General features: G+C 40.3%; 50 protein-coding genes and 3 pseudogenes (1 of these 53 running past the window's edge). 4 read left to right on the top strand and 49 right to left on the bottom strand.

Annotated elements, in window-relative coordinates:
- The 3 genes in view from JCM9152_RS13955 to JCM9152_RS13945 are tightly spaced (each overlapping or abutting the next) and all read right to left on the bottom strand, a layout consistent with a single transcriptional unit that may run on beyond the window.
- Nucleotides 1-673 carry the 5' portion of a hypothetical protein gene (locus JCM9152_RS13955; protein WP_035345511.1) on the bottom strand. It extends 74 nt beyond the left edge of the window, so 673 of the gene's 747 nt are visible here — the first part of the coding sequence; it begins with the start codon at nt 671-673; the stop codon falls past the left edge of the window.
- On the bottom strand, nt 654-1,556 hold the full coding sequence (locus JCM9152_RS13950; RefSeq protein ID WP_035345510.1) for an ATP-binding cassette domain-containing protein: 903 nt from the start codon (nt 1,554-1,556) through the stop codon (nt 654-656). Before JCM9152_RS13950 ends, JCM9152_RS13955 begins: the two co-directional genes overlap by 20 nt.
- On the bottom strand, nt 1,556-1,939 hold the full coding sequence (locus JCM9152_RS13945) for a GntR family transcriptional regulator (protein ID WP_035345508.1): 384 nt from the start codon (nt 1,937-1,939) through the stop codon (nt 1,556-1,558). Before JCM9152_RS13945 ends, JCM9152_RS13950 begins: the two co-directional genes overlap by 1 nt.
- 483 nt (nt 1,940-2,422) lie before the next feature.
- Here JCM9152_RS13945 and clpP point away from each other — a divergent pair, with 483 nt between their 5' ends.
- Entirely contained in the window at nt 2,423-3,004 is a 582-nt protein-coding gene (gene clpP, locus JCM9152_RS13940; RefSeq protein ID WP_035345505.1) for an ATP-dependent Clp endopeptidase proteolytic subunit ClpP, read from the top strand.
- 598 nt (nt 3,005-3,602) lie between these two features.
- On the opposite strand, the gene JCM9152_RS13935 is transcribed toward clpP, so the two are convergent.
- The 7 genes and pseudogenes from JCM9152_RS13935 to JCM9152_RS13905 form a co-directional block, all read right to left on the bottom strand.
- Entirely contained in the window at nt 3,603-3,857 is a 255-nt protein-coding gene (locus JCM9152_RS13935; RefSeq protein WP_035345502.1) for an HPr family phosphocarrier protein, read from the bottom strand.
- A 29-nt stretch (nt 3,858-3,886) separates the two neighbouring features.
- Nucleotides 3,887-4,842: pseudogene (gene whiA / locus JCM9152_RS13930) on the bottom strand (DNA-binding protein WhiA).
- A 29-nt stretch (nt 4,843-4,871) separates the two neighbouring features.
- A complete protein-coding gene (gene mgfK / locus JCM9152_RS13925) occupies nt 4,872-5,819 on the bottom strand; it encodes a gluconeogenesis morphogenetic factor MgfK (RefSeq protein ID WP_035345499.1) in 948 nt (315 codons plus the stop codon).
- Nucleotides 5,820-6,713 (bottom strand): RNase adapter RapZ, encoded by an 894-nt coding sequence (gene rapZ, locus JCM9152_RS13920; RefSeq protein WP_035345496.1) that lies wholly within the window; start codon nt 6,711-6,713, stop codon nt 5,820-5,822.
- Between the two features lie 23 nt (nt 6,714-6,736).
- Complete coding sequence (locus JCM9152_RS13915; RefSeq protein WP_081728055.1) at nt 6,737-7,204, bottom strand: 8-oxo-dGTP diphosphatase; 468 nt, start codon at nt 7,202-7,204, stop codon at nt 6,737-6,739.
- Nucleotides 7,205-7,620: 416 nt separating this feature from the next.
- Nucleotides 7,621-8,568 (bottom strand): annotated as a pseudogene (trxB, locus tag JCM9152_RS13910) (thioredoxin-disulfide reductase); the annotation flags it as partial.
- Between the two features lie 210 nt (nt 8,569-8,778).
- The gene (locus JCM9152_RS13905) at nt 8,779-9,819 is read right to left on the bottom strand and encodes a tetratricopeptide repeat protein (protein ID WP_035345487.1); all 1,041 of its coding nucleotides are present in this window, start codon (nt 9,817-9,819) and stop codon (nt 8,779-8,781) included.
- Nucleotides 9,820-10,073: 254 nt separating this feature from the next.
- Between JCM9152_RS13905 and fosM the strand changes: the two genes are divergently transcribed.
- Nucleotides 10,074-10,496: a FosM family fosfomycin resistance protein gene (fosM, locus tag JCM9152_RS13900; protein ID WP_035345484.1), complete on the top strand. Its 423-nt coding sequence runs from the start codon at nt 10,074-10,076 to the stop codon at nt 10,494-10,496.
- 159 nt (nt 10,497-10,655) lie between these two features.
- Here the strand turns inward: fosM and hisIE are convergent, their stop codons facing one another.
- The 29 genes and pseudogenes from hisIE to secA all read right to left on the bottom strand — a co-directional run bounded on the left by hisIE (nt 10,656) and on the right by secA (nt 42,271).
- Nucleotides 10,656-11,282, bottom strand: a complete 627-nt coding sequence (gene hisIE, locus JCM9152_RS13895; RefSeq protein WP_035345481.1) for a bifunctional phosphoribosyl-AMP cyclohydrolase/phosphoribosyl-ATP diphosphatase HisIE — start codon at nt 11,280-11,282, stop codon at nt 10,656-10,658.
- Complete coding sequence (gene hisF, locus JCM9152_RS13890) at nt 11,279-12,037, bottom strand: imidazole glycerol phosphate synthase subunit HisF (protein WP_035345478.1); 759 nt, start codon at nt 12,035-12,037, stop codon at nt 11,279-11,281. The genes hisIE and hisF overlap by 4 nt, the downstream gene beginning before the upstream one ends.
- Entirely contained in the window at nt 12,038-12,772 is a 735-nt protein-coding gene (hisA, locus tag JCM9152_RS13885; protein ID WP_035345475.1) for a 1-(5-phosphoribosyl)-5-[(5-phosphoribosylamino)methylideneamino]imidazole-4-carboxamide isomerase, read from the bottom strand.
- Nucleotides 12,759-13,409, bottom strand: a complete 651-nt coding sequence (gene hisH / locus JCM9152_RS13880) for an imidazole glycerol phosphate synthase subunit HisH (RefSeq protein ID WP_035345472.1) — start codon at nt 13,407-13,409, stop codon at nt 12,759-12,761. Before hisH ends, hisA begins: the two co-directional genes overlap by 14 nt.
- Nucleotides 13,410-13,994, bottom strand: a complete 585-nt coding sequence (gene hisB, locus JCM9152_RS13875; protein WP_035345469.1) for an imidazoleglycerol-phosphate dehydratase HisB — start codon at nt 13,992-13,994, stop codon at nt 13,410-13,412.
- On the bottom strand, nt 13,995-15,266 hold the full coding sequence (hisD, locus tag JCM9152_RS13870; RefSeq protein ID WP_035345467.1) for a histidinol dehydrogenase: 1,272 nt from the start codon (nt 15,264-15,266) through the stop codon (nt 13,995-13,997).
- Nucleotides 15,263-15,901, bottom strand: coding sequence for an ATP phosphoribosyltransferase (hisG, locus tag JCM9152_RS13865; RefSeq protein WP_035345465.1), 639 nt, complete (start codon nt 15,899-15,901; stop codon nt 15,263-15,265). Before hisG ends, hisD begins: the two co-directional genes overlap by 4 nt.
- 1 nt (nt 15,902) lies before the next feature.
- Complete coding sequence (locus JCM9152_RS13860; RefSeq protein ID WP_035345462.1) at nt 15,903-17,078, bottom strand: ATP phosphoribosyltransferase regulatory subunit; 1,176 nt, start codon at nt 17,076-17,078, stop codon at nt 15,903-15,905.
- Nucleotides 17,079-17,507: 429 nt separating this feature from the next.
- On the bottom strand, nt 17,508-18,026 hold the full coding sequence (locus JCM9152_RS13855) for an acyltransferase (protein WP_035345459.1): 519 nt from the start codon (nt 18,024-18,026) through the stop codon (nt 17,508-17,510).
- Nucleotides 18,023-18,673, bottom strand: a complete 651-nt coding sequence (ppaX, locus tag JCM9152_RS13850; RefSeq protein ID WP_035345456.1) for a pyrophosphatase PpaX — start codon at nt 18,671-18,673, stop codon at nt 18,023-18,025. The genes JCM9152_RS13855 and ppaX overlap by 4 nt, the downstream gene beginning before the upstream one ends.
- Nucleotides 18,674-18,701: 28 nt before the next feature.
- On the bottom strand, nt 18,702-19,556 hold the full coding sequence (gene lgt, locus JCM9152_RS13845) for a prolipoprotein diacylglyceryl transferase (RefSeq protein ID WP_035345453.1): 855 nt from the start codon (nt 19,554-19,556) through the stop codon (nt 18,702-18,704).
- A 14-nt stretch (nt 19,557-19,570) separates the two neighbouring features.
- Nucleotides 19,571-20,509: an HPr(Ser) kinase/phosphatase gene (gene hprK, locus JCM9152_RS13840; protein ID WP_035345449.1), complete on the bottom strand. Its 939-nt coding sequence runs from the start codon at nt 20,507-20,509 to the stop codon at nt 19,571-19,573.
- A gap of 168 nt (nt 20,510-20,677) precedes the next feature.
- Complete coding sequence (locus tag JCM9152_RS13835; protein WP_035345446.1) at nt 20,678-21,028, bottom strand: phage holin family protein; 351 nt, start codon at nt 21,026-21,028, stop codon at nt 20,678-20,680.
- A 1-nt stretch (nt 21,029) separates the two neighbouring features.
- Nucleotides 21,030-21,227 (bottom strand): PspC domain-containing protein, encoded by a 198-nt coding sequence (locus JCM9152_RS13830; protein WP_035345444.1) that lies wholly within the window; start codon nt 21,225-21,227, stop codon nt 21,030-21,032.
- A gap of 11 nt (nt 21,228-21,238) precedes the next feature.
- Nucleotides 21,239-22,342, bottom strand: coding sequence for a DUF4097 family beta strand repeat-containing protein (locus JCM9152_RS13825; RefSeq protein WP_035345443.1), 1,104 nt, complete (start codon nt 22,340-22,342; stop codon nt 21,239-21,241).
- A gap of 311 nt (nt 22,343-22,653) precedes the next feature.
- Nucleotides 22,654-25,514 (bottom strand): annotated as a pseudogene (uvrA, locus tag JCM9152_RS13820) (excinuclease ABC subunit UvrA).
- 6 nt (nt 25,515-25,520) lie between these two features.
- Nucleotides 25,521-27,497, bottom strand: coding sequence for an excinuclease ABC subunit UvrB (uvrB, locus tag JCM9152_RS13815; RefSeq protein WP_035345440.1), 1,977 nt, complete (start codon nt 27,495-27,497; stop codon nt 25,521-25,523).
- 314 nt (nt 27,498-27,811) lie between these two features.
- Entirely contained in the window at nt 27,812-28,030 is a 219-nt protein-coding gene (locus tag JCM9152_RS13810) for a DUF2198 family protein (RefSeq protein ID WP_035345438.1), read from the bottom strand.
- Nucleotides 28,031-28,153: 123 nt separating this feature from the next.
- Nucleotides 28,154-28,954, bottom strand: a complete 801-nt coding sequence (locus JCM9152_RS13805) for a glycerophosphodiester phosphodiesterase (protein WP_052015964.1) — start codon at nt 28,952-28,954, stop codon at nt 28,154-28,156.
- A gap of 599 nt (nt 28,955-29,553) precedes the next feature.
- Nucleotides 29,554-30,738: a PDZ domain-containing protein gene (locus tag JCM9152_RS13800; protein ID WP_035345428.1), complete on the bottom strand. Its 1,185-nt coding sequence runs from the start codon at nt 30,736-30,738 to the stop codon at nt 29,554-29,556.
- 432 nt (nt 30,739-31,170) lie between these two features.
- Nucleotides 31,171-32,619 carry a S41 family peptidase gene (locus JCM9152_RS13795; protein WP_035345426.1) on the bottom strand — a complete coding sequence of 483 codons (1,449 nt, stop codon included), beginning with the start codon at nt 32,617-32,619 and terminating at the stop codon, nt 31,171-31,173.
- Between the two features lie 477 nt (nt 32,620-33,096).
- Nucleotides 33,097-33,762 carry a M23 family metallopeptidase gene (locus tag JCM9152_RS24135; RefSeq protein ID WP_218186898.1) on the bottom strand — a complete coding sequence of 222 codons (666 nt, stop codon included), beginning with the start codon at nt 33,760-33,762 and terminating at the stop codon, nt 33,097-33,099.
- Between the two features lie 29 nt (nt 33,763-33,791).
- Complete coding sequence (locus tag JCM9152_RS24130; protein ID WP_218186897.1) at nt 33,792-34,412, bottom strand: coiled-coil domain-containing protein; 621 nt, start codon at nt 34,410-34,412, stop codon at nt 33,792-33,794.
- A gap of 17 nt (nt 34,413-34,429) precedes the next feature.
- The gene (ftsX, locus tag JCM9152_RS13785) at nt 34,430-35,323 is read right to left on the bottom strand and encodes a permease-like cell division protein FtsX (RefSeq protein ID WP_035345422.1); all 894 of its coding nucleotides are present in this window, start codon (nt 35,321-35,323) and stop codon (nt 34,430-34,432) included.
- Nucleotides 35,313-35,999, bottom strand: coding sequence for a cell division ATP-binding protein FtsE (ftsE, locus tag JCM9152_RS13780; RefSeq protein ID WP_035345567.1), 687 nt, complete (start codon nt 35,997-35,999; stop codon nt 35,313-35,315). The genes ftsX and ftsE overlap by 11 nt, the downstream gene beginning before the upstream one ends.
- A 398-nt stretch (nt 36,000-36,397) precedes the next feature.
- Nucleotides 36,398-36,757: a c-type cytochrome gene (locus JCM9152_RS13775; protein WP_035345419.1), complete on the bottom strand. Its 360-nt coding sequence runs from the start codon at nt 36,755-36,757 to the stop codon at nt 36,398-36,400.
- Nucleotides 36,758-36,888: 131 nt separating this feature from the next.
- The gene (locus tag JCM9152_RS13770; protein ID WP_035345416.1) at nt 36,889-37,755 is read right to left on the bottom strand and encodes a YitT family protein; all 867 of its coding nucleotides are present in this window, start codon (nt 37,753-37,755) and stop codon (nt 36,889-36,891) included.
- Between the two features lie 782 nt (nt 37,756-38,537).
- Nucleotides 38,538-39,651, bottom strand: a protein-coding gene (gene prfB, locus JCM9152_RS13765) for a peptide chain release factor 2 (RefSeq protein ID WP_148296512.1) whose coding sequence is annotated in 2 segments (ribosomal slippage) — nt 38,538-39,578 and nt 39,580-39,651 — 1,113 coding nt in all. Because the reading frame shifts where the segments join, the coding sequence is not laid out codon by codon here.
- A 109-nt stretch (nt 39,652-39,760) separates the two neighbouring features.
- Entirely contained in the window at nt 39,761-42,271 is a 2,511-nt protein-coding gene (gene secA / locus JCM9152_RS13760; RefSeq protein WP_035345414.1) for a preprotein translocase subunit SecA, read from the bottom strand.
- Nucleotides 42,272-42,443: 172 nt separating this feature from the next.
- Between secA and JCM9152_RS13755 the strand changes: the two genes are divergently transcribed.
- Nucleotides 42,444-43,094: a glycoside hydrolase domain-containing protein gene (locus JCM9152_RS13755; RefSeq protein WP_035345411.1), complete on the top strand. Its 651-nt coding sequence runs from the start codon at nt 42,444-42,446 to the stop codon at nt 43,092-43,094.
- Between the two features lie 232 nt (nt 43,095-43,326).
- On the opposite strand, the gene hpf is transcribed toward JCM9152_RS13755, so the two are convergent.
- Entirely contained in the window at nt 43,327-43,887 is a 561-nt protein-coding gene (gene hpf, locus JCM9152_RS13750; protein WP_035345408.1) for a ribosome hibernation-promoting factor, HPF/YfiA family, read from the bottom strand.
- Nucleotides 43,888-44,382: 495 nt separating this feature from the next.
- Nucleotides 44,383-44,580, bottom strand: coding sequence for a cold shock domain-containing protein (locus JCM9152_RS13745; protein WP_035345405.1), 198 nt, complete (start codon nt 44,578-44,580; stop codon nt 44,383-44,385).
- Nucleotides 44,581-45,204: 624 nt separating this feature from the next.
- On the opposite strand from JCM9152_RS13745, the gene JCM9152_RS13740 reads away from it, so the two are divergent.
- Nucleotides 45,205-46,374, top strand: coding sequence for a sensor domain-containing protein (locus tag JCM9152_RS13740; RefSeq protein WP_035345403.1), 1,170 nt, complete (start codon nt 45,205-45,207; stop codon nt 46,372-46,374).
- Nucleotides 46,375-46,477: 103 nt separating this feature from the next.
- Here the strand turns inward: JCM9152_RS13740 and lacZ are convergent, their stop codons facing one another.
- The 8 genes from lacZ to JCM9152_RS13700 form a co-directional block, all read right to left on the bottom strand.
- Nucleotides 46,478-49,591, bottom strand: coding sequence for a beta-galactosidase, LacZ type (lacZ, locus tag JCM9152_RS13735; protein ID WP_035345401.1), 3,114 nt, complete (start codon nt 49,589-49,591; stop codon nt 46,478-46,480).
- Nucleotides 49,592-49,608: 17 nt separating this feature from the next.
- A complete protein-coding gene (locus tag JCM9152_RS13730) occupies nt 49,609-50,748 on the bottom strand; it encodes a glycoside hydrolase family 88 protein (protein WP_035345398.1) in 1,140 nt (379 codons plus the stop codon).
- Between the two features lie 6 nt (nt 50,749-50,754).
- Nucleotides 50,755-52,584, bottom strand: coding sequence for a heparinase II/III family protein (locus JCM9152_RS13725; protein ID WP_035345395.1), 1,830 nt, complete (start codon nt 52,582-52,584; stop codon nt 50,755-50,757).
- Nucleotides 52,585-52,691: 107 nt separating this feature from the next.
- The gene (locus JCM9152_RS13720; RefSeq protein ID WP_035345392.1) at nt 52,692-53,729 is read right to left on the bottom strand and encodes a LacI family DNA-binding transcriptional regulator; all 1,038 of its coding nucleotides are present in this window, start codon (nt 53,727-53,729) and stop codon (nt 52,692-52,694) included.
- A 572-nt stretch (nt 53,730-54,301) separates the two neighbouring features.
- Nucleotides 54,302-54,664, bottom strand: coding sequence for a flagellar protein FliT (gene fliT / locus JCM9152_RS13715; RefSeq protein ID WP_035345390.1), 363 nt, complete (start codon nt 54,662-54,664; stop codon nt 54,302-54,304).
- A complete protein-coding gene (fliS, locus tag JCM9152_RS13710; RefSeq protein ID WP_035345387.1) occupies nt 54,664-55,062 on the bottom strand; it encodes a flagellar export chaperone FliS in 399 nt (132 codons plus the stop codon). Before fliS ends, fliT begins: the two co-directional genes overlap by 1 nt.
- 33 nt (nt 55,063-55,095) lie before the next feature.
- Nucleotides 55,096-56,946, bottom strand: coding sequence for a flagellar filament capping protein FliD (gene fliD, locus JCM9152_RS13705; RefSeq protein ID WP_035345386.1), 1,851 nt, complete (start codon nt 56,944-56,946; stop codon nt 55,096-55,098).
- Nucleotides 56,947-56,965: 19 nt separating this feature from the next.
- On the bottom strand, nt 56,966-57,334 hold the full coding sequence (locus tag JCM9152_RS13700; RefSeq protein ID WP_035345383.1) for a flagellar protein FlaG: 369 nt from the start codon (nt 57,332-57,334) through the stop codon (nt 56,966-56,968).
- Nucleotides 57,335-57,671 lie beyond the last annotated feature (337 nt).

The raw sequence follows: 57,671 nt of genomic DNA, 5'->3' as shown, positions 1-57,671 counted from the left end.
TTACTGAAAATAGTAGAAAAGATGACTCCTGTAAAATAAAGCCCGTGATGACTTCAAGTACCGGTGGATTAGAATGATACGTATTCGTACTAAACATCGAACCAATAAAAAGAACAGGAATCACAACCATGAAAAGTCGCTTCCATTGCACGAGCAAGCCAATAACGTAACCGGCCATCGCAAACAGACATACATATAAAACACTTGCGCTTAACCCAGTCATATATTCGATGGTACTCATTGAAACCCTTTCATAGATATACGCCTCATGCAAAAAATAAGCACTTGATTTAATGAGAAAACTAGATAACATCGCGGTAACCCCAGCAAATATACTTACTGTCAAAAGATATAAGACATTAGCGATATTACTACTATTTCTCGTTGCGATAAAAGAATAATCGTCATAACGATACGCTCTCGTTGTAATAAGAATCGCCGTAATAAATGCCCACAAAAAAGTGAAAATTAAAACGATATCACTTGAATAGACATGACTTGTGATAGAAATGCCATTCGATCCGTACATACTATAATTAGTTGATATTGATGCTAGTAGAATGGCTATCACTTGCAGAAAGATTAATGTCAGGATCGAGCCCATATAAGAGCGAACCTTAAAGGCATATTGCTTCTTAACAACATCTAAAAATTTAACGCTCACGAAAGACATCATCGATCCCACCTTCCGTCGTTTTCGTCACATACACACACATATCATTAGCGGAGACATTCACAATCTCAAGCCCATCTCGCTTCAATTGTGTCCTTTCATCGTCTGTAAAATCATTTTCAACAACGACATAGACTCGATCTGTTCCAACGATTTTACGGTCATATACTTTTCTATTTTTCGTCCATTTCTCCGCAACATCTTTTGAGCCTGAAAGTTGAATAGCCATTTCACTTAATTGATGAACAGGAATATGCATAAGCTTCTTTCCTTCATGGATAAGTAGAACATCTTCTAACAATTCTTCGATTTCCTCAATATGATGACTCGATAATAAAATCGTACGTGGATAAGCTAAATATTCCTTCATCAATGCCCGATAGAAATCCGACCTAACTGCGGCATCCATCCCCGTTGTGGGCTCGTCAAAGATTGTTAATGGACAGCGTGCACATAATCCAATAATCGCATTAAACGTACTACACTTCCCTTTAGATAGCTTTTGGTGGCTTTGCTTTGGCTGAAATTGAAAATAATCAAATAATCGCTCTGCCAGCTCCTGATCCCAATTTGGATAAAAATGTGCAGCGAACTGTAAAATCTCTTTCAAGTTCAAAGCTGATGGAAAGCTCATTTGATCATCAACAAATATTGAATTCGCTGAAACCGTCAGGCTGTCAAATGGACGTTCAGAAAATACTTTAATGTCCCCAGCATTAGGCTTAGTAAATCCTGCAAGCAGCTTTAGCAAAGTCGTTTTGCCTGCTCCATTACGTCCAATAACCCCTGTGATTGAATTGGGTTGAATCGTAAATGACAACCCTCTTAACGCCTCCGTCTTCTGAAACGTTTGGATCACATTCTCACAAGATATAACACTCATCATTTCCCCTCCATTTCCTTCTCGTGCGCAACTTTAATCATCTCAATGATTTCGTCCAATTCAACATGGACATGTCTAGCCTCGATCACTAAATCATCGACTAACTGCTGTAATCGTAATGCTTTTCTCCGGTTTAGAATGATCTCCTCTGCGCTCTCTGAAACAAACATCCCGAGCCCTCTCTTTTTATACAAAATTTCATCATCAGCCAATCGATTTAACCCCTTGGCGGCTGTTGCCGGATTAATCGTGAACATATCAGCTAATTGATACTGTGAATAAACTTTGTCATGAGTCGTTAAATTCCGTCTCAAAATTTCGGTTTCAATCCATTCAGCTATTTGGATATACAACGGCTTCCCATTATCATGGTCAAGGATCACTCAACCCACCTCTCTTTATGACTAATATAGTGCATTACTGTTGTAATGTAGTATATTATATTCATGAAAGAAAGGCAATAACAAATAGATGAGTCCACGGAAAATGGACAAATTAATTTTTTCAGTGCCTTGAAATTGATAAAAAATGGCTCCACACGTTGCTCGCTTGATACGAGAAACCTAATCGTATCAAGCTTTCCAAAAAAGGCAACGATTTTACTCATTGCTTAATGAGCATCAAAAAAGTTGAAAACCAAACATTTTCAGTGCTCTCATAGGATTTGCTTTTTCGTTTACATTCAACGAAATTCGGTTATCATGAAAGCAGGGTTTAAATATATAAATAGGGAATAGTATAGTATGGAGGTATATTATTTGACCTTCTTTGACCTTTTAGGTATGATAAGTACATAAGAAAGAAGCAACGATTACATTGATTGCTTCAAAAAAAATGAATAAGTAAAAATTAAGGAGGAATGAACAATGAATTTAATCCCTACAGTTATCGAACAAACAAACCGTGGTGAACGTGCTTATGACATTTACTCACGCTTATTAAAAGACCGTATTATTATGCTAGGAAGTGCGATTGACGATAACGTTGCCAACTCTATTGTTGCACAGCTATTATTTTTACAAGCAGAAGATCCAGAGAAGGACATCTCAATTTACATTAACAGTCCAGGTGGATCGATTACAGCTGGTATGGCTATCTACGATACGATGCAATACATTAAGCCAAAGGTTTCAACGATTTGTATCGGTATGGCAGCATCAATGGGAGCTTTCTTACTTGCAGCAGGTGAAAAAGGCAAGCGCTTTGCCCTTCCAAACAGTGAAGTGATGATTCACCAACCACTTGGTGGAACACAAGGTCAAGCATCTGACATCCAAATTCATGCTAAGCGTATCCTTGAAATGCGTGAAAGCTTAAACAAAATTCTAGCTGAGCGTACAGGGCAACCATTAGAAGTGATTGAACGCGATACAGACCGTGATAATTTCATGATCGCGGAAAAAGCAAAGGAATATGGCTTAATTGATAGCGTCATTCCAGCTAATTAAAAGAAAAAAGTAGCACCTTTATAGCAACCTTAGCCTGTCGACACAGTCTCACAAAAGCGAGACAGTCGACAGGTTTTTTGTGCTTCAGCTTCAAGATCATGGTCATGGATTAGTCGCTGCAAACCCTAGGGAATCCTCATTCCTTTAATTCAGGGATTCCTCGCTTTCTAAGAAGAAAAAGGAATCCTCATTCCACTATTTGAGCTAAACAAGGTCAAAAGATGGAATAAAACCCGAAATAGAGGCATGAGGAGACCGTAACGACTGTAAAAAGGAAAAGACAGAGTGAATAGAGGAACGAGGATCACATGTCGCACGTGGTGTGCATCGCTTGGGCATACATGTCGAATTAGAGGAATGAGGAGGAACCGCATACAGCACACATACGCACCACGTTTCCGTCCGAGGGCACTGGGAAAAGTTTGATTTTCAACTTGTTTGGTGCCCTTTAAGCAATGAGCAAAACCGTTGCCTGTTATGGAGGAGTGGAGCCATTGCTAATCAAATGAAAGGTACTGAAAAAGTTAATTTGTCCTTTTCAGTGGCCTCTTTCCGTCCATCAGTGACACTGAAAAAGACGACCAAAGGCCGCCTTCATTCATTCTGTTTCAATAAAATTCACTAATGCTTCTAATGCTTCTTCTTCATCTGAACCATCGATACTTAACGTCAATTCCGTTCCGTGGCTAATAGCTAGGCTCATCAGACCCATAATGCTTTTCGCATTTACTTTCTTCGTTCCTTTTAGAATAAATACCTCTGATGAGAAACGATTAGCCTCCTGTACGAATAGTGCTGCTGGCCTTGCTTGTAAACCTGTTTTACGTTTCACAACGACATCTTTTTCAACCATGTCGTACCCTCCCTTCTGAATTCTGTTTCTTATGTTGATACATCAAATGCTTCCCCATTACGTAGCTTATTAGCAATCTCATCGATTTTCCTTAATCGATGATTAACCCCTGACTTACTTACTTTACCACTTTCGACCATTTCACCGAGCTCTTTTAATGTGACATCTTGATGACGAATTCTGAGCTCTGCAATCTCTCGAAGCTTAGGCGGTAATTCTGCTAAGCCGATTTCACGATCGACAAAGCGAATATTTTCTACTTGTCGCAAGGCTGCCCCAACCGTCTTATTCAAGTTAGCGGTTTCGCAATTAACTAAGCGATTGACAGAGTTTCGCATATCTTTCATAATGCGTACATCTTCAAAATAAAGCAATGCTTGATGAGCACCGATGACATTTAGAAGCTCTGCAATTTTCTCACTATCCTTTATATACGTAATGAACCCCTTCTTACGTTCCAACATTTTAGCATTTAATTCATATTCGTTCATTAAATCGCATAACGAATGGTTGTGCTCCTCATACATTGAATATATTTCCAAATGGTAAGAAGATGTTTCAGGATGATTAATAGAACCGCCTGCTAGAAACGCACCTCGTAAATAAGCTCGTTTACAGCAAGACTTTTCCGTTAATGATTTGGAAATCGTGCGAATAAATTGAAAGCCCTCTGCCAAAATCCCTAATTCTTCTAATAATGCTGGGCGCCATGCTTCATTCGTACGAGGTAGACATTATTTTTCTTCAATCGCATTTTCTTTCGTACTAGCAACTCGACAAACATGTTAGGAAAAACCCGTTTAATAAGCGTATAGATTCTTCTTGCGATCGCTGCATTTTCCGTCGTTACATCTAAACTAATTTTCATTTGATTAAAGGATAACGTTCCATTCATACGCACGAGTGCAGCAAGCTCAGCTTTTGCACAACAATCATCTTGTTCTAATTGTGTTAATTCTTTCTTAGTTGTAGCTGCAAAGGACAATGCCATCCCTCCTTTCAGCTTGAATGACTTTACATTGGTCGTAGGAGTGCTTCTGATACCTTAACAGCATCGTGACGCAAAACACCATTTGCTTCGATGACAAATTCATCACGAATAACTTGAATACCCATCTTCTCTAACCGTTGTTGGTCAACTACGACAGGTACCGCTCCTTCTTTTGCATAGCGTTCCCGCAACGATGGTGAAATCGGCGCACCATTCACAAGAATCTCATCAACTAGCTCTGCACCACCATGATCGATAATCGCCTGAACATGATCAGCAGCGGAGAAGCCCTCTGTCTCACCACTTTGTGTCATGACATTACATATATAGACTTTCCTAGCTTGTGAGCGTTTAATCGCTTCCTGAATACCAGGGACGATCAAATTTGGCAACACACTCGTATAGAGACTACCAGGACCTAATAAAATCACATCAGCTCGTAAAATAGCTTGCACACTTTCCTCTAACGGCTCTACCTTACTAGGTGTAAGAAAGACACGCTTAATTCGCTTCTTTTCTAATGGGATTTGTGATTCTCCAGTCACAATCGTACCATCTGTCATCTCAGCATGTAGAACGATGCTACGGTTGGCAGCCGGATACACATTGCCATGAACATTTAATACTTTGCTTAATTCAGAAATTCCACGAGCAAAATCCCCTGTAACGGACGTCATCCCTGCCAATAACAAATTTCCTAACGAATGCCCTGATAGGCCATTTCCGTTTGCAAAGCGATGCTGAAACAGTTCTTCTACTAACGGTTCAACTTCAGCAAGAGCAATTAATACGTTGCGAACATCACCTGGTGGTGGAATATCTAATTCTTTTCGTAGTCGTCCTGAGCTACCACCATCATCGGCAACCGTCACAATTGCTGAAATATCAATTGGAAATGTTTTCAATCCCCTTAATAATACTGATAACCCAGTGCCTCCCCCAATAACGACAATCTGATCTCTTTTTTTCACTTATTTCGTTTCCTTCCCTTTGTCGATATCACGATGTCGAACGTGAACCTTGTATTCATCAGCAAATTCCTTCCCGAAATATTCTGCTAATGTAACAGAACGGTGCTTTCCACCTGTACAGCCGATACCAACGACTACTTGGCTTTTCCCTTCACGTTTATATTGAGGTAGCATAAATTGCAACAAATCGGTTAACTTTTCAATGAATTGCTGCGTTTCCGTCCATTTTAAAACATAGGATGAGACCTCTTCTTCTAATCCTGTTTTTGGACGCATGTGGTCAATATAGTGGGGGTTAGGGAGAAATCGCACATCAAAAACGAGGTCAGCATCAATCGGCATTCCATATTTAAAGCCAAATGACATCATATTAATGGAAAAGGGGTGTCGCTCATTTAACGTAAACTGTTGTGTAATCCGTTCTCGTAATTGGATCGGCTTTAAATCAGTCGTATCAATAATTTGTTGCGCTCTCCCCTTCATTTCCTCTAGCATCTCACGTTCGAGCTTAATGCCTTCAAGCGGTAGGCCATCAGAAGCTAACGGATGTGAGCGTCTCGTCTCCTTGTAGCGTTGAACGAGCTTAGCATCCTTTGCATCCAAAAACAAAATTTGTAATTTAAAATGTAAATGCGGCGCTAAGCTAATCGCATCAATGGCATCAAAAAGGTGGTCAAAAAACTTCCTCCCACGCAAATCCATCACAAGCGCAACCTTCGACATCTTCCCATTTGACCCTTCTATTAATTCAATAAACTTCGGAATTAAGGCAGGTGGCAAGTTATCCACACAAAAATAGCCTAAGTCCTCAAAGCTTTGGACAGCGACCGTTTTCCCTGCCCCAGACATACCTGTAATAATAACGATTTCGATTTCTTCACGGCTGCTGTTCATCAAGCTCCCCCTCTTTCAGCACATTATGTAAAATCCGGAGTTAGTCGATGCGAGATTAATTCAAACTCTTCTGTGTAATAAAAGGTACCATATAATACCCCTTGACGTTGTAGAACATGCTCAAACATACACAAATCTCCTTCAGCCATCGTCAACTGCTGCACTTCATGCTCTTGCTTCCACGAAAGTTTCCCCTCTGGTGACTCTTTCAATAACTGTCCTTCATAATCAGTTGCATGAAAGGTGAACATCATCCACTCATTGACAACCTTTTGATCCTTCATCATGACCATCGTAAACACAGCTCGAAGGTTAGGATCTTTTATATGTAAGCCAGTTTCTTCACGGAATTCTCGTTTAGCAGATTCAATAATCGACTCACCTGGTTCCATTTTCCCACCAGGAGCAACCCACCAATGCCGACTAGGCTTTTGTAAAAGTAACACTTTCCCATCTGATTGTAAGACTGTATTCGTAACACGCTGCAACATTTCCACCTCACTATGATTATATTATACCCTCAAGTGAACGTTCCTACAATCAAGAAAGGTCGGCAAAACATGTTTAAGAAACACCGAAAAGTCAGCATTTCAAAACATTTTTTCTTACAGACAGCGTGCAACGAGCAAAGTCAACCCTAACGCGACTGGAGTTCTTATCATTCCAAGTCAGGACTTTAGTCTATAGTTGTCCTATTATTATTTCAAATTTTAAAAGTTTTGTCGCAATAAACTCCAATTTTACACAATATTCCAACCTTTTTATAAAAAAAAGGGCACGAACCGTAGTCCGTGCGATAAAGTATATAAAAAAGGGGGTCAATTACTTATCTCTATAGTACCCTTTTTATATTTCATGACTGTTACAGAGTGATTAAGAACGAGTGACGTTTGATTGCGAATTGATGTCAGACCTTTGCTTTATCCTGCAAACTTTCAATATAGTGCTGAACATTTTGTGCAGCAACACTACCATCACCTGTTGCAGTCACAATTTGGCGTAATGATTTCTCACGTATATCACCTGCAGCAAAGATACCAGGAATTTTCGTTTCCATTTCCTCATTCGTTTCAACGTAGCCTTCTTCATTCGTAATGCCTAATTGTTTCACACTGTCATTGAGCGGTAACATTCCAATGTAAATGAAGACACCATCTGTTTTGAAATCACGTTGTTCACCTGTATTCACATCTTCTATTGAAATACGGTCGACCTTACCATTATCACCATGAATTTCATTAACAACGTGACTCCAAATAAATTCAACTTTGTCATGATCAAAAGCACGTTGCTGTAAAATTTTCTGAGCACGTAATTCATCGCGACGGTGGATGACCGTTACTTTTGAAGCGAAACGCGTTAAATACACAGCCTCTTCAACCGCTGAATCTCCTCCACCAACAACGACAAGCTCTTTTCCTTTAAAGAAAGCACCGTCACAAACCGCACAATAGGAAACACCACGTCCACTAAATTCCTTCTCACCAGGAATACCCATCTTCTTATATTCAGCACCAGTTGCTACGATCACGGCACGAGCCTTATACTCTTTTGAGCCTGCTTTAACGATCTTGAAATCACCTTCATCGACAATTTCCTTCACATCCCCGTAGCCGTATTCAGCACCGAACTTCTTCGCATGCTCGAACATCTTTGTTGATAAATCAGGTCCAAGAATATGATCAAAACCTGGGTAGTTCTCGACATCCTCCGTATTTGCCATCTGTCCTCCAGGCATTCCACGCTCAAGCATAATCGTTGATAAATTAGCACGAGATGTATAAACAGCAGCTGTCATTCCAGCAGGTCCTGCACCCGCAATGACAACATCGTACACATTTTCTTCCGTCATGTTTTCTACACTCCTTTGATCTCTTTATTTATATCTTTATCGTAATCAAAACGACCCATTCTGTCTATTTAATTGCTTAAGGAAAACTCAGGTAGCGTCTTTTCTTAATTGCGCTGTGTGGAGCCGTTACAACAGGTTCAAGTTTTTCTGAAAGTGGGGTTCTTTCATAGAAATGAGTAACGTTAGAAGCCCAAACCTCCCGTGATAGTCAGTTTAAAAAGAACCTTGCCAGCTCTGCGCGTCGCTTATGTTTAACTCTCCACTTACAATTCTCTTTGCTTGATCATCACCGAGTTTCGCTGCTCGTTGCACAAAACGCATCGCATCTGGGTCACATAAAAAATGAGCAGCAATCCCTAAACAGCACAATGCGGACGTTTTCGTTTCTAGTATCGCTTTTTTCATCGCTTTTAATCGTTGATAGGCTTGCTCGTAGTCCCCGACTTGACAGAGAACCTCAGCAACCTTCATCTTTTGTTCCACGTCGATAGGATAAAGCTGACGTAAAGCATGAATATATGGCTCAGCCTTCTTAGTATGTCCATCTTGCCAATACAGCATGGCTAGTTGGCATAGCGCGAATACATTTCCTTGTTCTTTATCTAAAACAGCTAGGCAAAGCTCATAAGCCGATTGCTTATCACCAATACGGAAGTAAGCTTCAGCTGCTTGAATATATGCCGTCCAATAGGTTGGATGTTCATCGATAATCTCTTCTAGCAGAGGAATCGATTCATTCAATTGACCAGAACGCAACAGTCGTAAAGCCTGATCGTGTTGCATGAGAAGCTCATACTCCTCTTCTACGATCATCTCATCTTCCCAATCTGTATCCTCAGCCTCGAATCTAAGAAGCTCCAACAAACTCCGTGCATCCTCGGCAAAACGTTGATCTTCACTCATTTCTAAATAATTCTTTGTTGCTTGCTCTGCTTCATGGAAAAAGCCTAAATAGGCATAATTATTCGCCATAAAAAAGTAACATTCAGCCACATTTCCTTCATGTTCCTTTAATACGCGCATTAATATATCATTCGAACGCTCATAATCCCCAACTTCAGAAAGGATAGCAGCTAACTGAACATGAAAAACAGGCTCTTGTGACGTTAATTTAATCGCACGCTCCAACAGTTTAATCGCTCGTTGATGGTTTTTCTTTCTAAACGCTTCGACTCCGCGATGAAAGAAATAGTCACCTGTCTGATAAAAAGGGACAATATTTTCATTTCCTTGATCATGTTCGGTTACTCTCATGCAGCCTTTTCCCTCCACCTGTTTTCATACTTCCTTTTCTATCTCCTCAGTATACACAATTTTTGTAGACTCGCACAGTCCCTTAGAAAGATTCAAGCATGCATATAAAGGTAAATAACAAACCTTTTTTCTGTACTCCTAAGCAAATTGTACAAACCGTTGCCTATTTGTAAGTTAAAATACAGGAGAGTTCACTTGATGAGGCATTTCTATATTGATGAGAGTAAAGATTACTATTTTATAGGGGTGATAAAATGTCGATTAAAGGACTAAATCATTTTTTATTTTCAGTTTCTGATTTAGAAATTTCTACAGAGTTTTATAAAAATGTATTTGATGCAAAATTGTTACTAAAAGGAAGGAGTACTGCATACTTTGATTTAAATGGAATATGGCTCGCCCTCAATGAAGAGAAACATATACCTCGTAATGAAATAAACCAATCCTATACTCACATAGCATTTTCAATTGAAGAAGAAACATATGATGAAATGTACGAAAAACTAAACAGATTGAATGTAAACATATTATCAAGTCGTCCAAGAAATCAAAGAGATAAAAAATCCATTTATTTCACAGATCCAGATGGGCATAAGTTTGAATTTCATACAGGTGGGCTACAAGATAGATTAGATTACTATAAACAAGAAAAAACGCATATGGAGTTTTTTGACTAGAGGGTGGCCAACTCCAGCAGGAGGAAGAGGCAAGCTGAAATCCACTTAGTTGGTTTATAATTCTGCTTACTAAACAAAACAGCATCCTCCTTCAAGAATGCTGTTGTTCAGAGGGCACTGAAAAACTACAAATCAACTTTTCCAGTGCTCTTGTTGTTCCTACCTTTTATGACGTTCCTCTAACACTCGCAGCACTTCATCAAACGGAAGCTTTTGTTCTCGTAATAAAACGAGTGTATGATAGAACAAATCAGCAACTTCCCATTTTAATTCTTCATGATCACGGTTTTTCGCAGCAATGATCACCTCACCGGCTTCCTCACCGACCTTCTTCAAAATCTTGTCGACGCCTTTTTCAAATAGATAGGTCGTGTATGCTCCTTCAGGGCGTTCAGCCTCACGCTCAGCAATAAGTCGCTCAAGCTCATCTAATATCGCATATCGTGACGGATTCACTTGCACTTCTTCCTTTAAAAGCGAATCGGAGAAGCACGAATAAACTCCTTTATGACAAGCTGGACCAGTTGGATTGACTAATACGACAAGCGCGTCCGCATCACAATCATAGCGCATATCGACAATCGTCTGAGTATTTCCCGATGTCGCTCCTTTGTGCCATAGCTCCTGTCTTGAACGGGAATAGAACCACGTTTCTTTCGTTTCAAGCGACTTCTTCAACGATTCTTCGTTCATATAAGCAAGCGTTAGTACTTCTTTACTAGCCGCATCCTGCACAATAGCTGGGACGAGCCCTTTTTCATCAAATTGGATTGCTTCTATACTCATCGTACTGTCACACCCTCTTTTCTTAAATACCCTTTCACTTCTGCTACAGACGTTTCCTTATAGTGAAAGATTGAAGCGGCTAATGCTGCATCTGCCTTGGCATCCTCAAATACATCCTTGAAATCTTCCTTTCCTCCTGCACCACCTGAGGCAATAACCGGAACAGATACAGCTTCACTCACCTTTTTCGTTAATGCTAAATCAAAGCCTGTTTTCGCACCGTCTTGATCCATGCTCGTTAACAAAATTTCTCCAGCACCTAATCGTACGGCTTCCTTCGCCCACGTCGTCACTTCCCATACAGTTGGCTTACGTCCACCGTGAGTGTAAATACGCCATGAGCCTAGCTCTTCATCATATTTCGCATCAATCGCCACAACGATACATTGCGACCCGAAGAAATCAGCTCCTTCTTTTATAAGCTCCGGACGTAGGACCGCTGCCGTGTTTAACGAAACCTTATCAGCCCCCGCACGTAGGATCCGCTTCATATCATCAAGCTTATTAATGCCACCACCAACTGTGAACGGAATCGCTAATGTTCCAGCAACTTGCTCAACGACCTCGATCATCGTTTCACGACCTTCATGAGACGCTGAAATGTCAAGAAAAACAAGTTCATCTGCTCCTTGTTGATCATAAAAAGCAGCCAATTCAACTGGATCACCAGCATCTCTTAGATCAACAAATTGTACTCCTTTCACGACACGACCTTCCTTGACATCTAAACATGGAATAATACGCTTTGTGAGCATTTAGTTGCCTCCTTTTAAAGCTTCTTTCAACGTAAACTGGTTCGTATACAAAGCTTTACCGACAATCGCGCCACCAACACCTTTACCTGCACGTTCCCTCAGTTCATCCAAATCTGCAAGCGAGCTTACGCCACCTGAGGCAATGACTTCCTTCCCCGTTGCTTCAGCAAGTGCTGTAATCGCTTCTGTATTCGGACCAGATAGCATTCCATCACGAGAAATATCAGTAAAAATAAACACTTCTGCACCATGACGAGCGAGCTCTTGAGCGAGCGTTTCCGCTTTAACAGACGATGTTTCCAACCAGCCTTCTGTTGCGACATATCCATCTCGCGCATCGAGACCAATGACAATCCGTTCACCGCCATACTTTTGCAGCATTTCTTTCGTAAACTGTGGATTATTTACCGCAACGCTTCCTAAAATAATTCGGTCTACTCCTTGTTCTAGGTAAAAAGCGACATCGTCCGCTGTGCGAATTCCTCCACCAATTTGTACCTTTACATTAAGCTCTTTCGCAACTCTTATGACATACTCATGATTGACTCGTTTCTTTGCTTTTGCCCCATCAAGATCAACCATATGAATCCAAGTTGCTCCGTCATTTGCAAACTGTTCAGCCATATGGAACGGTGAATCGCCATAGACCGTTTCTTGGTCATAATCTCCTTGAACTAAGCGAACGCATTTGCCATCTCGCATATCGATCGCTGGATAAATATTAAACGTGCTCATGTGCTTCTCCCCCTTGCTTCACTAGCTTGCCGAAATTACGTAAAATCGTCATCCCTACATCACTACTTTTTTCAGGGTGAAATTGAGTGCCGAGCACGTTTTTTCTCCCAACAACAGCTGGAACAACTCCATCATATTCACTTGAGGCAATAAGAACATCGTCCTCACGATGCTTCACAACATACGAATGAACAAAATAAACGTGTCCCTCATTAACGCCTTCTAGCAACGGATGATCTTTCTGTTGAAAATGCAGCTGGTTCCAGCCCATGTGAGGTACTTTGTACGTCTCACCATTTTCATCGACACCTTTAAAACGTTCGACGTGACCAGGGAGTAATTGGAGGCCTTCTGTTCGTCCATGCTCACTACTTTCATCAAATAACAGTTGCATTCCAAGACAAATGCCTAGCAACGGTTTCCCCTCTTCCGCCCACTGCTGAATAAATTTGGTCATCCCGATATGATTTAATGTTTTCATCGCATCAGGAAAAGCGCCAACTCCCGGAAGTAGTAATCCGTCTACTCCTTGGAGATCATCGATTTTATCACTCATGATATAGTCTAAATCAAGTCGTTCTAACGCCTTGCTGACACTATGCAAATTCCCCATTCCATAATCAATAATGCCGATCATTTACAACATTCCTTTCGTTGATGGAACCCCTTTTACTCGTTCATCAATACTCGTCGCCTCATCAAGCGCTCTAGCTAACGCCTTGAAAACCGCTTCAATGATATGATGTGTATTTTGACCGTAGTGAACGATAATATGCAAATTCATTCGTGCTTCAAGCGCTAGCTTCCACATGAATTCATGGACAAGTTCAGTATCGAATGTCCCGACCTTTTGACTCGGGAACTCAGCACGAAATTCTAAGTGAGGACGATTGCTTAAATCAACGACAACCTGTGCTAACGTTTCATCCATCGGTACAAAGGCATTCCCGTAACGACGAATCCTTTTTTTATCTCCGAGTGCATCCTTAATTGCAAGTCCTAGACAAATGCCGATATCCTCCGTCGTATGATGATCATCGACCTCTGTATCGCCGTTTGCGTCGACTTCCAAATTGAAATGACCGTGTTTTGTAAATAAATCAAGCATATGATCTAAAAATGGGACACCCGAATCCTGCTTTGATACTCCTTCTCCATCAATCGTATAAGCAAGCTTAATTTGTGTTTCCCCTGTATGACGTTCAATCGTCGCTTCTCTCACTTATTTCCCCTCCAAACGGATATCAATTGCTCTTGCATGAGCTTCTAACCCTTCTAATCGAGCTAGCTTAGAAATAGTTCCACCATTCAGTTGTAGTGCTTGTTGACTATATGAAATAATACTTGATTTCTTCGTAAAGTCATCTACATTTAAAGGACTTGAAAAACGAGCTGTACCATTGGTCGGTAAGACGTGGTTCGGTCCAGCAAAATAATCACCAACTGGCTCCGAACTATAAGGTCCAACAAAAATCGCCCCAGCATGGCGAATACGCCCAACCAATGCCATTGGCTCCTCCGTTAACAATTCCAAATGCTCTGGTGCTAATTCATTTACTGCCTCAATCGCTTCGTCTACATTTCTCGTCACATAAATCGCTCCGTAATCACGAATCGAGCTTTCGGCTATTCCCTTTTTCGGTAGCGTTTCGAGCTGTTTCATGACTTCTTTGCTAACTTGCTCTGCCAATCTCTGAGAAGGTGTAACGAGTACCGCTGAGGCACGCTCGTCGTGCTCAGCCTGTGAAAGCAAATCGGCTGCAATATATCTCGGGTTCGCTTGTTCATCAGCTAACACAACAATTTCACTCGGACCGGCGATCATGTCAATATCAACTGCACCAAACACAGCACGCTTCGCTAAGGCAACGTAAATGTTCCCTGGTCCGGTTATTTTATCGACTGGTTGAATCGTTTCCGTTCCAAATGCTAGCGCAGCAATCGCTTGTGCGCCACCAACCTTATAAATTTCCTCAACACCAAGCTCATAAGCTGTTGCCAGTACACTTGCTGGTAATGTCCCATCTGCTTGCGGAGGTGAGACCATTACGATTCGTTTGACACCAGCCACTTGTGCTGGTACAACGTTCATCATAATTGAAGATGGATAAGCAGCTTTTCCACCTGGTACATAGACACCGACTGAATCAAGAGGTGTGATTTTCTGACCGAGAATCGTCCCATCCGCCTTCGTCGTCATCCAAGACTGGCGCTTTTGACGGTCGTGAAAATCTCGCACGTTCACAATCGCTTCACGAAGTGCTTCAAGTACTTCGTCATCCATTTGCTCGTGTGCTATGAGCATTTCTTCTCGTTCAACACGAAGCTTCGACAATACGGCCCGATCAAATTGTTCAGTTAAAGTGAACAATGCTTGATCCCCTTCTTCATTCACTTGACGAATAATACGCTCGACTGCTGCAAGCTGCTCAGCTGTTCCTGTATCAATATCACGCTTTAAGCTCACTTCACCTTCGACTTGGATGATTTTCATGCACTTTCCTCCTCAATCACCTTTGATAATCGCTCAACCATTTGATCAATACGCTCATCCTTCATGCGGTAACTAACAGGATTCACAATTAAGCGCGACGTAATCGTAACCATCGTTTCAAGCTCAATTAAACCATTTTCCTTTAACGTTTGCCCTGTTGAAACGATATCAACAATTCGATCTGCTAAGCCGATGAGCGGAGCTAGTTCAATCGAGCCATTTAGCTTAATAATCTCAACCTGCTCCCCTTGCTCTTTAAAATATTGCGTTGCTAAATTCGGATATTTCGAGGCGACCTTAGGATTTATATCTGATTTTTCATAACCAGGAAGTCCAGCAACAGCCATATAACAAGCGCTAATTTGCAAATCAAGCACTTCGTAGACAACTCGCTCCTCCTCAATCATGACATCCTTACCAGCGACGCCAATATCAGCTACCCCATGCTCAACATAGGTCGGTACATCCATCGGTTTTGCTAATATGAATCGCATCTTCTCCTCAGGAACATCAATGATCAATTTACGAGAATCATCAAATTCAGATGGAAGCTGATAGCCTGCTCTCCGTAACAACTCTACAGCTTCTTCAAAAATCCGACCCTTTGGCATTGCTACAGTTAACCAGTCCGTCATTCTACACCTCTCCCTTCTTTGCACCGATATAGTAAAGCACCTCTTCATATTGCCCAGACATCGCGTCTACATCTGCCACTCCAGCAATATCTTGCAGAACAACGGCTTTGCCTGCTTCTCTTAAAGACGCTGCATTCTCAAACGCTTCTTTTCGACGCTCTTTACTAAATAAAATGCACGTTTGTTCGATTGCTTTCGTTTCCCCTAATGCTTCAATTAACAAATCGAGACGTACGCCAAAGCCAGTTGCTTGACCAGGACGGTCAAATTTGGCTAATAATTCATCGTAACGGCCTCCACTACATAATGGCACTCCTAAGTTTCCACCATAGCCCTCAAACACAACACCTGTATAATAGCTCATATGCAACACAAGATTAAAATCAAATTTCACATAATCTGCGTAACCATAGCTCTCCAATACATCCAGTAGTTCAGACAGCTCTTCAATCGCTTTTAATCCTTGTTGACTTGAAACAAGCTTTCTCGCTTCATCTAATGTTCCTTCATTTCCACGTAGCTTCAACAGACCTAATAATCTTCCTTGATCAATCGATGAAAGCGGTAAGCTTTTCACATGCTCACGGTAACCAACATAATTTTTTTCATATAGGAAGCGACGCAATGAATCGGCACGCTGTTCACTGCCAACGATCTCTAATAAAAACGCATTTACGAATCCTACATGCCCTAATGCGACTTTAAAATGAGAAAGACCTGCACGTTTTAAAGCTGCGATCATAAGTGATATCACTTCACCGTCCGCACTTACCGTTCCATCTCCAATCAACTCAATCCCCACTTGATCAAATTCAGCTGGCTTTCCACCCTCATTTTGCTGTGCACGAAAAACTGTTGATCCATACGCTAAACGAAGCGGATAGGCTTCTCCTTTCAAGCTCGAAGCAACAAGTCGGGCAATCGGAGCCGTCATATCTGGGCGAAGAACGAGTGTATGGCCTTGCTGGTCAAGTAATTTAAATAATTGCTGATCCAAAATGGCGGACTCTGAACCAACCGTCTCATAATACTCTAACGTTGGTGTTTCAATCATTTGATAACCCCAGCTCGTCATTTCGTGTTCAAGCTGTTCACGTACGTTTTTCTTTGTCGCATACATGTGCGGTAGTGTATCTCGCATTCCTATTGGCTTTTCAAACATAAACAACTTAGACATGATTCTAGCCACCCCTTGCAGATTCATTTTATATTCGCTTAATACTTTAGTTCGCTAATGTGCTAACAAGTTAAAGATATTAGTAAGTGTACACCGTCCTACCATTAGCGTCAATAACCAAAGACGAAATAATCTAAAAAATATCGTGCGTGCAGAGGCACTTAAACTTTTTTAAAAGTAAAACGTGGAACGAGCGGAGCTGACGCCTCCACCAATCCATTTTCAGCCTCCTTTGTAGAACCTCATTCCTCTATTTGACCATTTGCAATTCGTTTTTCTTTTCTTTTGTGTATGAACGGAAATAACGTTCCACTTCTTTCATCTAGAGCACGCTTTAAGCAATGAGGTTCCGCGCTTCTTTGTATGAAAATCCTCATAACGACAAAAACACTGAGGTTAGTGTTTTTACACTTTCCTCAGCGTATACATTTAATAAGTGTTTTCTCTTTGATGAGCAGACTCGTTCAATTCTCGTATCACTCTCATAGGATTGCCCCCAACAAACGTGTGAGCTGGTACATCTTTATGAACGAGCGTTCCTGCTGAAATGATCGCTCCATCGCCAATCGTCACCCCAGGTAAAATCGTTGTATTTGCACCAACCATCACACGGTCACCGATAATGACATCCCCTAAACGATATTCATCAATTAAATACTCATGAGCAAGAATGGTTGTATTGTAGCCAATGATTGAATTAGCCCCAATACGAATACGCTCTGGAAACATCACATCCATCATGACCATTAACGCAACAGCTGTTTCATCACCAACCTTCATTCGTAAAAATCGGCGATACATCCTATTTTTCAGTCCTAAAATAGGTGTATAACGAGCTATTTGGATCACAATGAAGTTCTTCACTACTTTAAAAAAAGGAACCGTTTTGTACACATGCCAAAGGGAGTTAGCTGTTTTGACAGGGTAGCGTTCAGTTTTCCGGCTCACGTATGATCAGCTCCAACAATTGGCAGTAGATCGGCCATCTCATCAATGATGTAATCAGCTCCAAAGCTCCTTACCTTATCAATTCCTTTTATTGACCAAGCGACAGCAACTGTCGGTATTCCTAAATTTTTTCCTGATAAAATATCGGAATGACTATCGCCAACCATGATCGCCGATTTCTTTTCAGAACCTAATTGCTCTAGTGCTTTTTCAAGTGGTTCAGGGTGTGGCTTTGCATGCTCGACATCATCTAACCCAATCACAATATCAAAGAACTGGTCAAGCTTCATTAGCTGTAACCCCATCATTGCTGTTTTGCGAATTTTCGTTGTGACGATCGCTAGCTTATAGCCTTGCTTATATAGCCTTTCAATCGTCGCATACACCCCAACATACTCCGTAACAAGTTCATCATGCATTCGGTGATTAAACTCGCGATAATGAGTAATCATCTCATCTACTCGGTCTGGATCAACAGAACGAAAGCTATCTGCTAATGGAGGACCTATAAATTCGATTACTTTCTCACGGTTATATTCACCTGGGCGAAAATGTTCAAGTGTTTGTAGAAACGACTCAATAATTAAATCATTCGTATTAATTAACGTTCCATCTAAATCAAAAAGTATCGTATCAATCGTTGGCATACGTAAACTTCCTTTCAATCAGTGCAACTTATTTTTTCTTTTTCTTAGCGCTCTTTTTCTTCTTAGCCTCTGGCAGTGCCGGATCATGATAGCGTGGTGTATTTGGTTTTCTACGACGATAGATCATTAAGCTTACCGCACCAATAACAAGCAGCACCGAAACCACCTGTGCTGTTTTCAAACCACCGACTAGTAAGAAATCTAGACGAATTTCTTCAATAAAGAAACGTCCTACGGAATACCAAATGAGATAAGATAAGAATATTTCCCCTTGGCGCACACTGAAGCGACGAAGCCATAGTAATAAGATTAACCCAAGCAAATTCCAAATCGATTCATAGAGAAAAGTCGGATGGTAATAGGTGCCACCTATGTACATTTGATTAATAATAAATTCAGGTAAAGACAACCCTTCAAGAAATTCTCTTGTAACAGGTCCCCCATAAACCTCTTGGTTCATGAAATTCCCCCACCGTCCAACTGCTTGACCTAAAATGATACTCGGTGCAATGACATCGGCTAACTGCCAAAATGATAAGTTCTTCTTTTTTGTGAAAACATAGCACGTTGCCACAGCACCAATTAAAGCACCATGAATCGCTAGTCCACCTTCCCAAATTTTGATCACATCAATTGGGTTGTCAGCAAAGTGCTCCCATCGAAATACCACATAATATAGCCTAGCAGAAATAATTGCAATGGGAATACCATAAAGTAATAAATCAGCAATCGTATCCTTAGGCATTCCCCTTTTCACAGCTTCTCTAGAGGCTAAGAAATAACCTAGAAAGACTCCAAACCCAATTAAAACTCCATACCAATAAATCGTAAAAGGTCCTAGCTCTAAAAATACCGGATTTAGCGGTTCAATTTGTCCCTCCACTCAACTCACTCCTCTTAATGGAAATCGTCATGATCTCCTTCTTCAATGACATTCGATAATCGTTTTGTAAATTCCTGTGCAGCATCATAACCTAATCGCTTCAAACGAAAGTTCATCGCTGCTACTTCAATAATAACCGCTAAGTTACGACCAGGTCTAACAGGAACCGTTAATTTCGTAATATCTGTATCAATAATTTTCATTTTTTCTTCTTCCAAACCTAATCGATCATACGCCTTCTTCTGATCCCATAGCTCTAAATTAACACAAAGAACAATTCGTTTATAAGGACGAACCGCACCTGCTCCAAACAATGTCATCACATTAATAATACCCAATCCACGAATTTCGAGTAAATGCTGAATCAGCTCTGGAGAACTACCAATGAGCGTTCCTTCTGTATCTTGACGAATCTCGACAGAATCATCGGCGACAAGACGGTGACCACGTCGTACGAGGTCAAGAGCTGTTTCACTCTTACCAACACCACTATTACCCGTAATTAAAACACCAACACCATAAATATCAACTAACACACCATGAATGGCTGTTGTTGGTGCCATCTGACTTTCAAGGTACGTTGTTAAGCTACTACTTAATCTTGTTGTTGATAAAGAGGATCTCAGCAAAGGAAGACCGACCTTTTCCGCTTCATCAATTAATTCTTGTGGCGGCTCCATCCCACGAGTAATAATAATTCCAGGGGTATCATATGTACAGAGCTTGTCCATTCTTTCTTTTTTCACAATTGGATCCATATGCTCAAGAAATGTCAATTCTGTTCGCCCAAGTAATTGTACACGTTTAACAGGATAAAAATTAAAGTATCCCGCAATTTCAATCCCTGGACGTGAAATATCACTTGTTGGAATCTTTCGATGAATCCCTTCTTCACCTGCTAGAATTTCTAAATCAAATTTCTCTACAATATCCTTGATTGTCACCTTTTCCATGATCTATCCCACCCTTTTCGTTCTAACAAGCTGTCAGTAAAATGCAACACATGTGCTTATACACATTCTAGCATGTTCACCCGCACATCGCTATGACCATGAGTTTGTAAAGAGAGACAATAGTAAAAAGCACCACCTGTAAAAAAAGAAAGTGGTGCTTTCATTCAACTATTTCTTCTTCTTTAAAGGTTTGATGACAAAGGTTTGCGCTAATGCAATTAAAATAGCTGCTAAAACCGCTGTGAAAAAGCCGTCAATGACAAAAGAATCACCCATCATCCACGCTGTTAACATTAATGTTAATGCGCTAATAACAAATAAAAAGAGACCTAATGTTAAAATCGTAATCGGAAATGTGAATACAACTAAAATTGGCCGAACAATCATATTGACAATCGACAATAGTAAACTTGCTAAAATGGCCGTTCCAAAGCCAGCTATCTCAAATCCGGAAAATAAGTACGCAATGCCCATTAGGACAAGTGCATTTAATACCAATCCAATGAGCCAACGTAACATATTAAGACACATCCTCTTCATTTGGGATTATAAAGGCCCCGATAATATAAGCAACTAATACAGGAAAACCAATAGATATAAAAAACAAAACAACCATGACAATTCTAATAATCGTTGCATCGATTTTAAAGTAATCGGCAAGCCCACCGCATATACCTGCTAGCTTCCGATCATATTGTGAACGATATAATCGTTTCATTGTTACCCACCTCAGTTTACTTGATCTTTTATGACAATAGAGCCGGTATTCGTTAATGCATTCACTTTTACCCGCGGAGATGACTGTTGGTTACCGATGAACGTTAATTGCTTTTGAGCAAACTCCTTCTTCTCCTCAAGCTTTTCGTGATCATACATTCCAACTGAAAAACCTCCGACATTTGTCTTCAATTTCCCTTCAATTCGTAAGCTTTTTGGAACAACTAAGTGTATACTACCTGTTGCTGCTTTTAAATCTGCATAGCCTGATTCATCTAGTTGACCAATATGATACGTAATCGAGCCATTCACCGACTCAGCATCTAAATCTTGCACTTGACCATCGATTGTAATGGCACCATTTAATGTTTTCACATCAACGAGCTCAGCTTTTGAGTGTGTCAAATCAATCGCGCCATTCACTGTCTCAGCAATTAGCTTTTTCGATTGCACATCAGTTAATTGTAACGAACCGTTCATCGCATTAATGTCAAACGTATCGACTTCTATCTTTTCCCCAATAATTTGACCATTAAACGTATACAACTTCACATGTTCAAATTCCTTTCGAGGTACATAGATGACGGTTTGCACTTTTATTGATTTTGTTTTCGTATGAAAAAGCATACGCTGATCAGATATACGGAAGGAGCATTCATCTAGGAAAATCCGACGTGCTTCTTCTAAATCCTTCGCTCGATAAACCTTCGCTGTACATTCCACTCGGACGTCCTTTTCATCCCACGGTTGAAACGTAATCGAACCATTTTCTAAAGAAACATCAATGGAAGTCGGGGAATGCTCGCGATGCTGGAAAATATGATCGACATCAAACGACGTGCCAAAATTAAAATCGAGATCGACATCTTTAATTTTTTGAATGGCACTATCAATGAAAGAAGTAAATAAGTTCGTCGTTGATGTTCGAGAATGACGAGCACGCTCTCTGTAGGAGTCCCCTTCATCCCAGTTCACTTTAGTCGTCACTTCCGACTTAGCTTCTTGATTTGTCTCGAAAGGCTCTTTGTCTTCAATTGCTTCTAATAGCTTTACTCCTTCTTCAGCAGTAATCTTTCCATCCTCAATCATCTTCAATATCATCTTACGCTCTTCCATTACATAGTCCCTCCTAAAAGAAATTTAATAAGAAAACCGCGATAGCGGCTTTTCTTAATTGCGTTTTGCGGAGCCGTAACAATGGTTTTACGTTTTTTTGAAAGTGGGGTTCTTTCAGAAAAACGTGTAACGTGCGAAGCCAACGTCATCCGTGAGCCCACCTACAACTCCCTCGATTCTTCCCTTTCCTACTTCTGCTAGTGTTATTAAATTCTAATGATTAAGAAAACCGCGATAGCGGCTTTTCTTAGGGTCTATTTACATTTTACCCTAAATCTTCTGCGTGAATGTTATTCTATCTTAAAATCCGCTCACACACTTTCAATGACTCGCTCTTCCATTCTTCTACGATCTCGTTCAAGGATAGGTTTCAAATATTGTCCGGTATAGGAGCCTTTTATTTCTGCTACTTCCTCTGGAGTGCCTTCCGCAACTATTTGCCCACCTTTATCGCCACCTTCCGGACCAAGATCAATAATATGATCAACCGTTTTAATGACATCTAAATTATGTTCAATGACAAGAACGGTATCGCCGTTATTTACAAGTCTTTGCAATACGTTTAATAAGCGGTCAATATCATCAACGTGTAACCCAGTTGTTGGCTCATCCAAAATGTACAACGTTTTACCTGTTGCTCGTTTATGAAGCTGGGAGCAAGCTTCACTCGTTGCGCTTCCCCACCAGATAAAGTCGTTGCTGCCTGTCCAAGCTTTATATATCCTAATCCGACATCAAGCAACGTTTGAATTTTCCGTTTAATTTTCGGAATATTTTCAAAGAAGCTTAAACTCTCTTCGACCGTCATACTTAACACATCAGCAATCGTCTTACCTTTATATGTTATTTCTAACGTTTCACGATTATAACGTTTTCCTTCGCACACCTCACAAGGCACGTATACGTCAGGTAAGAAATGCATTTCGATTTTAATAATACCGTCACCACGACATGCTTCACAGCGCCCGCCTTTTACGTTAAAACTAAAGCGCCCTTTCTTATACCCTCTTACCTTCGCCTCATTCGTCATGGCAAAAACATCACGAATATCATCAAAAACTCCTGTATAGGTTGCTGGATTCGAGCGTGGCGTTCGGCCAATTGGCGATTGGTCAATATCGATCACTTTATCAATTTCGTCCAGTCCCGTGATTTCCTTGTGAGCACCTGGCTTGTCTTTTGCACGATGGAGCTTTTGAGCCAAAGCCTTATGAACAATTCCATTAATGAGAGTACTTTTTCCTGATCCCGAAACCCCCGTGACCGCTGTAAATACACCCAAAGGGAATGTAACAGTTACATTTTTCAAATTGTTTTCACTTGCCTTTTTAACAGTGAAGGAGCGCCCCGCGCTTCGTCTACGCTCATGCGGAACAGGAATAAACCTTTTCCCAGCCAAATATTGACCTGTTAAAGATTGTTCATTCACCATAATTTCTTGCGGTGTTCCTTGTGCCGTTATTTCTCCACCATGGATGCCAGCACCAGGGCCAATGTCAATAATATAATCAGCTGCCAGCATCGTATCTTCATCATGCTCGACAACGATTAACGTATTCCCTAAATTCCTCATATGTTCAAGCGTTTGAATGAGACGGTCATTATCTCGTTGATGTAAACCAATCGACGGTTCATCTAATATGTAAAGAACCCCCATTAATGACGAGCCAATTTGCGTGGCTAGTCGAATTCGTTGAGCTTCCCCACCAGATAGTGTTCCGGCAGCACGGTCTAATGACAAATAATCAAGCCCTACATTTACAAGGAAGCCTAAACGATCGTTAATTTCCTTTAAAATAAGGCGAGCAATCGCATAATCCTTTTCACTTAACTGTAAGCTCTCAAAGAAAACCAACGCATCCTTCACCGATAAAGCGGCTACTTGCCCAAGATGAGAACCACCTATAAAGACAGCACGTGCTTCCTTTTTAAGGCGATATCCTTTACAAGTTGGACATTTCTTCTGTGTCATGTATGTTTCCATTTGCTCGCGAATGTAATCCGAGCTTGTTTCATGATAACGACGACTAATATTATGAATGACACCTTCAAATAAAATATCATTCTCACGTACTTGGCCAAATTCATTTTCATAGCGGAAGAAAATTCGCTCAGCCCCACTACCAAACAACACTTTATCTAACAAATTGGCAGGCAATTGATCAATAGATGTATCCATGTCAATTTGATAATGGGAACAAACCGCTTCAAGTAACTTCGGATAATATTGTGAACTCGTTGGCTCCCAAGCAACGATCGCGCCTTCACGTAGTGTCTTTGAACGATCTGGGATAACGAGATCAACATCGACCTCGAGCTTCGACCCTAAACCATCGCATGTCGGGCACGCTCCAAATGGACTGTTAAACGAGAACATTCGCGGCTCTAATTCTTGTATCGAAAAGCCACATTCAGGACACGCATGGTGCTGACTAAACAACAGCTCTTCGTCACCGATGACGTCGACTAAGACGCGACCATCTGCTAATGCAAGTGCCGTCTCAAGTGAATCAGCGAGCCGGGTCTCAATTCCTTCCTTCATAACAACACGATCAATGACAACTTCAATATGATGCTTTTTATTTTTCTCAAGCGTCACTTCTTCTGCCACTTCATACATTTCCCCATTAATTCGCATCCGGACGAAGCCTTGCTTCTTAATATCTTCAAATACTTTCGCATGCGTTCCTTTACGTCCTGATACGATCGGTGCAAGTATTTGCATTTTGGTTCGTTCAGGAAAATCCTTCAAACGATCGACCATTTGCTGAATCGTTTGAGATGTAATTTCGATTCCATGCTTCGGACAGACAGGTTTCCCAATTCGAGCATAGAGAAGACGCAAATAATCAAAGATCTCCGTTACCGTTCCGACTGTTGAACGTGGGTTACGGCTAGTTGTTTTCTGATCGATCGAAATGGCCGGTGAAAGCCCTTCAATTGCATCAACATCTGGTTTATCCATTTGCCCTAGAAATTGACGTGCATACGCTGATAACGATTCAACATAACGTCTTTGACCTTCAGCATAAATCGTATCAAATGCTAATGACGATTTACCAGATCCAGATAAGCCCGTTAATACAACGAGCTTATCACGTGGAATGGTTACATCAATATTTTTTAAATTGTGTGATCGTGCTCCTTTTACAACGATTTCTTCTAAAGCCACCACACATCACCCCTCTGCTTTTAATTCTAAAATAAGATCACGCAACTCTGCCGCTCGCTCGAAATTCAACTCACGTGCAGCATCCTTCATTTCTTGCTCCATCCGCTCAAGCATAGCATCTTTTTCTTTCTTACTTAGCTTCGCCTTCGGTACACTATAACCATCTTCTGTCGATTCTGCAACAAGTGTCGCTTGGATGACCTCTGGTATTTTCTTTTGAATCGTTTGCGGCGTGATATCGTTTCTCTCATTATGCTCTTCTTGTAATGTTCGACGACGCTTTGTTTCATCAAGGGCAATTTTCATTGATTTAGTGATTTTATCAGCGTACATAATAACATGACCGTTTGAATTTCTCGCTGCACGACCAATCGTCTGAATTAACGAGCGCTCAGAACGTAAAAAGCCTTCTTTATCCGCATCTAAAATAGCCACAAGCGAAACTTCAGGAATATCGAGGCCTTCACGTAAAAGATTAATACCAACTAATACATCAAATGTACCCATACGCAGCTGACGAATAATTTCGATCCTCTCAAGCGTCTTTACTTCAGAATGTAAGTAACGAACCCGAATCCCGATCTCTTTCAAATAATCGGTTAAATCCTCCGACATCTTCTTCGTCAACGTCGTCACAAGTACACGCTCATTTTTCTCAACGCGCTCATGAATCTCACCAATTAAATCATCAATTTGTCCTTCAATTGGACGAACATTAATCGTCGGATCTAATAATCCAGTTGGACGAATAATTTGCTCAACCATATCAGGTGAATGCTCGAGCTCATAAGGACCTGGTGTTGCTGATACATACACAACTTGATGCACTTTTTTTTCAAATTCTTCAAACTGTAATGGCCGGTTATCAAGAGCCGATGGAAGACGAAAGCCATGATTCACCAGCACTTCTTTGCGCGCTCTATCACCGTTATACATCCCACGTACTTGTGGGAGAGTGACATGCGACTCATCCATGATAAGCAGAAAATCATCTGGAAAAAAGTCAATTAATGTATAAGGTGTTGCTCCAGATTCACGTAATGTCAAATGACGAGAATAGTTTTCAATCCCCGAGCAAAATCCCATTTCGCTCATCATTTCAATATCATATCGAGTACGCTGCTCCAACCGCTGTGCTTCTAGTAGATTGCCCTCTTCTCGCAAGTGGGCAAGCTGTTCTTCTAGCTCTATCTCAATATTTTTGATCGCCTTTTTCATCTTTTCCTCACGTGTAACGAAGTGAGATGCTGGGAAAATAGCGACATGGTTCCGTTCCCCTTTTATTTCACCTGTTAAACTATCCACCTCGGTAATTCGATCGATTTCATCACCAAAAAACTCAATACGGATACATTGTTCATCACGAGAAGCCGGGAAAATCTCAACAACATCACCACGAACACGAAACGTTCCGCGCACAAAATTAACATCATTACGATTATATTGAATGTCAACGAGCTTCCGAAGTAAATCATTCCGTTCAATTTCCATCCCTATTCTTAATGAAACGACAAGTTCACGATATTCTTCTGGAGAACCTAAACCGTATATACATGATACACTCGCAATTATAATGACATCATTCCGTTCAAATAAAGCGCTAGTCGCAGAGTGTCTCAGCTTATCAATTTCATCGTTAATGCTCGCATCCTTTTCAATATACGTATCTGAGCTAGGAACATACGCCTCAGGCTGATAATAATCATAATAACTAACAAAATACTCCACCGCATTATTCGGAAAAAATTCTTTAAACTCACTATATAGCTGACCTGCCAACGTTTTATTGTGAGCCATAATTAACGTTGGCTTATTAACAGCTTGAATGACATTGGACATCGTGAATGTTTTCCCAGTCCCTGTCGCTCCTAATAGCGTTTGATGCTTTTCATTTCGTCGGATTCCTTCAACAATCTTCTCAATCGCCTGAGGCTGATCCCCCTCAGGCTTATAAGGCGATACTAGTTCAAATGATTCATTCATCAACAAACTTCCTCCTTCCGAACCTTTTCGTAGCCGTCATTATAGCACGTTCAATCTTTCTAAGAAAAACTCGATAGCACTTTTCACTGATAACCCAACGTATAACATACGAAGCACTAACTTGATTAATCCTACTCAGAAACCCTTATTTTATAAAATAGTCCACTTCAAAAAGTTTCCACACCTCATCATTATAGAACAAACGTTCCTAATATGCAAAAGATATATAGAAGATTAAGCTAACAACTTTCCTTTAAAAATTCTAGACTTAAACAAAAGATAAAAAGAGCATCCTGTCCACACACGGATACTCCTTACATACCTGGCTTACGCTTCAAAACTTTCTTCGCGACTAGTAAACCGACAACAAATGAACCGATTGCTAAGCCTATTAGCCAAAACGGTTGCTCATGCACGCCTAATACAAACGCAATCATAAGAGTTACAATCGTTGCTCCGACTAGGCTAAAGGTTACACGGGTCACAATAACCATCAGCAAAAATGGAACAACTAATACGAACAATACATCCAACTGTTATACCCCTTTTTCTCTATTCAATACATTTATCTCCTATATTATAGAGCTTTCCTAAACAAATCTCTAGAGAAAAGGATGCCTTAGCCACAGAAAGAACACCTAACGGACATTTTGATATCATTTAAAATATTCCATCAACCTTAAATCATCGGTAATAATTCCCGTCACTCCACGATTAAGCCACTTTTTTATATCCTTTCGTTTATTGACGGTGTACATGTGAACGAGCAAGCCTTTCGTTCTAGCATGCTTCACAAAAGATGGAGAGGTATAACGAGCGTTCAGACATAGACCATCGGCATAACTTTCCACATGAGATAACTGATTTTTGCCACGAAATCCACTTTTCGGCCGACTAATAATTTGAATTAGAGGATATGTCACGTCTATATTTCTTAATAAATGGAGGAGATCCTCATCGAACGATTGAACCATCACGACATCCATTAATTGATAATTCTCAATTAACTCATGTAATTTGGCTATCATATACTCTGAACGTTGATTTGCTTTAATTTCTATACAGTAATGGACATGGTCTCCGAAGGCTTGAAAGACATCCTCTAATGTTGGAATTTTCGCCCCTTCATAGCTCACATCAAACCAAGAGCCAGCATCGAGCTTTTTTAATTGGGCTAACGTATAATGACTTACGTCTCCGCTAGCATTTGTCGTACGATCGAGAGTGTCATCATGAATGACGACAAGGTGACCATCCTGACTCATTTGTATATCTAACTCAATATAGTCCGCACCCATATTTATCGCCTGTTCGAACGCTTCAATCGTATTTTCCGGGGCAAGTGCAGAAGCCCCACGATGAGCAAAAAAAGAAACGTGTGAATGAGCATGAACTACTCCACCTAAGCTCATAAAAACGAAAACAACCATCACCATTACACATACGAAACGTTTCACATCCATCGCTCCTTTCAAGATAAGAAAAACTGCATAATAAAGTCACTGAAAATGTTTGGTAATCCTTTTTCAATGGCCTCTGCATAAATTATCTTTTCTTATCTTTCCAAAAAGAAGCATTTAGTATTCTTTAAGAAAAACAGGTAGAGAGCAAGTCACTGAAAACAAGTACATCTTGTACTCACAAGCGGTCTCCTCGTTCCTCTATTTCCTCCATTCTGTCTATCTTCCTCTCTTTTTGGTCTACTCATTCCTCTATTTCACCTTTCCCATTACATTTCGTGCACCTTACCACCCAATAGCGGAACGTCAAGTACCTTTCTAAACCTTCTCACATAAATACGGAGTTAAAGCGGAATTTGGATTCCATATAAGGAAACGCGACAGCGTCTTTTCTTTAAAGCAACGCGCGGAGACGTTACAGCGGTTTTTAGTTTTTCTGGAACGGGGTTCTTTTAGAAAAACTTGTAACGTACGAAGGCGTCGTTCTCCTTTGAGTTTTCCAACATCCTCTATGCTTTTGCTACATTTCTCCTTCGAATTTTATAAATTCTTATCCAATAGAAAAACGACTGCCATTATGACAGTCGTAAAAAATATTATATTGAATTCTGCCACTGATGATCTTGCTTCACAAATAACACACCTATTTGATGATGCTCCCCATCATAAAGAGCTGTTTGTGCAAACCGTACCTCTCCATTCAAATCAACAACTTCCAGCTTACAAAAAGCACTGTTCACTTGCAGACGCTCATAAAAATCATGCTCATTATGGATTAGTTCCCCATTAACCTTTCGAATGGTTTCTCCAATATGAAGCTTCATCTTTTCAGCTGGACTTCCCGGTAAAACTCCGACGATGATACAGCCAGTAGATCTGGAAGAAAAGTAAGGAGGTTGGTCTTCATCACGCTTTTTAAATAAAAAGATCATAACCTCACGTGCAATGATCAAGCCAATCGCTAAAATGAGCGCAATCCATAAAAAGAAATAAGTCCCTATTGAAAGGACCATTGCTCCTAACCCGAGAAGCAACACAACCTGCCCATATTTACGAACCGCCGTTGGTGGGTAGAAACCTCGAACTTGAAGCTGAAAACCGATTAATATCGGAAAAACAATCGGTTGTAAAGAAAGCTCTCCTACTGAAAGAATAGGCCAAAAAGGAAGCGTCGGGATCATCCCTTCTGGTACGAATGCGATAACAGGTAAAATCCATAAACGATTAGCATCATGATAACCAATCCACTTTCCTCGTTTACTCTTTTCTAAACGCGGCGATGTATGAGTAAGTCCATTCGTCCGAATTAAAATCCCTTCTGCCATAAGTGATAATGCTAACAAAATAGCAACAGACGTTATATTAGTCGATTGTATCGCATCAGCAATTGGATGGAACCAATTAAAGGACTCGAAAAAAGGAGCAAAAACATAGATTAGTAGTAATAAGCCAAACACGTACGTTGGTGAAACAAAACGAGTTCGTAACGAAAAAGCTAGGATTAAGTAGAGCGCACTCACGAGTAAGAGCCATTGAATTGAAACCGTCAGCCCTATTAAAATCGTTACAATCGAAACATATACACCCATGACGAGAGCAGGTAGAAATGGGATAAGAAAATCTGCCCTCTTCCCATACACTCGTGTGTGAAACGACTTTCTTTCCGATTTAATTCGTAAATAGGAAAGAAATAACGTCATTCCGATCCCAATGTATAATAATGGATTTGCAAAAAAATAAGCTAAGAAGATTCCAATTGTTTGTAAGATGTCTACTACCATTGCGCATGCTCCTTCAATTTCTTATAAGCGTCTTTATTAGAGGTTGTTCAAAAAGGACGTTTTTCCCCTTTTGAATGACCTCGAAGCAATGAATGTAGTCACTACACCTTAAAAAAACTTGTGGTGAGTGCTTTTCTCGCCACAAGTCGCGTAGCGAAAGGAATCATTGCCATTTTTTCTCGTGCTTTTTGATCAAGCTTTGTTATCCAGTAATGTTCCAAAATTAAATGAAAGAAGGCTTGCTTCAAAACAGCGTGTCACAAACAGTGCCGACGCGAATCGTTGAATCGTCATTCAGCTTTTCATTTTATGTACCCTGATCAATTAAAAATAAGGTAGTAAACAGGGAAGCCCCATCCACTACCTCCTACATTCGACAACGATGAGTCATATTCCTTTTTCTTTTTCAATAACTTTACTCTAATTAGATACTCATTCGTTGATTTGCTCAATAACCACTTCAATGGCTCGATTTAGTTGACGGTCATTTTCTCGTTCACGTACTTCCTCAACGACACGTTCATGCAAAGTCGATGCGGTATCTTCATCTATGATACCTGTTATATCTAGATCATGCTCTTCTTGGAAGGCTCGAACCGCTTCAGTCGTCTCCGTACTAAAATATCCATCCTCACGTCCAGGGTTGTAGCCTAAACCATTTAACATAATTTGTGCACTTCTAATTTGCTCATTTAGCATATCCTCTTCATAAGGGTCTTCACCCACTGAAACTGGAGCTGTGTAGAAATAATCAGGCTGCATAACTTCAATGGTCGGCTCTACACCTACACCATTAATATCATGACCAGCTGATGTCAACCATTTAAACACGGAAAGCTTTAATTGACTACCATCACCTAGCGGAATCGTCTGTTGAACCGTACCTTTCCCGAATGTTGTTTCCCCAACTACATCATATTCACCAGCTTCAATTAACGCAGCAGATAAGATTTCTGATGCGGATGCGGATGCACGATCAGTTACACCGACTATCGGGTATGGTTTAGGGTCATTTAATGGAGACAAGAAACGCATCTTTTCTCCTGATCGACTTTCTGTCTGAACAATTGGCTGCTGATTTGGAATAATTAATTTTCCTATTTCTTCAACTTGGTCTAAGTAACCACCTGGGTTACCTCGCACATCAATGACTAGACCTTCCATCCCTTTTGATTCTAATTCATCTAACGCAGCTTCAAAATGTTCTGCCGTATCAATTGAGAACGATAAAATTTCAATTAGCCCAATCTTCTGCTCATCTTGCTCAATTAGCTCATGACGAACAGTTTCAATAGGAATTTCATCACGTACAACGGGAATTGTGACGAGTTCACTGGCCGTTTCACGTTCAATCGTTAAATGAACGGTTGTGCCTTTTTCTCCACGGATTTGCATAACTGCCTCTTGTAACGATAACCCTTCAGTCGTTTCACCATCTATTTCAATAATTTGATCATTAGGTAGTAAACCCGCACGCTCTGCTGGTGATTCGCGCATAGGAGTCACAATAGTTACCTTCCCATCCGACATCATCACCTCTGCACCAATGCCTTCAAAATGTGAGCCGAGCGATTCGGTAAATTGACTCGCTTCTTCTTGATCCATATAAACCGAATATGGATCACCTAAAGCTTCTAACATCCCATCAATAGCCCCTTGTAACAACTCATTATGATCGACATCATCAACGTAATGTTCTTCGATAATGAGACGAGCTGCTTCGAATTTTTCAAGGAACTCTTCATCCCCAGAAGCAATAGATTCAATTTGTTCTCCGATATCAGGTGTGCTTACGGAGGTTGGGTCCGGTTGTAAGTAAACGGCATATGCACCTAATCCTACAACCACTGCCAAAATCATGATGATTTGTCCTTTTTTCATTTATGACCAACTCCTTAATAGGTTACGGGGCCTTCTATATAGGCTTTTTCCAAACTCTTACATGCTGGATAAGTATTCGAACTTTTTCACATTATGTAACTTTCTCATCCTTTTGAAAGGAAAAGACACTACACAGCTACCATTGTGTACTGCCCGGTATCTTACTGTAACGTATGCTACTACTAGACAAGTTATACGATCTATTGCATCTCCTCTTAATTGTAGACAAACAAAGAAACAAAGTCAAAAAGTAGCGAGGTTGCTTCATACAAATCAAATGAGAGGTAGCTTTATATAAGAAAAACGCGGTACGTCTTTACTTAATTGCCTAGTCGTTACAAATGTAGCCAAAGCCTCTGACGAATTCGCCTACTTCCTCTTATATTATAATTATCTTGTTAAATCGACATTCTGGCACTGAAACAAAAACCACTGAAAATGGGTATGTTTACCTTTCCAGTGGCCTTCATATAACCTTTAGTTAGGAATATATCTCATTGGATCAACAGAGTTCGATTTATTTCCATTCCATCCACCTTCATGTACTTCAAAGTGTAAGTGAGCACCAAAGGATTGACCTGTATTCCCCATAAGGCCTAATTGTTGGCCCTTGCTAACACTTTGTCCTTTAGATACTTCACGATTTTCCATATGAGCATATAACGTTGTCACAAGGTCACCATTAACAACATGGGCAATTAAGACAACATTCCCATAGCTATTTGAGTAATAGGAATCAACAACCGTTCCGTCGGCAACCGCTACAATTGGAACGTCACCCGTTCGGCCATTTTTCCCAATATCGATTCCGTGGTGGAAGTTACCACCATTGAAGCTACGATAGCCATAACCAGATGTAATTCGACCAGTTGCTGGACGCATAAATCCTGAATCAGTAACTTCTGGTGCTGCATGCGTTTGATTTGAACGTGATGGCTGTGAAGAAGGTTGACTCGAGCTCGTTGCTGCAGCTGCTGCTTCTTCCTGACGCTTGCGCTCTTCCTCTTCTTGACGCTTACGTTCCTCATAAGCCTCAAGCTCTTGTTTCAACGCTGCTTCTTGCGCCTTTAAAATCTCTTCCGCATTTTCCAGTTCACCAAGATCCGTATGTAACTCTTCTTCTTTTTGTTGGAGCTGAGTCATCACTTGATCTTTTTCTTCACGCTGCTCTTCTAATCTACCATTAGATTCTCTAATTCTTCTAAATGAGATTCTAAAGTCATTAATTGTTCTTCTACTTCCGTCTTAGCTTCTTCAAGCTGTTCATGGTCAGCAATATGTGCATCTAAAATATTGCGATCTTGTTGAGCAATCATTGATAATGCATTGACTCGACTTAAGAAATCACTAAACGATTGTGAACCTAGTACCACTTCCAAATAATTAACCGACCCACCTGATTGATACATCGTTCGAGCTCGGTCGCGAAGTAATTCGTCTCTTTCCGCAATACGCTCTTCGAGAATTTCAATCTCTTCTTGCAGACGTTCGATTTCCTCTTGAACATCCTCAATCTCCGCTCGTTTTTCACGAATCTTTTGATTCGTATCAGCTGTTTCATGATCAATACGTTCGATTTCACTATTTAGCTCTTGCATTTCTTCTTCTAGCTGCTGTAATTCTTCTTCTGTTTTTTCAGCTTCCTCTGCCGTCTCTTGACGTTCTTTTTCCACTTCTGAAATTTGCTCACGTAATTCACTATTTGCCAAAGCTTGCTCCGAAATGAAATTAAAGCTTAGCGAACTTGCTGCGATCAAGATCGCTAAAGCAATAAATAATAATTTCCTCCTCATCCAATTGTTCCTCCTAGTTATACTTTTAAGAATTTTCGTACGGACACCATACTTCCCCAAATTCCAATAAACGCTCCTATTAATAGGAGTAACAATCCGATTTGCCATGTAATAGGAAAAACCGGTAACAATGAAAATAACAGATCAGCTTGTCCATCAAAGAGCTCTGTTAAATAATAGTAACCTACACCAATAATCACAATCGGAATAATGGCTCCGATCCCACCAAGTAGAACACCTTCAATGAAGAACGGCCAACGAATAAAAGCATTTGTTGCCCCTACTAGTTTCATAATTTGAATTTCCCGCTTACGAGCCACGATCGTTAATTTAATCGTATTTGCAATTAAAAACATCGCTGTAAACATCATTCCAAGAACGAGCACTAATCCAACTGTACGAACCATGTTTGTGATTGCAAATAAGCGTTCAACTGTTTCTCTACCAAAATCTACTTTTTCTACATGCCTAAGATCTTCGATTTGATTCGCTACTTGTTCGGTCAAATGAGGGTCAATAGCCCGTACGACGAATACATCATTCAGTGGGTTTTCTTCACCACGCATTGATTCAAAGATTTCGCCATACTCATCAAGGCTTGTAATAAATTGCTCTAACCCCTCTTCACGATCAACATAAATAATGTTTTCTACATTTTGAATGGTTTCAAGTTCAGATAATAGCTCGTCCTGCTGCTCTTCAGATGCGGTAAGGTCAATAAACACCATAATTTCCACATCGTCTTCTACACCTTGAACAATGTTGCTCACATTCATTATAAGTAATAGAAATACACCAACAATAAAGAGCATAATCGCAACGGCACTAATAGACGCGAACGTCATCCAACCATTACGGATAAGATTTTTTGAGCCTTCTCGTAAGTGACGTCCGACGGTTCTAGCTTTCATAACCGTAGCTCCCCCTTACTTCATCCCGGACAACTCGTCCACTTTCAATCGCGATCACTCGCTTCTTAATTGTATTGACAATATCTTTGTTGTGTGTCGCCATAATAACCGTTGTCCCCCGGTGATTAATCTCATCTAAGATGTCCATAATTCCCCAAGCTGTATCAGGGTCTAAATTTCCAGTAGGCTCGTCCGCTATTAATACTTCTGGATTGTTGACAATCGCTCTTGCAATCGCTACGCGTTGTTGCTCCCCACCGGAAAGTTCGCTTGGTAGAGACCTAGCCTTATTTTTCAAAAGAACCACATCAAGCACATCCATGACGCGCCTCTTAATAACGGATGGGCTTTCTTCGATGACTTCGAGTGCAAACGCAACATTTTCAAATACAGTTAATGATGGTAGCAGTTTGAAATCTTGAAAGACGACACCGATTTTACGTCTTATATATGGTATGTGCTTATGTTTAAGCTTTGTTATGTTAACACCATCTATTAGAATATCTCCTTTAGACGGTGACTCTTCACGGTACATCATTTTTATAAAAGTTGATTTCCCAGCGCCACTTGGACCAACTACATATACAAATTCGCCTTTTTCGATATGTAAGTTTATTCCATTAATAGCTCTAACATTGTTTGGATAAGACTTCCAGACGTCTGTCATTTCGATCACTTTATCACTTCCTTGCTTCTCCAATTGCTTACTCATGTTGTTAGTCTGGTTTGCCTTAGTAATTTCATTTCTTCTCAAACCGATTGAAAAACACCTATCCACTTCAAATTAAAAAGGTGTTGAAAGATTATAGACCGACACTTTTTATGTCGGATGCTGAAATTATTATACCATCATTCGTTTAAAATAGTGTCTAAATTTATGTTACATTTTCATTTCAGATTGTTTTTCTTCTAATATTTTCAAATCACTTACATGTACATTAGCGAAAAATGATGTATAGCCCAATGATTATGGTCATATGATCCTTTCATTAAATCGTCACTATTTATATTATCGACAAAAAAATAAGTATTTTTGACAAAAATTTATCAAAAATACTTATTACTTCTTCTTTTTTATTGAGCTAGTATCCATTTCGCTAAATTTTCTGCTTCATCCGGCTCTAAATCTTGTGGAGGCATAAGCCCTTGACCTTGCTCTAATACATGAACAATCTCCTCAACGGAAAGGCCAGAATCGATTAGTCCAGGGCCAGACCCTCCACCTTGAAGGTTTTGCCCATGGCAGCCGATACAGCTTCGATTATAAATATCCTCTGCCGCTGTGGCATCAAAATCCCCCGTTGCCGCTTCATCAGCGGCAGGTGCCTCATCCACAGGAGTGTCGTCTTCTACAGGTACATCATCACCACCAGCTCCACATGCAGTCATAGCCGCTATCGCAACAAAGCCGATCATCATTAAAAACTTTTTCATGTTATCACTCCTTTCGTCACTTTATAGTATAGCCTAATTTTCAATTTTTTTATTAATCGTCACATTTATTTCACGATCTTTCGAGTAGGTTCATTCAATTTTCTGTCAAATTCTAGCTCGCGCATTCCTTCTTAGTGTTTAAAGCCTTCACCTAATACTTCTGTTGCATTTGAAACGATCACAAAAGCTTTTGGGTCAACCTGTTGTACGACATTTTTTAATTTCGTCACTTCATTTTGATGAACAACACACATAAGGACATCTCGCTCTTGAGCAGTATATCCGCCGTACCCATTAAGCCTCGTAACACCACGATCAACATCTGACAAGATGCTTTGTCTTACCGCCTCATGTTGATCGGAAATAATGTAAGCAACCTTCGCATAGCCAACACCCATTTGCACAACGTCAATTGTTTTTCCTGTTACGTATAAGCTAATTAAGGCATAAAGAGCTAATTCAATATCAAACACAACCGCTGACATTAACACAACAAGCCCATCCATAAAAAACACAGCGACACCTAATGACAGCCCTGAAAACTTGTGAATGATTTGTGCAACTAAATCGGTCCCTCCCGTACTTGCGCTTGCGCGAAAAACGAACCCTAATCCAATACCTACGCCAATTCCGCCAAATAAAGCACCGAGCAGAGCATCCTCAAGCCCTACCGACCAATCTCTCGTCAAGAAAACGACTAATGGTAAGAATGCTGTTCCAACAAACGTTTTTATGCCATACTTTAATCCACCTAACAACAAAATTCCTAAAATAAATAACGGAAGGTTAAACGCCCATTGCGTAAAAGCCGGCTCAAAACCAAATGCATAGGCAAAAATCGTACTTAAGCCACTTACGCCTCCAGAAGCAATCCGATTAGGCAGCAAAAATAGGTTAAACGCAATAGCCACAACAGCTGCCCCTATTAAAATATATGAATAATCGATCAAGCCTTGATGCAGCCTACTACGTGGCCCTCTTCTTCTTCCCTTCTTCATTCGTCTCTCTCCTTCTATATAAATCCTAGCGTAGTATAGCACCGTAATCACGCTTTGTAAACGCGAATACGGTGCCACGTTAAAGGGATCCATATTTTTGAGATTATGAATAAGAAAACCGTGGTAAAAGGCACTGAAAAAGTTGTATTTTTTCAATGCCCTCAGCAATAGTGCCTTTTCTTTAAAGCGTTGCGTGGAGTCATGACAATGAGGGCAACGGTTCAATCTACACCTTCCTTCCTCTGCTCACTGCAGAGAAAAGAAGGAGTGTACACAAACAAGAGGAATCCTCATTCTGCTAAATCAGGGGAAAACGGCTTCCTGAGGAGAAAGTGAAATCCTCATTCCACTATTTGAGCTTTTCAAGGACAAAAGAAGGAATAAAACCCGAGATAGAGGAATGAGAAGACCGTAACAACAGTAACAAGGAAAGACAGAGTGAATAAAGGAACGAGGAACACATGTCGCATAAGATCAACTACCTCGTCACCGTACTCTATCCATTCATCTTTCGGAGCGTGAAAGAGCGCATGCCAATAAGGAATTCTCCTGCCCTAATCGTAGCGTAAGGTAAAAAAGAAATCCCTATTCCTTTATTCCAACAAAAAAAGAAAAAAAATGATAAATGAAGCATACTTGTCGAAATAGAGAAATGAGGAAACGCATACAGCACATGACCTATCTATGACCGCTTCCCCCTCTATACCTCCGCTGACCATCGGAAAGATTCTGATTGTACGAAAAAAACCCGAATGCATCGGGTTTTTCTAAACTTCTATCATTTATGACGTTTTATGACCTAGCGATAAACGGAGATAGGCGTCAATAAAGCCATCAATCTCGCCGTCCATCACTCCATTTGTATTTCCGATTTCATGATTTGTGCGGTGATCCTTGACCATACTATATGGATGGAACACATAAGAACGAATTTGACTCCCCCATCCAATCTCCTTCTGTTCTCCACGAATCTCAGCCAATTCACGTTCCTGCTCTTCAATCTTCAACTGATAAAGTTTCGCCTTCATCATCTTCATCGCTTGCTCACGGTTTTTAATTTGTGATCGTTCACTTTGACATGTCACAACAGTGTTCGTCGGCACATGTGTAATACGAACTGCTGAATCCGTTGTATTAATATGCTGACCACCTGCACCACTTGCCCGGTACGTGTCAATCTTCAACTCTTCCGTTGATAATTCAATATCAATATTGTCATCTAGCTCTGGCATAATCTCACATGAAACAAATGACGTATGACGTCGACCTGACGAATCAAATGGAGAAATACGTACGAGACGATGGACACCTTTTTCAGCTTTTAAATAACCATATGCATTATGACCTTTAATTAACAATGTAACGCTTTTGACTCCAGCTTCATCACCAGGTAAGTAATCTAGCGTTTCAACTTTAAAGCCCTTCTTCTCTGCCCAGCGCGTATACATACGTAATAGCATCGATGCCCAGTCTTGAGACTCTGTCCCACCAGCCCCTGGATGAAGCTCTAAGATTGCATTGTTTTTATCATATGGTTCGCTTAATAATAGCTGTAATTCAAAGTCACTCACTGCTTGCAGCAAAGCTACAACACCTTGCTCAAGCTCGCTTTGCAAATCAGCATCAGCCTCTTCTTTCACAAGCTCATAGGAAACCTCTAAATCCTCAAACTGTCCTTCAAGTTCTAAAAAAGTATTAACCTGTTCTTTTAAGCCATTACTCTCATTAATGACAACTTGAGCAGCATCCTGATCATCCCAAAAACTCGGATCAGCCATCTTATCCTCTAATTCAGCGATTCGCTCTTGCTTATTTCCGAGGTCAAAGAGACCCCCTAAATTCAGTAAGACGTTTCGCAATTACCGTTAATTCCTGTTTCACTTCAACTAAATCCATGGCACATTCACCTGCAATTATAGTCCAATACCTCATCATGAAGTACCGGACTACCCTTCCTATAATAATTAAGAGGCCATTAAAGTTCCTCTACAGCATCAGCTGCTTCTTATGATCCACAACAATGCTTATATTTCTTCCCACTACCACACGTACAAGGATCATTACGTCCGACGGTTGTTCCTTTTCGGATTGGCATTTTCTTCTTCGGTTCCTGCTTCTCACTTTGCTGTACAGCCTTCCCTTCTGCTACCTTCTGACGTTCAAGATTCTGCTGTACTTGAGCTTTCATAATATACATCGATACTTCTTCTTCAATCGATGCAATCATCGCCTCAAACATTTCATACCCTTCAAAGCGATATTCACGCAATGGATCATTTTGACCATACGCACGCAAATGAATACCTTGACGTAATTGATCCATCTGATCAATATGATTCATCCATTTACGGTCAACCGTTCTAAGCATAATGACCTTTTCAAATTCACGCATATGCTCAGGAGTAAATGATTCTTCTTTTTTATTATAATCAGACGTTACCTTCTCGATGATTAATTCAATCATTTCTTCCGGATCTTTTCCTTTTAGTTCAGCTTCAGTTAGATCCTCTTCAACGAGCAAGTTTCCTTTTATATAATTGACAATCGCCGTTAAATCCCAATCCTCTGGCACTTCTGTCTCTGGTGTATGAAGTCCAACCGTACGTTCAATAACAGATTTAATCATATTTTCAACAATGCTGCGTAAGTTCTCCGACTCCAATACTTCCATACGCTGCTTGTAAATAATTTCACGTTGCTCACGCATGACATCATCGTATTGTAAAATTTGTTTACGTGCATCAAAGTTATTCCCTTCCACACGCTTCTGAGCTGTTTCAACCGCACGTGAAACAAGCTTACTCTCAATTGGTTGATCCTCTTCCATACCAAGACGTTCCATCATGGAACGCATATTATCTGAACCGAATCGCCGCATTAATTCATCTTCCATTGATAAGTAGAATTGAGTTGAACCAGGATCTCCTTGACGTCCTGAACGTCCACGAAGCTGATTATCAATTCGTCTACTTTCATGACGCTCTGTCCCTAATACGTGAAGACCACCTAGCTCTTTCACACCTTCGCCAAGTTTAATGTCCGTACCTCGCCCTGCCATATTTGTTGCAATCGTCACGGCTCCTTTTTGACCTGCATTTTCAATAATTTCAGCTTCGCGTTCATGATTTTTCGCATTCAGAACATGATGTGGGATTTTACGCTTTTTCAGCATTGTTGCAACAAGCTCTGATGTATCAACACTGACTGTACCAACGAGAACAGGTTGTCCTTTTTTATGGAGTTCTTCAATTTCTTTCACGACAGCCCTAAACTTCGCTTCCATCGTCTTATAAATTAAATCTGCTCGATCGTCCCGTGCAATTGGCTTATTCGTAGGAATGACCATAACATCCATTCCATAAATGTTGCGAAACTCTTCTTCCTCTGTTTTCGCTGTACCAGTCATCCCCGCAAGCTTCTGATAACGACGGAAATAGTTTTGGAATGTAATGGAGGCTAATGTCATGCTTTCCTTATGAATTTGCAAGCCTTCCTTTGCTTCAATCGCTTGGTGTAGTCCATCACTATAACGACGCCCCTTCATAAGACGACCCGTAAATTGGTCCACGATAACAACTTCGCCTTCTTCGACAACGTAATCCGTATCACGCAGCATGACAACATGTGCCTTCAACGATTGATTTAAGTGATGATTCAACTGGACATGCTTTTGATCGAATAAATTTTCAATTCCGAACGCACGCTCCGCTTTATTAACCCCTTCTTCTGTTAGCTGAACATTTTTTGTCTTCTCATCATACGTATAATCCTCTTCCTTCTTCATAACACGAATGAATTGATTCGCTTGTTGATACAACTGTGTCGAACGCTCAACGGATCCTGAAATGATAAGTGGCGTTCTTGCTTCATCGACTAAGATCGAATCAACCTCATCAACTAACGCAAAATGAAGCGGGCGCTGTACCATTTGCTCCTTGTAAAGCACCATATTATCACGTAAGTAATCAAAGCCAAGCTCATTATTCGTGCTATATGTAACATCTGCTGCATAAGCCTCCTGCTTCTCTTCTTTCGACAAGCCCGACTGATTCAATCCAACTGTTAACCCTAAAAATTGAAACAACTCACCCATCATTTCACAGTCGCGACGAGCTAAATATTCATTGACTGTTACAACGTGTACACCTTTTCCCGTGATCGCATTTAAATAAACAGGAAGTGTTCCAACTAGTGTTTTCCCTTCCCCAGTTTTCATTTCAGCAATATTTCCTTGGTGCAAGGCAATCGCCCCTAATAGCTGAACAGGATATGGAGTCATTTTCAATACTCGAGTGGAAGCCTCTCGAATCACCGCATAGGCCTCAACTAGCATACTATCTAAGCTTTCACCACGCTCGTAACGATTTTTAAAATCTGCTGTTTTTTGCTGGAGCTCGTGATCAGATTTCAACTTCATTTCTGAAGCGAGCGCTTCTATTTCCTCAACCAACTTTTCATTTTTCTTAAGCTGACGCTGGCTTGGATCACCAATTACTTTCTTCAATAGTCCTAGCATTGAATTCGTCCTCTCTCTTTCAGTTTACTCCTACGCAAACTTGAAGCTATACTTATTCATTATTTTATCAATAAACGTTTTCTCTTACAAGATAATGCCATGTTGATATTTGAAGTGGTATGAAGTCGACTGACTCTTGCATAAATATAGACAAAAAGGAGGAATCGATAATATGCTGTTAAATTGGGGAGTGGATTCCGCTAGTGCTGTTACAAACGAATTGTTAAATTGTGTCCGCACACAATTTGGGCAACCAGATTTTTGGGGGCGTTATTTACACACAATTGAGAATATTAGTGACGGCCTCTCAGCAGAGGAAATCCGTTTTATTCAAGATAACGAAATGAAGATCATGCCGATTTATAATAATTTCTCAGAGGCCGTCGGGACACGAGCAGGTTCCGTCGCAGCACGAAATGCTATTTTTCGTGCTAGGCAATTAGGAATAGGAGACGGCACATTTATTTTTGCGAACATTGAAAACTTCTTTCAAGTTGATGCTGACTGGATTATCGCTTGGGTGGAAGCCTTTTACACGAGCTCTTACCGTCCTGGTATGTATGCTGATCCTGATGAAGGTCCTTTTAATGAAGCCTATTGTCAAGCAACGGAAAGAAGCGAACTTGTTTTAGAACAATCAGTCATTTGGAGCGCCGAACCAGAGCCAGGACCCACAAGCAAAAGCGGTGCACCGAGACGCTTTCAGCCTAGTCGTCCTAATTGTTCAGCAAATGTATGGGCATGGCAATATGGTCGTGATGCCGATGCCTGTCCAATCGACACCGTTTTAATGGAATCACGACTTTATCAAACATTGACTTAACTAGAATGAACTTTACTTACTAGGGGCTTTTCTTATAAGTGTTGCATGGAGTCGTTGCAACTGGTTTAATATTTTTGAAAGCGGGATTTTTTCATAAAAATGCGTACGCTCTCCTATGAATTATTCCGCTAATTTCTTCGGTTACTCCCACACTTCCTTCCATAATTTATAAATTATGATTCTGCAAGAAAACCTCCACCAAAAACGGTGGAGGTTGATCATCTATGTGTTTTTACGCTTCTGGCTCAATTAAACCATATTTCCCATCTTTACGTTTATACACAACGTTCGTTGAGCCATTCACAGCATCTGAGAAGACAAAGAAATTATGTCCTAGCATGTCCATTTGTAAAATCGCTTCCTCAGCATCCATCGGCTTCAAATTAAAACGTTTCTTACGAACAATTTCCAATTCGTCATCATCAACAAGAGCCTCGCCATTTCCTTCAATGGGCTCAAGGTCATTTCTAAACATGTATTTCAAACTGCCCTCTTGACGAAATTTACGATTGACTTTCGTCTTATGCTTGCGGATTTGGCGTTCAAGCTTCTCCACAACGATATCAATGGCTGCATACATATCCGTATGCTTCTCTTCCCCGCGTAATAATAACTGTGGCATAGGGATTGTAATTTCAATCATATGTTGATTATTAAGAACTTGCATTCTCACATTTACATCAGCTACAGGCGTTGTATCAAAATAACGCTCAAGCTTCCCTACCTTTTTCTCCACATAATCGCGAAGTGCTGGAGTTACTTCTAAGTTTTCACCACGAATATTGTATTTCATCTTGAACTCCTCCTTTTCTAACTATAGTATTCTATATACCCCAAACGAACTCCTTCTTAAACATTAAAATTTTTTAGAATATTTCGATTCGTTGAACAATTTGTGGCAATTCCTCGAAAAGCATGCTTTGTTGGCGTTTCATATACCCTTGCCTTTCACAAATGAACAGGAATTTAGTGGAAACATTAGAAAAAGTCCACCGGAGAGACAAAAGGAATCCTTATTCCTCTAAATCAGGGAAATCCCTCTACCTGAGAAGAAAAGGGAATCCTCATTCCGATATTTAAGCAAATTAAGTCCAAAAGGAGCCACAAAAGCCGATATAGAGGAATGTGGAACCGTAACGACACGAAAAAGTGAACTAGAGTAAAAATAGAGGAATAAAGAACCGCATACAGCACACGAGCCTATCTAGACACGAAAAAGCCTATCCCGGATTCCAGGATAGGCCTATTGTTTGTTTAGCTATCATTCATTTCCAAACAGGAATGTGAATTAAAGCTTAACTACGTTCGCAGCTTGAGGTCCACGAGCACCTTCAACAATTTCAAATTCAACGTCTTGACCTTCGTCTAAAGATTTGAATCCTTCTGCGTTGATAGCTGAGAAGTGTACGAATACATCATCTCCGTCTTCGCGCTCGATAAATCCAAAACCTTTTTCTGCATTAAACCATTTTACTTTTCCTTGCATGCTTTCACATTCCCTTCGTAACTAAATTACTGTGGTATTTCCACAGTTTTACTATAACAGCGCTTTAATCCATTGTCAAACGGTTTCAAGACCTAAAAAATCGCGATATTCTGCGTTTTTCGGCAAAGTTTCGCATCTATTATGATAGCGCTTTCTTATTACTCTTCCTTTCTCGCTTTCTTGTATCACTTTCAACAAAACCAATTTTTTGAAACTTTTTACAAAAAATTATAAAATGTATTGAATTGTTACAAATTAACCAGTATAATATACTTAGAGATTCAATATTCATACAGTCAACTAAAATGGAATAAATAAATATACTTACCCCACTCTTGTCACTGCAGGTTTCACCCCCTGCTTCTCGAGTGTTATGTGTATAAGATCCTCAGTTAAACCTCACCCCGTACATATTTCTTATACACATAAAACAAACCGCTCCTTAGTATTTAAGAAGCGGTTTTTCTATATTTCCATCCTTTTTTAGTAACAACATTTCTACAAGTCCACTGAACTCCTTATTAAATAGGAAATAAGTATTCTCCACTTTTTACGTTACAACCTCCTATTACTATGATACTATTATACCGTATTCCTATTCATTAATAGAAAAGAGTGAGAAAGATGATATATATTGGGCAAATGGTTGCAATCGGCTATAGTTTAATATTGATTATCTTAATGATCCTCTTCAGTCAAATATCCAGTATTCCGTTATTTCTATTATTTGCAATCGTATTCATGTTTATTAATTGGTTACTAGGAAAATGGGTGGATTCATTAAGACACGAACGTCAGCAACTCTATTGGAAGGGAAAGCATTTACTAACACTTAATACTGCTTTACAAAAAAGTAAGCATTCCCTCCAACAGCTTTATACAAGCATTGATATTATGATTTTTACGTACGATCTAACTTCTAACCAATTATATGTGTCCAAGGGCGTCGAAGAGCTTTTCGGAATTTCAAAACAAACGCTACAAATTCACCCTGAGAAATTACAAGAATTCGTTCACCCAGATGATGAAAGTAAATTTATCAAAACACTGACGCAATTACATCTAGGAAAGAGCATAAATGCAAAATACCGTATTCTAAAAAACGACCACGATATAATATGGATTCATATGAAAGCCACACCTATTTTTAATTCTAAAAAGATGGTCGAGAAAGTAAACGGTACGATCCTTGACATTACCGAAGAAAAACAATTAGAGGCTAAACTAAGAAAGCTTGCTTATTTTGATGAACTGACAGAATTGCCAAATCGTCTATACCTCCAAAGAAACTTAAAGAAAGTATTAGCTAAAGCTAAGCGGCGTCAATATCACGTCACACTAGCCTTTATTGATTTAGATGGATTTAAAAAAGTAAATGATAAACTCGGTCACGACTCAGGTGACCTTTTATTACAAGAAGTCGCCAAACGATTATCGAACGTCATACGTGAAGAGGATTTACTCGCTCGACTTGGTGGGGATGAATTTATCATTGTATTTGAAGATACAGAAGAGGATGTTATTAAGCATATCGCTGAACGAATTCTCTCTACAGTAAGTGAACCTTTCACCTTAAAAGATCAAGATGTTTCCGTTTCACCTAGCATAGGCATAAGCCAATATCCGAATGACAGTAATGATATTGAATCCTTAATGAATGCTGCTGATCAGGCAATGTACTATGCGAAACGAAGAGGCAAAAATTCCTTCCACATTTATGATTCTTCAGTCGATTATAACGACCAAAAGAAGCTTCCCTTGATGGATCGACTTATGAATACATTTACTCGCTAGGCTTTTATTTTTGATCACAAACGCAAATTTTGTCGATTCCCCTCATGTAATGTTGAAAAAACATACGCAGCAAGCTCCTGAGAGCTTGCTGACTTGTTGTTTATTATTTCCTGATACCTTTTAACTCATAAGTAAATGTGTACGTCTTATCGGTATATAGCGTAAATTCTGGATGCGTAATCGCTCCCCAGCTATCATCTCCACCTACACCCATTTGTTGTTCATTGACACGTACGCAAACCTGTTTACTTTTTGGAAGCTTATAAGTATGATCATTCTTCTCAAGCTCTTTTGGCGTATAAGGTAATGCATTAAATTCAATCGCCGGCAACCCTTTTATCATCAATCCTATTCCACGATCATTCACAAGAGTTGCCCACCTGACATCTGTTTTATTGCCACATTCTTGCGGCTTTAAATACGGAACAAACTGCTCTTCCACAGTTCCTTCATAGACACCTAACTTTGCTCCAGTCTTTTTATCACAATAGCTTTCATGTGGTCCCCGACCATACCACGATAGATTCTGATAGTCCTGATCCATAGTGAACAACATACCGACAGCTGGAATTTCGGGCAAGTCTTCACCTGGGACAAGCTGCTGTCTCACCCGAACCGTTCCATCATCGGAAATCGTATAAACGACCTTGCACGTTGAGTTGCTCGTCGTATGCAAAACGAATGTCGCTTCAATGACAAACTTGTCAGCTTCTCCTGAAAAAGTAAAAGAGGTCAGCTCTCGTTCCTCACTTGCCTGTCTCCACGTTTGACTACGCTCATTAAGCTTATTTCCACGATCGTTATCTGTCATAGCTCGCCAGAAATAAGGTGTAGGCGCTGACTTCACTAGCTCTTCGCCCGCAAACAAATACGAAATCATCTCACCCGTCTCCCGTTGAAAACGAATCCGCGCTTCCCCTGCTTCGAATGTTACAAACTCGGCCTCCTCCTTTACTTGAACAGTCCCTTCCTGCTTCATAGTATTCTTATCTTCAACAGACGAAGACGATAACACAAATTGCTCAAACGCTACCTCATGCCCTGCCTTTGCCCAGCTCATATTCTCTCTTAAGACGAATGATGCATTTACAATATACTCTGACTGATCTGATTGAATCGTCTCGAAGTTCTCAAGGCTTACTTCCTGCGACTGACCAGCTGCAACGTTCACAACCTGCTCACCTCTAGCAACCTCTTGACCATCCTTTAGCAGCTGCCATGTTAGCACATAATCAGCTAAGTTAGAGAACAAAAAGAGATTGCTCACATGAATTCGTCCATTGGCGATGTCGACATCACGGAATCGGACATTTTGATAACATTTTTTCACTTCAGCTAATTTTGGACTTACTTGACCATCAGCAAAAATTAAACCATTCCCTGAAAAGTTCCCATCATGTGGGGATTCACCAAAATCTCCACCATATGCTAAATATTCAGTCCCATCGGATGTCCTTGTTTTCAACGCTTGATCCTTCCAGTCCCAAATGAAGCCACCTTGTAAAATTGGATATTGATCAAAGAGCTCCGTATATTTAAACAAATTTCCACACGAATTGCCCATCGCATGGCTGTATTCGCATAAAATATACGGTTTCCCTTCATTTTCGCCTCGTTCCGCTTGCTTCGCATACTCCTCAACGGCATGAGGGCGAATATACATCGTACTTTCTACATCTGAGGCTGCATCAGATTTTCGATAATGGAACGTTCCTTCATAATGGATGATTCGTGTAGGATCTTGTTCTTTTAAATGTTGGCTCATCTTCAAGAAATTATCCCCACCGAATGATTCATTTCCTAATGACCACATTACAATGGACGGATGGTTCTTATCGCGCTGAAGCATCGAGTTGCAACGATCGACGACATTATTTGCCCACTCAGGCCGACTACCCGGAACGGTTTCTTCAAGCTCCTTCTGCCCATATTTCCACGTTCCGTGTGTCTCCAAATTCGTCTCATCTATGACATACAACCCGTACTCATCACACAAATCATACCATAGTGGATGATTGGGATAATGCGATGTACGAACGGAATTAATATTGTACGCCTTCATCAGCTGAACATCATGAACCATATCCTCATACGTAACAGCACGTCCTTTATCTGCAGCAAATTCATGACGGTTGACTCCTTTAAAGACAACACGCTGCCCGTTCACCTTAATCAAGCCATCCTTAATTTCAACAGCGCGGAAGCCCACTCGACAGCTTTGTGCTTCAATTAGATTTCCAGAGTCATCCTCCAACGCTAATACGAGCGTATACAAATTCGGGTATTCTGCACTCCACTTTTCTGGATTTTCAACAAAGGCTTGAATCGACACTTGCCCACTAGCAACAGCGAACTCAGCAATGACAACCTCTTGATCGTCACGATCAAACAACGTTGCTTTTAACGTTAATCCTGATAATGACTCTTCATCATAATGAGAGACGTCTGCATCAATGCATAAGTGAGCATTACGATATTGCTGATCTAGCTCAGTCCGCACAAAGAAATCCTTGACATGAGCTACAGGTGTTGAATATAGATAAACGTCACGGAAAATACCACTCATCCGCCAAAAATCCTGATCCTCAAGCCAACTCGCATCACACCATCTGTACACCTCAACCGCTAGTTTGTTTTCCCCATCTTGTAAATAAGGCGTCAGGTCAAAGTCAGCAGGTGTAAACGTATCCTCGCTATAACCGACAAACTCCCCATTCACCCACACATAGAACGCCGATTCGACTCCTTGAAAGCTAATATAGACAGGCTGACCCGTCCATTGGTCAGGAACAGTAAACGTCCGAACATACTGACCGACTGGATTGTATTCTATTGGGGCATATGGAGGCTTAATATCCTCTTGCTCCTCCCACGGATAACGTACATTCGTATAATGCGGATAATCATAGCCCTGTAGCTGCCAATGTCCAGGTACTTGTATATCATCCCACTGCTCATAGTCAAAATCCGCTTGATAAAATGTTAAACTTCGATCTGATGGCTTCTCAACATGGTGAAATTTCCACGTACCATTTAATGACTCATAAAAAGGTGAAGACTCTCTCTTTCCTTTTAACGCTTCTTCAACCGAATGATACGAAATCGCTGTCGCATGAGCAGGTAAACGATTTAACTGAAAAATCTCTGGATTGTTGTTCCACTCGGGATAACCATTCTTCGGTGGAGTATACTGAAATTTATTTACACGTTTTAGCATCAAGATCCCTCTTTTCTTCAACATTTTTTAAGATAACCAAAATAACTCCTTATTCCTCGTAGCCTTGCAATTCCTTCAACAAAATAATAGTCACCGTAAATGAGTGGTTTATCAACATTGCTTTGTTCAGGATAATGACCTGTTCCGTGGAGAAGCAGGCCATCTTCACTTTCATTTTCCCAATCACCATAACGTTCATATAATGAGTGTAAGATCCTCTCACCAGCACGCTTATATGGCGTTACCTCCTGAGATTCGACTTGATCAGCTAACAACAATAGTCCACACGCCGCAATCGCTCCCGCTGAGGAATCACGATAATGAGGAACATCATCAGGTAAGCGGAAGTCCCAATGAGGGACATGATCATCAGGTAAATGGGCGATAAAGAAATGCGCGACCTTCTTCGCTGCTTGTAAGTATTTGTGATCATTCGTATGAGCATATGCAAGGGCAAAACCATATACCGCCCACGCGGTTCCTCTTGACCAAGCTGAATGTGGGGCGTAGCCTTGCCCCCCAACAAACTCGACTCTCTCACCTGTCTCTGGATCAAAGTTAACAATATGATGGACAGAGCCATCCTCTTCGATAAAATGCTCCAATACCGTATTCGCATGACGAGTGGCAATTGCTCTGTAACGAGGATCACCTGTCTCCTTAGAAGCCCAAAATAGTAACGGCAAATTCATCATACAATCAATAATCGCAAAGCCTGTATTTTCATCACCTTCAAACCACGGATTCCACGCACGAATATAATTCCCATTCGCATTAAATCGTCCCATTAGCAAATTAGCGACTAATAACGCCCTTCTCCGGGAATCTTTTTCCCCTAATAGCTTATAACGAGCGACACTTGTTAACGTCCACATAAAACCCATATCATGATCAAGTCGATCAAAGCCTGTAATCACTTCATCTAATTGCCGCTCACATTTCTCAGCAATCGCCTTGAACGACTCGTCTTTCGTTTCACGATACACAAGCCAAAGCTGTCCAGGCCAAAAACCCGCCGTCCACCAATGTGGATCAGCGCACTCATATGTACCACCCACACTCACATGGGGAAAACGCGCTCCTATTTTCTTTGCGGTTCTTTCTAATTTCACCGTAATATGTGACCATGCTTTCTCTAACCATTGCTGTTCAGCCATTCTCCTTCACCCTTTCTTCTCAAATCGACATTCGAAATAGATGTATGACTCATCCATCGGTCTTCTTACGATAAAATCCAATGCAACAACTTGCTCTTGTTCACCAAAATGATTGGAAAATGATAAAACCTGCTCACTAAAATGAAGTAACTGTTCATCATAGGTGATTCGTAAGCACTGATCATCCCCGACTAATAACACAGCTCCAACTTCTTTCTTGACCTTTTGAACCTGTGTCAGAAACCGACTAACGAATGAAATAGGCCGATCTGCTGAATACGTGTCCTCAATGGTTAAAGCCGGTGACCCTGACTTCTTCCACTTATACGACCTTACTAGCTGTTGTACATATTCCAAACCGTAAGCAGCAGCAAATTCAATTTCCACCTCATCACACTGATCATTCTCAACAACCTGAAATGAGCTCGCTCGATGAAGAGCACCAGCCTTTTGATGGTGACCATTTACTATCGGCACCGAATGCCCGTGAGAACCATTACACAAATACGAATAACGCTCTTTACTGAAATAACGCTTTGTGTATTCCCCACTTCCTAAATCAGTAAGGAAGATATCCTTCCCACACGCTACGATACATTGAGCAATGTCATTATGGTTATGAGGCTCATCATTATGGCCACCTTTTGTTGTAAACGCATACAACTTGCCGTTTGCTTTATGTCTTGATACAAACCATTGAGCCTTCTCTAAATAATAACTTTCAAGTGACCACGGCTCTCCTTTTATATCAGCTTGAAGCCAAAGAATTTCTCGAATAACAGGAGCCCAGCGACTGCAATGATCATCCGTATACTTCGCCCGCCACTCCTCCTTCGGTATATCGACATCGGAAAATTGTTGATGCAAATAATGTGTCAACCCTACCCAAACGTTCCCTGTCGCAACAGAGTCAGAAAAGCGAACCGTTCGATTCCCTATCAAAAAAGCCTTCTGCTGAAACAAGGCGATCTGATGCACCTTCTCCGACTGCATCAAATCAATCTGTCCGGCTGTTTTCTTTTTTAATAAGTCGGCAAAATAAACATAAAATCCAAATCCATATTGCCAATAGCTATACCCTTCTAAACAAGCACCATCATCATAAAAGCCTGACAAATACGATTCCATCGCCTTCATAACCTTTGTTACGACCGTCGCCAATTCATGATCATCTTCCAAACTATAAATCGCCACTGACCCAATCGAACCAGCACAAACCGCAGCCCAATTATGATCCGCCAGCTCCCAGTGGTACGAATAATGGTAGAAGGGCTTCAACACTCGCCGTCTCACTTCTTCCTTTATTCGCTTGCGAATAAGAGGAGAAAGTGATGAATCGAGCAAAACGTCGATTTCGGTTAAGGCAAAAGCGGTTTCAGCGGCAAATAGATCAACCCCTCTCCACTCTATCTTCGCCTCTTGTAAACGCAGTGAGCTTTTATCCTCATTAGACAAATGCGCTGGTAAGCACCATGAATATTCATTACAAATGGACCAAATCGTCTCATGTAAGTTTGCTAGATTCTCCTCATTCTTCGGCTCAAGCAATACCATCAGTGCAAACGTATTTAATCGTCGCCTTCTTTCAAAATAAGCTGCTTCGTATTCTTTACGAGAGCCTGTTTGTGAAAAGAGTACGAAGAGGGAGTATGGGAGGTTAGGCATTTCTGACTCCCTTAATCGTACATGTTCTTTTTTCACTTCTTCAAGAATAGCTTGATACGTATTCATTTTTTGAATTCGTTGGAAAAACTGTTCCTTCCCTTCATGCGAAGAGAACCAATTTTCGATCGGTGCATATGAATGAAGCTTGCTCATCAGCTCTTCATGTTTCATATTGTTCCCTCAGCTCTTTCTTAAAAAATGTACAACCGTTCTTCATGGAACCCTCTCATCATTTGAAACCGGTTTCATTTATCGTAACATAGAGGAATCCTATGTTGTCAATTCTTTTTTGGTATAGATTTGCAAGATTTACGAATGATTAACGAAGTGGGCACGACCGTCTCCTTTACCACTTCTTTTTCTTCGATTAAATCTACTAATCGATTGATTGCTGTTTCTCCTAATCGATCATAATTTTGCGAGACCGTCGTTATTCCAGGTGGGAAATGCTGCGCTAAATAAATATCATCGAAACCAGCAACAGACATATCGTCTGGGATGGATAAACCATACTTTTGAAACTGAATAATTGCACCCATCGCAACAAAATCATTCACACAAAGAACCGCTGTCGGCTTTTCATCTAAACTCATCAGCTTTGCAGCCGCTTCCTCTCCCGATTCAATCGTAAAATTAGAAGAGATCACCCAATCATCGACAACTTCCATTCCTTGCTTCCTCAGCTCTTCTTTAAACGTTTCAATTTTCATTTCTGTTGATGTAATCCCGCAAACCCCACCAAGAAAGCCTATTTTTTCATGCCCGTGATTTTTACACAATTCAACTAGCTGCCGAACACCTGAGGCTTCATCTGTTCGCACAACATGAGCATCAACTCCTGGCATTTGGCCATTCACAAACAATACCGGGGCACGCTCCATGATTGCATTCATTTCAGCGACATAACTAGGTTTCACATCAACGGCATTAATCCGTCCGCCTAAGAACACAATCCCATCAACTTGTTTTTCTAACAATGCATGTAAATACTTCGATTCCATTTCACTATCATTCATCGTATTGCAAACAAACGATGTATAGCCCGCATCAAGTGCATGCGCTTCCCCCTTTAACACAAATGTCGAGAAAAAAGGATGGTTAATGTCTGGTAAAATAAAGCCAATCATTTTAGTTTTCTTTTGCAATAAGCTTCTCGCTAATCCATTCGGCTTAAAATTGTACTTCTCAATCACAGCTGTAATCTTCTTCATCGTCGTGGGCTTTACTTTCGCATTACCTGTTAAAACCCTTGAAACAGTAGCAGGTGACACTTGTGCCTCTTTTGCTATATCGTAAATCGTCACACCCTTTTTCATACAAACCTCTCCCTACTTAGCTTAAGGGCATTAAGTTTCGGTGGCCTTCTTAGCTTTTGGCTATAGTATAGCACAAAATCACTCATTCGAAATCGGTTTCATCATTGTTAAAAAGGGTTATTCTCATTCCTCTAAATCAAGGAAAATCCGCTTCCAGAGAAGAATGTGTAATCGTCATTCCTCTATTTGAGCTATATGAGACCAAATAGAACCTTAATAACCGAAATAGAGGAATGAGGAACCGTCAAAACATGAAAAAATGAAAGAAAGGAGAAATAAGGGAATGAGGATTCCCATACTATCACACATGCATGGCAACCTCCACAGACAAATAATGTGAACCCCATTTTGGGGATTCCCACAACCACGGAATTTCCCACTTTAGATTAGATGAAGATTCTTTCCATGTTTTTCAACAAAACGATTCCACTATTCAAAATAGACACGTCATAAAATGTTTGTATCCATATTGTCCTATACCCGAAAAGTATAAAATAAGCATTTATAAATTCTGATTATGAAAATAAGCTCGACCTCAACATATCTCTATGCTGAAATCGAGCTTCTCTCATTCAAACCCCACGCTTATCGAAAAAGATCCCTTCTGAGGTTGGGCCATCATATGGGTTATCGTATTTGCGTCCAGTTTGTTTCTTCCTTTTCGTCTGTTCAATATCTCTCTGTATTTCTCGATTCTTAGATGCGAGTAATTCTGAGATTTCTTCATTCATCATGATGATTTCTTTCGCTAATTCCTTTTCGTCATCCGTTACTGGTGGACGATCGATTTGCTTAATGAGAGCTTCTCTAACATCTAACTTTGTCTCTAGTTCACTTATGAACTGATCACGTTTATCTGGATCCTCTGGCAAATCCGTCTTCAAAAACGTTAATAACGTTTGAGATTCTTCATGATTCTTTTTAATTACCGACATTAGGCTTTTCCACCTTCACCATGTCTCTCCTTACGATCTAACTGAATAACTTCTTTCCACATATCGCGAAATTGAATAACAAGTTCCTCAGCATCGTGCAAAGCCTTTACATCATTCTTAACGTTAGCTTCTATTAAACGATTTAAAATAAAATCATAAAGCCTCATCATATTTTCAGAAGCTTCTGAGTCCATCTTTAATGTGACCATTAATTCACGGATAATATCTTGAGCACGTTGAATGGAGTGACTTCTAGCTTCAACATTGTTTTCCTCAATTGCTTTGTTCGCTTGCTTAATAAATTTCAAACAACCATTGTATAACATTAATGTTAATTCACCAGGTGAAGCGGTCTGCATTGAATTTTTCTTATAAACTGACTGTAGCTGAGTTGCCATATACGAATTCACCCTTCTCCTAATTTAAAATCATTATCTCATTGGCATTAATGCAGAAAATAGCGTTTCAGCCTGCTGATTGGCTCTTGCCATTGCAGCTTCCATTGCATTAAATTGTCTCCAATAGCGGTCTTCTACCATTGTCAACCTACGTTCAAAATCAGAAATACGATCATTTAAATCATTTAAATTACGACCTAACGTATACTGATGCGGCTGCATTCTTCCCTTAAAACCACCTGCACGTTCAGCTAACGTCGTAATACCATTATCTACAGAGTTTCTAATTCGACGTGCAATCCCTTGCTCATTAGCTGGGCCATCAGATTCTCCCCCCGCAAATAATTGGAAGACACCTTCTGCATCTGCTTCAATGGCTTGACGTAGCTTTTCTTCATTAATTTCCAACTTACCACCCTGTAAATAATCTCGAGTAGTCGTAATACCGATCGTCGTTAATTGATTAAATACCGTTTCAAGTTCCCCATTAACCGGAGTATACATATCCATTCTCATTTTATCAAGAATAGATCTGAGTGCAGGATCTCTACTTAACAATCCACTTCGAGCTCGTTCTTCCCACTTTTCAATTTCGTCTTCAGACATCGCTGCTCGCTGCTCATCTGTCAAAGGCCTATAATCACGATTACGGTTTTCACTTAGCTTTCCATTCATATGATCAAGAAGCTCATTATACTCATCAACGAAGCTCTTAATCGTATTCATTACTCTGTCCGTATCAGTTGAAGCATTAAGCGTGACCTCTTGAGTAAATTCTTCCTTAAGTGTAACAGTCATACCTGAAACTGTGAACGTATTCGACTGTCTAGACGTTTCAAGTCCGTTCATCGTAAATCTTGCATTTTGTGCTGCGGTTTCTTGCTCTGAGTCAAGTTTAAATAGCTCAGTAAACAAAGCACCATCGAATCGCATTTCACCTGTAAAACCTTCCGTTCCCTCTGCATTTGGATTAAATTGTCCAGTTTGAGTTCTTGATACGGATACTTTCCCCGTTTCTTGATCATAAAACCCATTGACACCTGCTGAAGAACGATTCAATTGGCTGAATACAGATGTTAACGACTGGTTTCCTCTAACGACAAATTTATCATTAATTTCACCATTTCGGTCATACGTTGTCACATTTCCAGTTGTATAATGATATGCGGCATGAGTGGCATCCGCTGGTGCTTCTGTTATATAAGTAACCGATACAGACGCCTCTCTAGCAATATCATTCTTAAACTGCAATGTACCTTCATTAGCATTAAAATAGACTAACTGTTCTCCATCAGGTCCATCAAGGTCACTAGCATCTTCCGTAATATGGTACAAACGTCCATTTACCTTCACAACTGCGTCCTCGGGATTAATAATCGTTTCATCACCAGGATTTAAAGAAACAACATTAGAAGCAGAAGACATTCTAATCGTTTCATCTCTAACAATCCCTTTTTTCCATACGGTTTCACTATCAGCATTAAATGGTTGATCCATTAGAAATTGCGTAGTAGAAAGCTGTTCACCTTCTTGTGTAATCCGTCCTGTACTGTTATTAGACGCTGCTGTGGCAAGCTGCGTAACCTTGCTGATTCGTAGCGACATATTACCTGCTTCTGAATTAGCAGTAGCTGACACTAAACCAGAATTTGTACTTGAAACTGTTTTTGCAAGCATATTTGATGGTCGTAAGATCGTATCAAAAATATTAGTATGAAATGTATTTAATTTACGGTTGATCTCACGATAATCCTCTGTCTTCCATTCAATCGCTTGGCGATCTTGGATCAACTTGTCAACTGGAATACGACGAGCTCTCATTAAATCACTAACGATTTGTTCAATGTCCATCCCACTGGAAAAACCAGTCATTCTCATTACCATAATTTAATTCCCTCCTAGATTAAATCCTTTTATCAACAAGCAACCCTACCTGCTTCAACATAGACGCAAACATATCGAGAAAATCTTCTGGAGGCACTTCACGAATAACCTCTTCCGTTTGTCGATCTACTACTTGCACATACAAACGATTCAAATCATCATGTATATGAAATTTATAAGATTTCTGACTTACTTCTAAGAAATCATTCATTACTTCAACCTGTTCTTCTAAATAAGTTCTATTATAGCGTTCTTCCTTTGCTTGGGGTAATACTGATTCTTTTTGCTTTAGATCATGTTGTACGACTTCTACGGCTTCATTCGTCAATGGTTTATGCGAGAATACACTAGATGTTGTAATTGACGAGTTTGATGTCTGGATACTCATCCACTTTTCCTCCTAAACTCGCTCATTTTTCTATTATATCGGCTTGTCATTCACTTTTTTTAAGTAATAACAAAGAAAAAGCTTAACGATATTCGTTAACGACAAAATCTTGCAAAAGCGAGACAAGTCGACAGGTTTTTTTTATTAGTCGTCAGGGTGCGTCTCTTCGACCTCGCTACCGGGATGGGAGGCACGCTTTCCGCAGGTGGGCGTTGAACTCCCTCAGTTAGATAGATATATCTTTCAAATGCTCACTTATTCGCAGGATTTCAAACCACTTGTTCGTACTATGACTGATTAATGGATTGATTTTAGAGCGTAAGAGCTACATGAAGGT

This window comes from Halalkalibacter hemicellulosilyticusJCM 9152, assembly GCF_000513115.1.
GTDB classification, from domain to species: Bacteria; Bacillota; Bacilli; order Bacillales; family Bacillaceae_D; genus Halalkalibacter; species Halalkalibacter hemicellulosilyticus.
This window is presented reverse-complemented; position numbering and strand designations above follow the sequence as displayed.

Coding starts and splice junctions, on each gene's coding strand:
- JCM9152_RS13950 (WP_035345510.1), bottom strand. CDS start 1,556: ATGAGTGTTATATCTTGTGAGAATGTGATCCAAACGTTTCAGAAGACG.
- clpP (WP_035345505.1), top strand. CDS start 2,423: ATGAATTTAATCCCTACAGTTATCGAACAAACAAACCGTGGTGAACGT.
- JCM9152_RS13935 (WP_035345502.1), bottom strand. CDS start 3,857: ATGGTTGAAAAAGATGTCGTTGTGAAACGTAAAACAGGTTTACAAGCA.
- rapZ (WP_035345496.1), bottom strand. CDS start 6,713: ATGAACAGCAGCCGTGAAGAAATCGAAATCGTTATTATTACAGGTATG.
- JCM9152_RS13915 (WP_081728055.1), bottom strand. CDS start 7,204: ATGTTGCAGCGTGTTACGAATACAGTCTTACAATCAGATGGGAAAGTG.
- JCM9152_RS13905 (WP_035345487.1), bottom strand. CDS start 9,819: ATGAGAGTAACCGAACATGATCAAGGAAATGAAAATATTGTCCCTTTT.
- fosM (WP_035345484.1), top strand. CDS start 10,074: ATGTCGATTAAAGGACTAAATCATTTTTTATTTTCAGTTTCTGATTTA.
- hisIE (WP_035345481.1), bottom strand. CDS start 11,282: ATGAGTATAGAAGCAATCCAATTTGATGAAAAAGGGCTCGTCCCAGCT.
- hisF (WP_035345478.1), bottom strand. CDS start 12,037: ATGCTCACAAAGCGTATTATTCCATGTTTAGATGTCAAGGAAGGTCGT.
- hisA (WP_035345475.1), bottom strand. CDS start 12,772: ATGAGCACGTTTAATATTTATCCAGCGATCGATATGCGAGATGGCAAA.
- hisH (WP_035345472.1), bottom strand. CDS start 13,409: ATGATCGGCATTATTGATTATGGAATGGGGAATTTGCATAGTGTCAGC.
- hisD (WP_035345467.1), bottom strand. CDS start 15,266: ATGAAAATCATCCAAGTCGAAGGTGAAGTGAGCTTAAAGCGTGATATT.
- hisG (WP_035345465.1), bottom strand. CDS start 15,901: ATGACGGACTGGTTAACTGTAGCAATGCCAAAGGGTCGGATTTTTGAA.
- JCM9152_RS13860 (WP_035345462.1), bottom strand. CDS start 17,078: ATGTCTAAGTTGTTTATGTTTGAAAAGCCAATAGGAATGCGAGATACA.
- ppaX (WP_035345456.1), bottom strand. CDS start 18,673: ATGCCAACGATTGATACGATACTTTTTGATTTAGATGGAACGTTAATT.
- hprK (WP_035345449.1), bottom strand. CDS start 20,509: ATGGAAAAGGTGACAATCAAGGATATTGTAGAGAAATTTGATTTAGAA.
- JCM9152_RS13835 (WP_035345446.1), bottom strand. CDS start 21,028: ATGTTACGTTGGCTCATTGGATTGGTATTAAATGCACTTGTCCTAATG.
- JCM9152_RS13830 (WP_035345444.1), bottom strand. CDS start 21,227: ATGAAACGATTATATCGTTCACAATATGATCGGAAGCTAGCAGGTATA.
- JCM9152_RS13825 (WP_035345443.1), bottom strand. CDS start 22,342: ATGGAAGAGCGTAAGATGATATTGAAGATGATTGAGGATGGAAAGATT.
- uvrB (WP_035345440.1), bottom strand. CDS start 27,497: ATGAATGAATCATTTGAACTAGTATCGCCTTATAAGCCTGAGGGGGAT.
- JCM9152_RS13800 (WP_035345428.1), bottom strand. CDS start 30,738: ATGGTAGTAGACATCTTACAAACAATTGGAATCTTCTTAGCTTATTTT.
- JCM9152_RS13795 (WP_035345426.1), bottom strand. CDS start 32,619: ATGAAAAAAGGACAAATCATCATGATTTTGGCAGTGGTTGTAGGATTA.
- JCM9152_RS24135 (WP_218186898.1), bottom strand. CDS start 33,762: ATGACTCAGCTCCAACAAAAAGAAGAAGAGTTACATACGGATCTTGGT.
- JCM9152_RS24130 (WP_218186897.1), bottom strand. CDS start 34,412: ATGAGGAGGAAATTATTATTTATTGCTTTAGCGATCTTGATCGCAGCA.
- ftsX (WP_035345422.1), bottom strand. CDS start 35,323: ATGAAAGCTAGAACCGTCGGACGTCACTTACGAGAAGGCTCAAAAAAT.
- JCM9152_RS13775 (WP_035345419.1), bottom strand. CDS start 36,757: ATGAAAAAGTTTTTAATGATGATCGGCTTTGTTGCGATAGCGGCTATG.
- JCM9152_RS13770 (WP_035345416.1), bottom strand. CDS start 37,755: ATGAAGAAGGGAAGAAGAAGAGGGCCACGTAGTAGGCTGCATCAAGGC.
- secA (WP_035345414.1), bottom strand. CDS start 42,271: ATGCTAGGACTATTGAAGAAAGTAATTGGTGATCCAAGCCAGCGTCAG.
- JCM9152_RS13755 (WP_035345411.1), top strand. CDS start 42,444: ATGCTGTTAAATTGGGGAGTGGATTCCGCTAGTGCTGTTACAAACGAA.
- hpf (WP_035345408.1), bottom strand. CDS start 43,887: ATGAAATACAATATTCGTGGTGAAAACTTAGAAGTAACTCCAGCACTT.
- JCM9152_RS13745 (WP_035345405.1), bottom strand. CDS start 44,580: ATGCAAGGAAAAGTAAAATGGTTTAATGCAGAAAAAGGTTTTGGATTT.
- JCM9152_RS13740 (WP_035345403.1), top strand. CDS start 45,205: ATGATATATATTGGGCAAATGGTTGCAATCGGCTATAGTTTAATATTG.
- lacZ (WP_035345401.1), bottom strand. CDS start 49,591: ATGCTAAAACGTGTAAATAAATTTCAGTATACTCCACCGAAGAATGGT.
- JCM9152_RS13730 (WP_035345398.1), bottom strand. CDS start 50,748: ATGGCTGAACAGCAATGGTTAGAGAAAGCATGGTCACATATTACGGTG.
- JCM9152_RS13725 (WP_035345395.1), bottom strand. CDS start 52,584: ATGAAACATGAAGAGCTGATGAGCAAGCTTCATTCATATGCACCGATC.
- JCM9152_RS13720 (WP_035345392.1), bottom strand. CDS start 53,729: ATGAAAAAGGGTGTGACGATTTACGATATAGCAAAAGAGGCACAAGTG.
- fliT (WP_035345390.1), bottom strand. CDS start 54,664: ATGTCGGTAATTAAAAAGAATCATGAAGAATCTCAAACGTTATTAACG.
- fliS (WP_035345387.1), bottom strand. CDS start 55,062: ATGGCAACTCAGCTACAGTCAGTTTATAAGAAAAATTCAATGCAGACC.
- fliD (WP_035345386.1), bottom strand. CDS start 56,946: ATGGTAATGAGAATGACTGGTTTTTCCAGTGGGATGGACATTGAACAA.
- JCM9152_RS13700 (WP_035345383.1), bottom strand. CDS start 57,334: ATGAGTATCCAGACATCAAACTCGTCAATTACAACATCTAGTGTATTC.